Here is a 57,222-nt window from a genome sequence, read left to right as displayed (position 1 = left end):
TGCTCACCCCGGTGTTCACCATCTCCCAGACCCCGCAGGTCACCCTGGACTGCCAGGCCCATGAGCAGGAGGGTGCGCTGCTGCTGAACTGGGACTCGGTCGACGCGCTCTTCCCGGACGGGCTGGTCGACGCCATGTTCGACGCCCAGACGGCCCTGCTGCACCGGCTCGCCACCGACGAGGACGCCTGGACGCGGCCGGCACCGCTCGCCCTGCCGGAACACACCCACGCCGGCCCCGAACGCCCCGTCCCCGACCTCCAGGTGCAGCAGCTGTTCGAACGGCAGGCCGCGCTCCGCCCCGACGCCCCCGCCGTGATCGCCCCGGACCGGACCCTGTCCTACGGCCGGCTCGCCGACGCCTCCCGGCAGGTGGCCCGCTGGCTGCACGCGCACGGCGCCCGGCCCGGACAGCTCGTCGCCATCGTCATGGAGAAGGGCTGGGAACAGGTCGTCGCGGCCTACGGCGTGCTGTTCTCGGGGGCCGCCTATCTGCCCGTCGACCCGGACCAGCCCGCCCTGCGCGTACGGCAGCTGCTCGACCGTGGCGAGGTGACGCTCGTCCTCACCCAGTCGCACCTCGACGTGGACCTGGCGGGGCGGCTGCGGCTCTGCGTCGACCAGCCGCTGCCCGACGTCGCCGACACCCCGCTGCCGGCGCCCGGCAGCCCGGACGACCTCGTCTACACGATGTTCACCTCCGGATCGACGGGCGAGCCGAAGGGCGTGATGGTCCCGCACCGGGCGCTGGTCAACTGCCTGGTGCAGACGATCGAGACCTACCGGGTCACCGAGGCCGACCGCTGCCTCGCCGTGACGGCGCTCCACCACGACCTGTCGGCCTTCGACCTCTTCGGGCTGCTGGGCGCCGGCGGCAGCGTGGTCGTCCCGGCCGCCGCCGACCGCCGCGACCCGGCGCACTGGGCGGAGCTGATCGCCCGCCACCGGGTCACGGTGTGGAACTCGGTCCCGGCGATGATGGAGATGCTCCTGGAGAGCGGGGCCCGCCCGGATCCGCTCCGGCTGGTGATCCTCGGCGGCGACTGGATCCCGCTCCCCGTGCCGGGCCGGCTGCGCGAGCTGGTGCCGGGCGTCGAGGTCGTCTCCATCGGGGGTCCGACCGAGACCACGGTGTGGAGCATCTGGTTCCCGGTCGGCGAGACCGACCCCGAGTGGCGGAGCATCCCGTACGGCACCGCGATCGCCAACGTCCGCTACCACGTGCTCGACGAGCGGCTGCGGGACTGCCCGGACTGGGTCACCGGCGAGATGTACGTCTCCGGGGTGTGCCTCGCCGACGGCTACTGGCGCGACCCGGAGCGCACCGACGCGGTCTTCGTGGCGCACTCGGGGACCGGGGAGCGGATGTACCGCACCGGTGACCTGGGCCGGTGGCGGCCGGACGGCACCATCGAGTTCATGGGCCGGGCCGACTTCCAGGTCCAGATCCGCGGCCAGCGCATCGAACCCGGCGAGATCGAGTCGGCCCTGCTCGCCCATCCCGAGGTCGGCTCGGCCGTCGTCGCCGCCACGTCGGGCGCGGACCGGCCCGGCCATGACGGTCTGGTCGCCTATGTCGTCCCCGGCCGGCGGGACGGTACGGCGGACTTCGAGGCCGGGCGGCGGGCCGGCATCACGCTGCTCGACCCGCTGGCCCGGGCGGAGTTCAAGCTGGCCCGGCACGGACTGCGCCAGGAGCCCGGACGGCACCGGGTCCCGCTGCCCGGGGTCCCCGCCGAGCCGTCACGGCGGCGCAGCGACCGGGCGTTCCTCGGCACCCCGGTCGCCCTCGCCGAACTGGCCGCCGGCCTGGGCCTGCTGGGGCAGGACGAGGTGGACGGGCTGGCCAAGTGCCGCTATCCGTCGGCCGGGGGCCTGTATCCCGTCCAGACGTATCTGCACGTGAAGGCCGGTGCGGTGGCGGGCCTGGCGCCCGGGGCGTACTACGTGGACCCGCGGCACAACGCCGTGGTGCTGCTCGGCGAGGACGCGACGGTCGGCGCCGAGGTGCACGCCGGGCACAACCGCGCCCTCGTCGACGCGGCCGGGTTCACCCTGTTCCTGGTCGCCGACCTGGCGGCGATCGAGCCGCTGTACGGTTCGCTCGCCCGCGACCTGTGCCTGCTGGAGGCCGGCTACATGGGGCAGCTCCTCATGGACTGGGCGGCGGGCACCGACGTCGGCCTGTGCCCCATCGGCGAACTCGACTTCGAGCCGCTCAAGCCGCTGTTCGCCCTGGGCGACCGCCATCTGCTGGTGCACGCCCTGGTCGGCGGCCGGGTGGACCGTGCGGCCGCTCCCGTGCCACCGCAGGAGGCGCCCCTGCCGGCCCGGCTGCGCGACTGGCTCCGCGAGCGGCTGCCCTCCCACATGGTCCCCGAGCACGTCCTGACCCTGGACAGCTGGCCGCTCACCGCCAACGGCAAGGTGGACCGGCGCCGGCTGCCGGCCCCGCGGCAGGCCGCCGGCACGACCTCCGGCTATGTCGCGCCGCGCACCCCCACCGAGCACCAGCTGGCCACCCTGTGGAGCGAGCTGCTGGACGTGCCCAGGGTGGGCGTTCAGGACAACTTCTTCGACCTCGGCGGGCACTCGCTGGCCGCGACCCGGCTGATCGCCAGGATCCGCGACCGCTTCCAGATCTCGATCAGCCTGCGCGAGGTCTTCACCACCCGGACGGTCGCCGACCTGGCGACGGCGGTGGACCGGCGCCGCGGGGAGGTGAGCGGCGCGGTCTGATCCGGGACCGCGGACAGTGATCCGGGACCGCGGACAGTGATCTGGGACCGCGGACAGTGATCCGGGACCGCGGACAGTGATCCCGGTCCGAGGGCGGTGATCCGGGGACGTTCCCTCTCTCCTGGCCGTTGACACGCCGACCACACATGCATACGTGTCAGACTGCCGACTCCGTACGACGAGAGGGAACGACCGGAGACCATGGACACCAGCACAGCGACCTCGCTCTGGGACGAGCTGATCGGCACCCAGCCCGACCCGGACCTGTGGGTGGTGATCGCGACACTCGCCGCCGCGGCCGCCGTGGTCGTCCCGCACACCGTGTGGCGAATATCCCGCAACGCCATCACGATCGCCCACGAGGGCGGCCACGGCCTGGTCGCCCTGCTCACCGGCCGCCAGCTCACCGGCATCCGCCTGCACTCCGACACCAGCGGCCTCACGGTCAGCCGGGGCAAGCCGCACGGCCTGGGCATGATCCTGACGGCGGCGGCCGGCTACACCGCGCCCCCGCTGCTCGGCCTGGGCGGCGCGGCCCTGCTCGGCGCCGGCCGCATCACCCTTCTGCTGTGGGTCGCGACGGCCCTGCTCATCGCCATGCTGGTGATGATCCGCAATGCGTACGGCGTCCTGACCGTGTTCCTGACGGGCGGCGCGTTCCTGCTGGTGTCCTGGCTGGCCGGGCCCCAGGTGCAGGCGGCGTTCGCGTACGCGGTGGTGTGGTTCCTGCTGCTGGGCGGCGTACGCCCGGCGTTCGAACTCCAGGCGAAGCGGTCGCGGGGCGGCGCCGGCGACTCGGACGCGGACCAGCTGTCCCGCCTGACCCACGTACCGGCAGGCATGTGGCTGTTCCTGTTCCACGCGGTGTCGCTCTGCTCACTGATCGGCGGAGGCCGCTGGCTGCTCGACATGTGAACCGCACATCCCAGCCGACGCAGGCGCAGGCGCAGGCGCAGCCAACCAAGGCACACAGCCGACCTAGGCGCAGCCAACCAGGGGGCGCGGGGCCGTATTAATGTGCGGCTCCGCCGCGTGGGCGCGACCAGCCCCCACGGCGCCTCACCCGAATGCCGGCCTCCCCCGCGGAGCGACCCGCACCCGGATGCCGGCCTCCCCCGCGGAGCGCCCCGCACTAAAGTGACCCCATGGCCGCAAACCCCACCGCACCAACCGCCCTCTGGCCCGCCCCCCATGCAAGCGGAGCCGTCGACGCGACGGTCCACGTGCCCGGGTCCAAGTCGGTCACCAACCGCGCCCTCGTCCTCGCCGCCCTCGCCTCCGAGCCCGGCTGGCTGCGCCGACCCCTCCGGTCCCGCGACACCCTGCTGATGGCCGGCGCCCTGCGCGCGATGGGCGTCGGCATCGACGAGACGGTGTCTTCCAGCTCCTCCGTCTCGGGCGGCCCCGACGGCTCCGGCGAGGCCTGGCGCGTGCTCCCCGCCGGCCTCCGCGGCCCCGCCACGGTCGACGTCGGCAACGCCGGCACCGTGATGCGCTTCCTCCCGCCCGTCGCCACCCTCGCCGCAGGCGACATCCGCTTCGACGGCGACCCCCGTTCCTACGAGCGCCCCCTGCACGGCGTGATCGACGCCCTGCGCGCCCTCGGCGCCCGGATCGACGACGACGGCCGGGGCGCGCTCCCGCTGACCGTGCACGGCAGCGGCGCTCTGGAGGGCGGCCCGGTGTCGATCGACGCCTCGTCCTCGTCCCAGTTCGTGTCGGCCCTGCTGCTCTCCGGCCCCCGGTTCAACCAGGGCGTGGAGGTCCGCCACATCGGCGCGAGCCTCCCCTCCCTCCCGCACATCCGGATGACCGTCGACATGCTGCGCGCGGTCGGCGCCCAGGTGGACACCCCGGAGTCGGGCGGCGAGCCGAACGTCTGGCGGGTCACCCCGGGCGCTCTGCTCGGCCGGGACCTGACCGTCGAGCCGGACCTCTCGAACGCCCAGCCGTTCCTCGCCGCCGCCCTGGTGACGGGCGGCCGGGTGCTGATCCCGGACTGGCCGTCGCGTACCACCCAGCCGGGCGACCGGCTGCGCGAGATCTTCACCGAGATGGGCGGTTCCTGCGAACTGACCGAATACGGCCTGGAGTTCACCGGTTCCGGCCGGATCCACGGCGTCGACGTCGACCTGGGTGACGTGGGCGAACTGACCCCCGGCATCGCGGCGGTCGCCGCCCTCGCCGACTCCCCCTCCACCCTCCGGGGCGTGTCCCATCTCCGGCTCCACGAGACGGACCGGCTGGCCGCGCTCACCAAGGAGATCAACGAGCTGGGCGGTGACGTCACCGAGACCGCCGACGGCCTGCACATCCGCCCGCGCAGGCTGCACGGCGGGGTCTTCCACACCTACGAGGACCACCGCATGGCCACGGCCGGTGCGATCATCGGGCTGGCCGTGGAGGGCGTTCAGATCGAGAACGTGGCGACGACGGCGAAGACCCTGCCGGACTTCCCCGACCTGTGGACCGGGATGCTCGGGAGCGACGGGGCCTAGGGGCGTACGACCATGCGCCGCTATGGCAAGCACACCGACGAGGACGACATCCGTCAGCGCCCCAACCGCAAGGGCACCCGTCCTCGTACGCACACCCGCCCCGCGCACGAGGACGCGGCCGAGGGCATGGTCCTCACCGTCGACCGGGGCCGGCTGACCTGCCTGGTCGAGGACCGTACGGTCCTGGCGATGAAGGCGCGCGAGCTGGGCCGCAAGGCGGCGGTGGTCGGTGACCGGGTGGCCCTGGTGGGCGATCTGTCCGGCAAGAAGGACACCCTGGCCCGGATCGTGCGCATCGAGGACCGGACGTCCGTGCTCCGCCGCACCGCCGACGACGACGATCCGTTCGAGCGGGTGGTCGTCGCCAACGCCGACCAGCTGGCGATCGTCACGGCCCTGGCCGACCCGGAGCCCCGCCCGCGTCTCATCGACCGCTGCCTGGTCGCGGCCTTCGACGCCGGCCTCACCCCGCTCCTGGTCATGACCAAGTCGGACCTGGCCTCGCCGGACAAGCTCCTGGAGCTGTACGGGCACCTGGAGATCCCCTACGTGGTCACCAGCCGCGAGGAACTGGAGACGGGGGATGCGGCCCGCGTGGTCCAGGACCATCTGGACGGCAAGATCACGGCGTTCGTCGGCCACTCGGGCGTCGGCAAGACAACGCTGGTGAACGCCCTGGTCCCCGAGGACCTCCGGCGGACGACGGGTCACGTGAACGCGGTGACCGGCCGGGGCCGCCACACCACGACCTCCGCCCTGGCCCTTCCCCTCACCGGCGGTGGGGGCACCTCCCGCTCGAGCGAAGCCGAGAGTGGGGGAGGGTGGGTCATCGACACCCCGGGCGTCCGCTCCTTCGGGCTGGCCCATATCGACCCGTCCCGGGTGATCCTCGCCTTCCCCGACCTGGAGCCCGGCACGGTGAACTGTCCGCGCGCGTGCAGCCACGACGAGCCGGACTGCGCGCTGGACGAGTGGGTCGCCGAGGGCCACGCGGACCCGGCCCGTCTCTACTCGCTGCGCCGTCTCCTGTCGACACGCGAGCGCAGGGAAGGCGACTGACCACCGCGTTGTTTGTGCTGACCGGAGTTCGGTAAGTGCATAATCGCACCGAGCTGGCTATACGGGAGGACGGCACATGGCGTGGCTGCTGGTGATCGTGGCCGGAATTCTGGAGACCGGCTTCGCTGTGTGCCTCAAACTCTCCCACGGCTTCACCCGTCTCTGGCCGACGATCGCGTTCGCGTCCTTCGCCCTGGGCAGCTTCGGCCTGCTGACCCTCTCCCTCAAGAAGCTGGACGTGGGCCCGGCGTACGCGGTGTGGACAGGCATCGGGGCGGCGGGTACGGCGATCTACGGCATGGTCTTCCTGGGCGACCTGGTCTCCACCCTGAAGATCATCTCCATCAGCCTGGTGATCGCGGGCGTGATCGGCCTCCAGCTCTCGGGCTCGACCCACTGAAGCGCGCGTCCCGAACGGAAACGCGCCCCCAAAGGGGCGCGGGGCTGTATCGATGTGCGGCTACCGCCGCGCGGGCGCGACAGCCCCCCACGCACCCGCGGGTACCCACAACCCGCACCACCCGCCCCCCTCTCACACCGGCTGCCGCGAAAGCGCCCCCCGCACCAGCTCCGCCACCCCGCCCTCCCCCGGCGGCGCGGCCACACACGACAACGCGAGCCGCACCACAAGCTCGCACGACCGGGTCAGCTCACCGTTGCCCCGCACGGCTCCCGGTCCCGACAGCACCGCCACCGCCCGATCCCGCACGATCTGCACGAAGTCCCCGGGAGAAGGCAGCGGCCCGTCCGCCCTCCGCTGCGCCGGCACCGCCGAAGAAGACGGCACCGCGGTCAGCGTCGGCGCCGGCAGCCGCTCGCTCCAGCACCCCGTGAGCATCGCCCGTACCAGCACGTTCTCCCGGGCCGCCGCGGCCGTCCACTCGGCCGTCGCCGTCAGGCGCTCCCGCACCTCGGTATGGCTGACCAGCGCCCGCTCCACCCCCGCGAGATACCCGTCGGCCTCCCGGCGGACCAGCGCCCTCGCCAGGCCTTCCTTGCTGCCGAACTCGTTGTACAGCGTCTGCCGGGACACCCCGGCCGCCGCGGCCACGTCGACCATCCGTACGGCGGCCCACGGGCGGCGGGCGAGATCCGTGTACGCGGCGTCCAGCAGGGACTCCCGGGCTGCAGGCATCATCGCCTCCTGGGGCGAGCGGCTCTGCGCCCAGATTTGACGCGCACGACCCCACTGTCAAGGGTTCGCGAAGGCACCGGGGGGCGCCCTTCGGCCAACACACGCGGGCCCACCGAGGCCGTCGCTCACCGCCCGGCAGCCGGACGATCGCCCCTCGCCGCGTCCCACCTGTCCCCGGGACATCCCCCGTATCCGCCCCGTGCCCCTGTAGCCCCGCCCCCACCCCGACAGATAGCGTTCGTCGCATGCCGGACTACCACGATGACCTGCGGCTCGCCCACGTGCTCGCGGACGCGGCCGACGCCGTGACCATGGCCCGCTTCAAGGCCCTCGACCTCAAGGTCGAGACCAAGCCGGACATGACCCCGGTGAGCGAGGCCGACAAGGCCGCCGAGGAGCTGATCCGCGGCCAGCTGCAGCGCGCCCGCCCACGGGACGCGGTCCTCGGCGAGGAGTACGGCATCGAGGGCACCGGCCCGCGCCGCTGGGTGATCGACCCGATCGACGGCACCAAGAACTACGTACGCGGTGTCCCTGTCTGGGCGACCCTGATCTCCCTGATGGAGGCGGCCGAGGGCGGCTACCGGCCGGTCGTCGGCGTGGTCTCCGCACCGGCGCTGGGCCGCCGCTGGTGGGCGGCCCAGGGGCACGGCGCCTACACCGGCCGCAGCCTCTCCTCGGCGACCCGCCTGCGCGTCTCCAAGGTCTCGAAGCTGTCCGACGCCTCGTTCGCCTACTCCTCGCTGAGCGGCTGGGACGAGCGGGGACAGCTGAACGGCTTCCTGGACCTGAGCCGCGACGTGTGGCGCACGCGCGCGTACGGCGACTTCTGGCCGTACATGATGGTCGCCGAGGGGTCGGTGGACATCTGCGCCGAGCCGGAGCTGTCCCTGTGGGACATGGCGGCCACCGCGATCGTCGTGACGGAGGCCGGCGGCACCTTCACCGGCCTGGACGGCCGCCCCGGCCCGCACAGCGGCAACGCGGCCGCGTCCAACGGCCTGCTCCACGACGAGCTGCTGTCGTACCTCACCCAGCGTTACTGAAACAGCCTTCTGAGGCAGAACAGGGCATTCTTCTCCAGCACATATGAGCGCGTGCGCCCTCAATTGGCTACGCGCACCCCCTTGTTGACCCGGGCTTTACCTGCCACCCTGTGAGAACCCCCACTTTGTGCATTTGTGAATCGCTGAACTATCTCAGCGGTTCCCTAGGAGGTGGCACCTTTCATGCTCGTCCGTGACGCCATGAGCACGGTGGTCCTCACCGTCGGCCCCGCCCACACCCTCCGCCAGGCCGCCGCCCTGATGTCCGCGCGTCGCGTGGGCGCGGCGATAGTCCACGACCCGGACGCCGGCGGCATCGGCATTCTCACCGAACGCGACATCCTGAACTCCGTCGGCCTGGGCCAGAACCCGGACACGGAGCCCATCCACAACCACACCACCAACGACGTCGTGTTCGCCGCCCCGACCTGGACTCTGGAGGAGGCGGCCCGGGCGATGGCCCACGGCGGCTTCCGTCATCTGATCGTCCTCGACGGCGGCGAGCCGGCCGGCATCGTCTCGGTCCGCGACATCATCCGCTGCTGGGTCGGGGCCCGCGCGCCGCAACCCGTCTAGCGCCCCGGTCCGTACCGGCACGCCGAACGGGCCGGACCCCGACCTCCCGGGGATCCGGCCCACCCGCCCACGACAAGCGGTCCACCAGTGGATGTCAGCCGCGCAGGGCCTGGACCGCGGCCTCCAGCCGCTTGCCGAAGTCTCCGTCGGCCCGACGGAAGTTGCCGATCGCGCGCTCGGCGATGTCGTCACGCGACACCTTGGCGATGAACCCCGCCAGGTTCCCGATCAGCCGTTCCTTCTCGTCCTCGGACATCAGGCGGTAGAGATCGCCCGCCTGCACGAAGTCGTCGTCCTCGGCGTGCACCGGCGCCGGGTGCTCACCGGTCACCCCGCCGACCGCGGTGGCCTGCCACAGGGGGCGGCCGGTCTGTGCCGGTCCGCCGAAGCTGTTCGGCTCGTAGTTCTTGGTGCCGTCGTGCCGGCCGTCGTACAGCGAGCCGTCCCGGGAGTAGGTGCGCGCCTCGGTGGCGTGCGGGCGGTTGACCGGGAGGTGGTCGGCGTTGATGCCGACGCGGTAGCGGTGCGCGTCGCCGTAGGCGAACAGGCGGCCCTGGAGCATCTTGTCGGGCGACGGGCCGATACCCGGCACGAAGTGCGCCGGCGAGAAGATCGACTGCTCGACCTCGGCGAAGACGTTCCGCGGGTTGCGGTTCAGCTCCAGCCTGCCGATCTCGATCGGCGGGTAGTCCGCGTGCGGCCACACCTTGGTGAGGTCGAACGGGTTGAAGCGGTACGTGGCCGCGTCCGCCGCCGGCATGATCTGCACCTGCACGGTCCAGGTCGGGAAGTCCCCGCGCTCGACGGCCTCGCGCAGGTCGCGCTGATGGCTGTCCGGGTCCTCGCCCGCGAGCCGGTTCGCCTCGGCCTGCGTGAGGTTCTTGATCCCCTGGTCGGTCTTGAAGTGGTACTTGACCCAGAAGACCTCGCCCGCCGCGTTGTTCCACTGGTAGGTGTGCGAGCCGTAGCCGTTCATGTGGCGGTACGACGCCGGGATGCCGCGGTCGCCGAACAGCCAGGTCACCTGGTGGGTCGATTCGGGGCTGAGTCCCCAGAAGTCCCAGACGTTGTCCGCCTCCTGGCTGCCCGAGTACGGGTCGCGCTTCTGGGTGTGGATGAAGTCGGGGAACTTGATGGCGTCCTTGATGAAGAACACCGGGGTGTTGTTGCCGACGAGGTCGTAGTTGCCCTCCTCGGTGTAGAACTTCAGCGCCCACCCGCGCGGGTCGCGCACCGCGTCCGCCGCACCGAGGTTGCCGGCCACGGTCGAGACGCGCAGGAAGGTCTCGGTCTCTTTGCCGACCTCGGAGAGAAACGCGGCGCGCGTGTACGGCGTGACGTCCGCGGTGACCGTGAAGGTGCCGTAGGCGCCCGCACCGCGTGCGTGCACCACACGCTCCGGGATGCGCTCGCGGTTGAAGTGGGCGAGCTTCTCCAGCAGGAGCTGGTCCTGCACGAGGACCGGGCCGCCGACGCCGGCGGTCTCGCTGTTCTGGTTGTCGGCCACCGGCGCACCGGCCTCGGTGGTCAGCGGCCCCTGCGCCACACCTGCCTCCTGAGTCATTTCGCACCATTCCTGTCGCTTTGCTGGCCCGAACTCGATCCTACATTGGACTTAGTCCAAGTCAAGCTCAGCTCCAAAGTCACACTTGTTCGGAAAATGGTCGGCCTGCTGTTAAGCTGGTGAGCATGAGTGACCTTCTGGATCGGCTGCGTGGACGCGGATGGCGGATGACCGCGCAGCGACGCGTCGTGGCCGAGGTCCTCGACGGCGAACACGTCCACCTGACGGCCGACGAGGTCCACGCCAGGGCTGTCACCAAGCTGCCGGAGATCTCCCGGGCGACCGTCTACAACACCCTCGGCGAGCTGGTCTCGCTCGGCGAAGTGCTCGAGGTCGCGACGGACAAGCGCGCCAAGAGGTACGACCCGAACGCACACCAACCGCACCACCACCTGGTCTGCGCCCGCTGCGGCTCGATCCGCGACGTCCACCCGACCGGCAACCCGCTGGCCGACCTCCCCGCCTCGGAGCGGTTCGGCTTCACGGTCTCCGACGTCGAGGTGACGTACCGCGGCCTGTGCCCGGACTGCGCGGCAGCCGCCTGACGAACGTCCCGAAAGGCCCCGGCACTCACGGTGAGTGCCGGGGCCTTCGTGTCGTATCTCTTCGCCGTACACGGGGTTCCCGAATCTGACGGTCCGTCATATGGTCTTGGGGTCCGCACTCTTGCGAGGAGATCCCGTGGGAGAGCCGTATCAGCCGCCTCCGGCGTACCCGAAGCTCCACGCCCATGCCCTGACCCGTACCTTCGGCCGGTCCCCCCACGCGGTCGACGCCCTCGGTCCGCTCGACCTGGCCGTCGCGCCGGGTGAGTTCGTCTGCCTGGTCGGCCCCTCGGGCTGCGGCAAGTCGACCCTGCTGCGGATCGCGGCCGGCCTGCTCCGCCCGAGCGCCGGCCGGCTGGAGATCCGTACCGACAGTCCCCGCCCGGCCGCGATGATCTTCCAGGACTACGGCATCTACGACTGGAAGACGGTCCTGGCCAACGTCCGCTTCGGCCTCGACGTGCAACGCGTCCCGCGCCGCGCGGCCAACGCCCGGGCCAAGGACTGGCTGGCCCGGCTGGGCCTCGCGGACTTCGCCGACGCCTACCCCGCGACCCTCTCCGGCGGGATGCGCCAGCGGGTGGCGATCGCCCGCGCCCTGGCCGTGGAGCCCGAACTCCTCCTCATGGACGAGCCGTTCGCCGCCCTCGACGCCCAGCTGCGGGTGATCCTCCAGGACGAACTCCTCGACCTCACCCAGGCCCTGCGCACCACCACCCTCTTCATCACGCACAGCCTGGAGGAGGCGCTGGTCCTCGGCGACCGGGTGCTGGTGATGTCCGCCCGCCCGGGCCGGATCATCGCCGAGCACCGCCCGCCGTTCCCTCGCCCGCGCACCGGCGGGATCCGCGACACCCCCGAGTTCACGGCGCTGAAGAGCGAACTGTGGGAACTGCTGCGCAAGGAGGCGGTACCGGCATGACGACCCTCACCCCGGGCCGCGAGACCCGTGTCCTGGTCCGCGCCCCCGGCCCCGCCGAACTCCGTCCCGCCCGCACCCACCGGCGCCGGCGCGCCCTGGAGCTGGCCCTGGCCACCGCCGTCCCCGTCCTCCTGGTCCTCCTGTGGCAGCTGGCCGCGACCCAGGCCTGGATCGACGACCGCGTCTACCCGGCGCCGTCCACGATCCTCTCCGACGGCTGGGACCGGGCAACAGCGGGCGACCTGTGGCCGGACGTCCGGGCGACCACCCGCCGGGTGCTCGCGGGCTACGCGGCGGGCACGGCGGCCGGCTACCTGCTGGGCCTGCTGATGGGCTCCCTCCCGCTGGTCAAGGCGGCCCTGGAGCCACTCCTGGACGCCCTGTACGTGGTACCGAAGCTGGCCCTGCTCCCGGTCTTCCTGAACATGTTCGGCCTGGGCGAGGGACCGCAGGTGGCCCTGGTGGCGGTCACGGTCTTCTTCTTCGTGTGGATCTCCACGATGTCGGCGGTGATCGCCGTCCCGTCCGGCCACCGTGACGCGGGCCGGGTCTTCGGCGCCTCGCCCTGGCAGATGTTCCGCCATGTCCTGCTGCCGGCCTCGCTCCCGGCGGTCCTGGTCGGCGCGCGCATCGCCGCGGGAGTGGCCGTCCTGGTGATCGTCGCCTCCGAGCAGATCGCGGCCACGGACGGCCTCGGCCACCTCATCTTCGACTCGCGCGCGCTGTTCCGGAACGACGTGATGTTCGTGGGGATCGTCTGCGTCGCCGTCCTGGGCGTGGTCTTCTCCGAGCTGATCCGGCTCGCCGGCCGCCTGCTCACCCCGTGGGCGCCCCGGGACCGGGGACGGGGGCAGTCATGAGAGCGCATCGGTACGCGGTCGCGGCAGCGGCTCTGACCCTGCTGGCGACGGCCTGCTCGGCCAAGCACGCCGAGGACCGGGAGACGGCCACCCCGCATCGCACGGTCCGCCCGGTGGCGGGCTGCGGCCAGGGGTCCTGGACCGACCCGGCCGACCTCTCGCCGACGAGGACCCCGGCCCGGTGCTCCCCCGGCAAGCCCGCGGCCCGCCCCCTGGCCAAGCCCCGCAAGATCACCATCGCGACCGGCACCCTGAGCGCGGAGTACGTGGCCCCGCTCGAAGTGGCGCTGGACAAGGGCGAGTTCAAGGCGGAGGGCCTGGACGTCACGCTGAAGGTGCTGCCCACGCCGGACGCGCTGCCCCTGCTGGCCAAGGGGGACATCGACGCGATGTGGGCGGCGCCCGAGGCGGCCGTGATGAACGGCGTCCGCGGCGGCTTCGACATCAAGTGGGTCGCGGGCAACTTCTCGCCCGACCCGGAGTCGCGGAGCGGCCTGTGGGTGCGCCTGAAGAACGGCGAGAGCGCATCCGGCGTGGAGATGGCGGGACGCACCCTGGGCACGATGATCGGCAAGGGCTCGGTGATCGCGTACCCCATGCAGAAGGCGCTCGCGAGCCATGGCGGGGGCCTGGACCGGATCCGCTACCAGCAACTGGGCTCGGCCGACGTCCTCACGGCCCTGCAGAACGGCGGCGTCGACTCGGCCTGGCTCCTGGACCCGGTGTGGCGCCAGGTCACCGGGAAGGCCGGCTACGCGTTCCTGGGCGGCCAGCCGCAGGGCGAGCCGCTGGGCGGGATGCTGTACGGCCGCACGCTCCTGAACGACGACGTGGACGCGGGGGTGGCGCTGCTCAGGGCCTACATCCGCACGGTCGACACGTACTTCGCCGGCGACTACAAGTCGGACGCGGACTTCGTCACGTACCTCGCGAAGCTGCTGAAGACCGATCCCGCGATCCTGCGCTCGACCCCGCCGCTGCGGATGGACTGGGAGATCCGCGCGGGCACGACGACGCGTCTGCAGTCGGCGTACCGGGCCCAGGGCGTCGGGACGGACGCCCTGCTCCCCGAGTCCCGGACGGTGGACCGGGCGCTCTACGAGGAGGCGGTGGGGCACGTCCCGTAGCCGCATCCGGGTCAGGACAAAAACCAAGGGCCGGAATCCGTTTCTGGATTCCGGCCCTCGGCCTTCAGTAGCGGGGACAGGATTTGAACCTGCGACCTCTGGGTTATGAGCCCAGCGAGCTACCGAGCTGCTCCACCCCGCGTCGATGAATAGAACACTACGTGAGGGACACGAGCAGAAGCAAATCCATTACTGTCAGCCCACCTGACCTGCGGAAATGCACAGGTCAGGCCGACAGCTCCTCGCGCAGCGCGTCCCGCAGCCGCCCCGCCCGCTCGGTGACCTCGGCCGGTCCCAGTGCCACCGCACGGTCGGCCCACCGCTGCCCCTCGGCCAGCTCGCCACGACGCGCGTAGACCAGGGCCAGCCGCAACGCCGCCCGCCCGTGCCCCGCGTCGGCGGCCCGCTGCCACCACACGGCAGCCTCGGGCTCGCTCCCCTCCCGGGCCAGCAGCAGCCCCAGGTTGAACGCCCCGTTCCGCGACCCGGCCTCGGCCGCGATGCGGTACCACCGCGCCGCCTCCACCACGTCCCCGCGCGCCGCGGCGAGCATCCCGACCCGCACCTGGGCGCGCCGGTGCCCCTGCGAGGCGGCGCGCTCGTACCACTCCTCGCACTCGGTCTTGGTGTGCAGCGAGGACTCGCCGAGCTCGTGCTCGGAGACCTTCGGCCGGCGCGCGTCGAGCACCGCGGCCAGCCGGTAGGCGGCCTCGGCGCTCCCGCCGCCCGCGGCGCACCGCAGATGCCGCTCCGCGGCGGCCTCGTCGCCCTCCCGCAGCAGGGCGATGCCGACCTGCAGCGCCGCCTCCGTGTGCCCGGCGGCGGCCGCACGCTCGTAGCAGCGCAGCGCGACACGGTCCTCGCCGCGCCCTGCGTAGAGGATCCCGAGGTTGAACGCGGCGTCCACGCTGCCGGCCTCGGCGGCCTTGGAGAACCACGGTTCGGCGCCGGCCGTGTCGCCGCCCTGGAGCAGCAGGATGGCGAGCGCGTTCGCCGCCTCCCGGTGCCCCGCGTAGGCCGCCCGCCGGTACCACTGCTCGGCCTGCGCGGTCCGTCCCTGTTCGGCGCAGAGCAGTCCGAGGTTGTACGCCCCGTTGTCGTCGCCCGCATCCATCGCCGCCCGGTACCAGCGCTCGGCGGTCTGGGTCTCGCCGCGCTCGGCGTGCAGCGCGCCGAGCGCGTTGGCGGCGTTGCCGTCGCCGTCCTGGGCGGCCCGCAGCCACCACACGGCGGCACTCTCGGTGTCCCCGGCGTCGCGCAGCAGGAAGCCGAGCGCGCAGGCGGCCCGGGCCTCGCCGTCCTTGGCGGAGGTCAGATACCAGCGCCCGGCCTCCTTGAGCTCGCCGCGTCTCTCCAGGATCGCCCCGAGGTGCAGCGCGGCCCGCCGGTGGCCACGGGCGGCGGCCTGCCGGTACCACTGCTCGGCCTCTGCGGCCTCCGCGGTCCCGGCGGCGGTCTCCGTGTCGACACCGTTGTCGGCCCCGGTCTCGCCCTCACCCGCGCCCGCCCTGCGGTCGAGCCCGCGCGCCAGCCGGTACGCAGCCTCCCGGTGCCCGCGTTCGGCGGCGGCCCGCATCCACTGGCCGGCCTTCGCGTCGCCGCGGTGCTCCAGGAGGTCGGCCAGCGCGTAGGCGCCGAGGGCATGGCCCTGCTCGGCGGACTGGCGCAGCCAGTACTCGGCGGCGGGTTCGTCGCCGCGCTCCCGGTGATACCGGCCGAGCGCGTGGGCGGCGGCCGCGGAGCCGGCCACGGCGGCGATCCGCCACCATCCGGCGGCCTCGTCGGGGTAGCCGCGCTGGTGCAGCAGCACCCCGAGGTTGTTGGCGGCGGCACGGTCACCGGCGGCGGTGGCGGCACGCAACTGGGGTTCGGCGCCGTCGAGGTCGCCACGGCGCAGCAACATGGCGCCGAGGACACTCATCGACTCGACGTCACCGGCCTCGGCATGGAGCCGGCGTCGTGCCTCTTCAGCGGCCTCGGCGGCCTCGTCGCGGGTCGGCTCCTCGCCCGAAGGCTGCACAAATCGCCCTGTCTCGAACAGAGTTGCCTTGTCCCCCATAACGTCCATCGTCGCACCACCTGCAACCTGGGTACATCCGGTATACCGCAACCCTTGAGGTCACTTCAGCGTTTTGTCGACATGCCCACAGAACGACAAGTCAAACACATCTCCTCCAACTCCCCACAGCGGCACGGCGACCCCGTGCACCGGTACATGCGTTCGCCGCCCGTCCGGACACCAAGCGTCGCTCGGGCGACCGCCGTTGGCCGCCCGCCCGCACACCACGAAGGCCCGGATCCAAAAGGATCCGGGCCTTCGATTTAAGTAGCGGGGACAGGATTTGAACCTGCGACCTCTGGGTTATGAGCCCAGCGAGCTACCGAGCTGCTCCACCCCGCGCCGTTGTGTTCAAACCTTACCACGGCGCGGGGCGGGCGCGATCATCCGCCCGGACTGGGGCTGCTGCTCGCTGCTGGGCTCGCACTGGCACCGGGGCTCGCACCGGTACTGGGCTTCGCACTGGTGCTGGGCTTCGGACTGCTGCCGGACGACGTGCCGCCACCGGTCTTGTCGGCCTTGGACTGGGCCGCCTCGGCCCGGCTGAGCGCCTGCTGCAACTCGTCCTGGGCCTTGCCGTACGCCGTCCAGTCGCCCTTCTTCAGGGCCTCCTGTCCCGCCGCGAAGGCCTTCTGGGCGTCGTCCAGCGCCTGCTGGACCGTCGGGTTGGCGGACGTCGGCGGCGTGGTCGTCCCGGTGCCGGAGGATCCCGTGTCCGAGGACCCGGTGTCCGAACCGTTCGAGCCGAACACCTTGTCTAGCGCCTCGTCGAGGGTGTTCTCGAAGGCGGTCTTGCCCTCATAGGTCACCAACACCTTGCGCAGCAATGGGTACTTGACGCCGGCACCGCGTACGTAGACGGGCTCTGCGTACAGCAGGCCCCCGTCCAGTGGCACGGTCAGCAGGTTGCCGTACTCGACCTCGGAGTCGCCGCCCTTGAGGAGTTTGATGGCGGCCGCGATGTCCTGTTCGGAGTTGAACTGGCTCTGGACCTGTTTGGGTCCGTCGACGGTCGTACTGGTCGGCAGTTTCAGGATTCTGATCTTGCCGTAGTCCTTCGCACCGGCTTCGGAGTCGACCGACATGAACGCGCTGAGGTTGTCCCGGCCGTTGGGCGTGAACGTCGTCGACAGCGAGAACGTCTGCGCGCTCTGGTCCGGCATCTTCATGCTCAGGTAGTACGGCGGCACCGCGTCGCCCGACTTGTTGCTCGGGTCGTCGGGCACCTGCCACACCTCGCTGCCGGTCAGGAACGTCTGGGCGTCCGTCACGTGGTAGCGGGTGAGCAGTTCGCGCTGCACCTTGAACAGGTCCTGCGGGTACCGGAGATGGTCCATCAGGTCCTGCGAGATGGCGCTCCTCGGCTGCACCGTGTCCGGGAAGGCCTTCATCCAGGTCTTCAGCACCGGGTCCTCGGTGTCCCACTGGTAGAGCTTGACCTCGCCGGTGTACGCGTCGACGGTCGCCTTCACCGAGTTGCGGATGTAGTTGACCTGGTTCTGCTGGGCCACCACGGCACGCGAGTTGTTGTTCGCGGTCAGCGAGTCGGCGGTGGTGTCACCGAGGGTGGTACGCGAGGCGTAGGGATAGCCGTTCGATGTCGTGTAGGCGTCGACGATCCACTGGATCCGCCCCTTCACCACCGCCGGGTACGCGTCGCCGTCGATGGTCAGCCAGGGGGCGACCGCCTCCACGCGCTCCTTGGGCGTGCGGTTGTACAGGATCCGCGAGCCCTCCCCGATCGCACCGGAGTAGAGGATCTGCGGCTCGTTGAACGCCACCGCGTACGCGGCCCGGTTGATCGGGCTGGAGAGGCTGACCCCGCTCTTGCCCTCGTAGCTGGTGGTCTTCTCACCGTTGTCGTCGGAGTAGTCGATCTCCTTCTGGGGACCGCCGACGATCGAGTAGGTGTTGGTCTTCTCGCCGTAGTAGATCCGCTGCTGGTACGTGCCCAGGTCGCCCTTGGACGGCAGGTCGGACTCGGTGAAGACCGGCTGGCCCTGTTCGTCGGCCTCGGTGCCCTTGGCGGCGACCACGCCGTAGCCGTGGGTGTAGCGGAAGTGGTCGTTGATCCAGTTGTTCTTCGGAATGCCGGCGAGGTTCAGCTCGCGCAGTCCGAGGACGGTGTCCTGGACCTTGCCGTCCTTGGTGTAGCGGTCCACGTCCAGATTGGTCGGGAACGCGTAGTAGTTCCGCATCTGCTGGAGCTGCTGGAACGTCGGCGAGACGATGTTCGGGTCCATGATCCGGATACTCGCCGTGGCGTCGATGTCGTCCCGGAGCTTGGTCTTGTCCGTGGTCGTGCTCTTGCCCGTGTACTCGGTGACCTGGGTGTCGTCGATGCCGTACGCCTCGCGGGTCGCCTTGAGGTTCTTCTGGACGTACGGGGCTTCCTTGGCCTGCTCGTTGGGCTGGACCTGGAACTTCTGGACGATCGCCGGGTACAGGCCGCCGATGAGGATCGCCGACAGGACCATCAGGCCGAAGCCGATGACGGGCAGCTGCCAGGTGCGCCGCCACAGGGTGGCGAAGAACAGCAGCGCGCAGATGACGGCGATGCAGAACAGGATCGTCTTGGCCGGCAGATACGCGTTCGCGTCGACGTACCTGAGGCCCGTCCAGTTGCCGGTGGCCTTGAAGTCGCTGGACTTGACGGCCAGTCCGTAGCGGTCGAGCCAGTAGGCGACCGCCTTGAGGGCGACGAAGAAGCCGAGCAGCACCGAGAGGTGACCGGTCGCGGCACCGGTGGCGCGCGCACCGGGGCTGGTGACGCGCAGCCCGCCGTACAGGTAGTGGGTGAGCGCGGCCGCGATCAGCGAGAGGATCGCGGTGGCGAAGCCGAAGCCCAGCAGGAAGCGGTACCAGGGCAGGTCGAAGGCGTAGAAGGAGACGTCGAGGTGGAACTGCGGGTCCTTCTGGTGGAAGGGCACGCCGTTGACCCACATCAGCCAGGTGCGCCACTGGCCGGCCGCGGAGGCGCCGGCGATCAGCCCGACCAGCGCCGTGACCGCGAACAGCAGCCACTTCTTGTACGGCGCGATGCCCATCCGGTAGCGGTCCAGGCTCTGCTGCTCCATGGACATGGCGCTCAGCGGCGGCCGCAACCGGTGCGCCAGCCAGATGTTGAAGCCCACCGCGGCCGCCATCAGCAGCCCGAAGACGAAGAACAGCCCGATCTTCGTCCACAGGGTGATGGTGAACACCGAGGAGTAGTGCACCGACCGGTACCAGAGCCAGTCCGTCCAGAAGCCCGCGAACATGGTGAACGCCATGCCGAGTACGGCAAGGACGCCCAGTGTCATGAGCAGGGTCCGGACGCGCCGGGACGGGCGGCCCGCTCTGATCCGCGGCCCCGTCGGGCCTCCGCCGCGGTCCGGCATCTGGAAAGCCAAGGTGCGCACCTCGAAGTTCGCTGATTGATTCGCTGTTGATCCGCTGTTGTTGCGTCAGACCCTCTTGTTCACGGGCCGGACGTGGCCCCCCGTGATCGTGGGGCCACACCTATGCAACTTACTCACGACTTACTCGGTTCCCGATTCCGGCCATGAACGAGGCAGGATTGTGACCATGTCCAACACTCCCATGGCAGCGAACCCACTCACCCGGGCCGTCCTCGAGATCGACGAGTACGCCTCCGGCCTCGGCTGGGACCAGCCCGCTCGCCTCTTCGCCCTCGTCGACACCGCACGGCTGCGCACCCAGGAACCGGCTCTCGCCGCCCAGCTCGGTCTGGAGGACGAGTCCGTGACCACCGGTCTCACCCCGATCGAGCAGGACGAAGTGCCAACGGACAAGGCGCTGGATGAGTTCCTGGGCACCATCGCCTGGCCGGACGCGGTGGTCGGCTGCGCGCTCACGGTGGAGCGGCTGATGCTGCCGCCGTCCGCCGAGACCCAGGTCCCGGAGGGGCTGAGCGAGGCCAAGCTGGCCAAGTGGGTGGCACAGCACCCCGACCGCCAGGAGGTCCGGATGACGGTCGGCGTGCTGCGGGACGGCAGCCGCGACGCGGCGGTGCGGCTGCGCGAGAAGGACTCGCCGACGGAGGTCCTCACCGGCCCCGACCTGGTCCCGGGTCTGGCGGAGGCCCTGAAGGCGACGTTCGCGGACTGAGCCTCCCGCGTACGGCCGGCACACGGCACCGGGGGCGCCCCTCGTCAGGAAGGGCGCCCCCGGGCTTTTCCGATCGTCTGCCGGTCCTCAGCTCTTGGTGCTGCACTTGGGCAGGGCGCCGGTGTCCCCGGCGCGGATGTCCTTGAGGGCGCCGAGGGCGTCGTCGATCGTCTTGACCTTGACCAGGGTGAGACCGCTCGGGGTGTCCTTGGCGGCCTCGGCGCAGTTGTCGGCCGGGGTCAGGAAGTACTGGGCGCCCTTGTCGCGCGCGCCGATGGTCTTCAGCGAGATGCCGCCGATCGGGCCGACCGTGCCGTCGTCGGTGATCGTGCCGGTGCCGGCGACGAACTTGCCGCCGGTGAGGTTGCCCGGGGTGAGCTTGTCGTAGATGCCGAGCGCGAACATGAGGCCGGCGCTCGGTCCGCCGACGTCGGCGAGCTTGATGTCGATCTCGAACGGGAACGTGTGATCGGTCCCGGCGGAGATCCCGACGATGGCGCGCTTCTCGCCGCTGTCGCTGGAGGCGGTCGTTTTCAGGGTGACCTTCTCGGTCTTGGTGGCCGTCTTGTTCGCCTTCACGGCGGCGGCCTGCTCCTTGGCCGGTACGACCGTGAAGACGACGTCCTCGCCGGGCTTGTGCTTGGTCACCAGGGTGGCGACGTCGGTCGGCTGCTTGACCGCCGTACCGTCGACGGCCTTGATCACGTCACCGGCGTGCAGCTTGCCCTCGGACGGCGAGCCCTTGAGGACCGTCGAGACGATGACCCAGGACTTCACCGGGACGCCCAGCTCCTTCAGGGCGGCGACCTTCGCGCTCTCCTGGGACTCGCTGAACTCCTCGGCGTTCTCCTGGGTGGACTGCTGCTCGGTCTTGCCGTCCGGGTAGAGCGTGTCGTGCGGCACGACCTTGTTGTCGTGCGAGAGCCATCCGTAGACGGCCTCCACGAGGTTCATCTTGTAGTCGGCGCTGGTGACCCGGACGGTCGTCATGTTCAGGTGCCCGGAGGTCGCGTAGGTCTTGTGACCGGAGATCTGCAGCACCGGCTCGCCGCCGTGGTCCCCGAGCGTGTTCACGGTCGGACCGGGAGACATCTCCGAGTACGGCACGGTGATGAGCACTCCGGCGCACAGGAGCGCGATCAGCATCAGGGTGGAGGCGAGCATCGTCGCGGTGCGGCGTGGCATGCAAAGACAGTACGGGACGTGTCTGTCAGCGCACCGTCAGGGCCACCCGTCGGACAGATCTCAGCTGCCGGAGTGGGACCTCTCCATGGCTTCGCGGAAGCGCGCGTATCCGTCGAGTTCGGGCCCGTCGCTCCGGGCTCTCCTGGTCCGGTTGGCCCAGCTGCCCCACAGACCGGCGGCGACCGCGGCCACAAGCGGAATCAGCAACCAGACAAGCGCCCCCATGCCGACCTCCCAACCCCATGACCGTCCGCGACTGACTGATCAGCAGATTAATCATCCGCACTGACAACGCTCACGCGGGGGGTACGGTTACGCAACCGGAAGCCGGACAGGCGTTCTTCAGCAGGCTCCGACCCATTCCTCCGTCCCATCCGAGAACTTCTGGTGCTTCCAGATGGGCACCTCGTGCTTGATGTCGTCGATCAGCTTCCGACAGGCTTCGAAGGCGTCCCCTCGATGCGGACACGACACGCCGACGACCACGGCGAGATCACCCACCCGCAGGTCCCCCACCCGGTGCACCGCGGCCAGCGCCCGCACCGGATACTCGGCGACGACCTTCTCGGCGATCCGCCGCATCTCGCTCTCGGCACTGGGATGACACGAATAGCCGAGCGCGTCCACGTCGGCGCCCCCGTCGTGATTCCGCACGGTCCCCACGAACAGCGCGATCCCCCCGGCCGCGTCGTCGCCCACGGCCGCGAAGACCTCGTCCACGGAGAGCGCACTCTCCCGGATCCCGATCAGTTTGACGGGATCTTCGGCACCCAGCTCACCGGGATGATCGTTCACAGCAGCCATACCCCCCATCGTGCCGCACGTCCGGGACCGCACGGAATACACCCAACACCCGGCACACGCGCGTGCGTGTTTGGAGACTCCTACCACTCCCGGCTCGTGGCCGCCCCACTCCCGGCTCGCGATCGCCGATTCCGGCCCTCGGTCAACGCCTCCGGCCCGTGGTCCTCGCCTCCAGGTCGTGATCGCCGCCCCCAGGCCGTGGTCAGATCCGCCGCCGGGCCTTCCGTGCCCGCCGTACCACGGCCGCCGCGCCCAGCAGCGCGACCGTCGCACCTGCCGCGCCCGCGGCCGTCGCGTCCTTGCGGCCGAGCCGCCGGCCGACCACCGTGTGCCGCCCGGCCGCCTCCTCCAGCAGCTCGGCGAGCACCTCCTCGTTCGTCCACGCCGGCCGCCACCCGGCATCGTGCAGCCGGCTGCCGCTCACCACCCACGGATACATCGTGTAGGCGAGATCCCCCGCCGGGGACGGCGTCAGCCCGATCCGGTGCAGCCGGGCCGCGGCGCCGAGCGCCACCGCCGACGGCAGTTCCATCCGCCGGATCCCGCTGAGCTCCTCGACCTCCTCCTGCTCCAGCCATCCGTCGCAGCCGACGGCGAGTTCTCCTTCGACCTGCTCCAGCACGGCGTACTCCAGCGCGCTGCACAGGTCCTCGACGTGACAGAACTGCCAGGCGGGCCGCGACCCGGCCACGACAAGCAGGCGGGGCGACTCGAAGTACCTGGTCAGCGCGGTGTCGGTGCCTCCGACGAGTACCGCGGGGCGCACGACGGTGACATTGAGCCCGGGGTGCGCGCGGGGCGCCCGGCGCGCGAGCCGCTCGATCTCCAGCAGGTCCCCCACGCCGGTGGCCTCCGCCGTGGCACGCAACTCCGCGTCCTCGGACAACGGCAGCTCGTTGTCCGGGAGCGCGCCGTAGACCATTGCGGAGGTGCACAGCACCACGCGGTGCACCCCGGCCGCGGCCGCCGCGGTCAGCACGGTCTGCGTCCCGCGCACGTTGTAGGCCGTACGGGCGGCCGGATCGGTCTCCAGATCCAGGTCGAGCGCGAGATGGACCACCACGTCGGCCCCGCGGAGCTTGTCCGCGATGGCCGGATCCCGCACGTCGAGGATGTGCCACTGGGCGTCCGCGCACTCCCCGCGCCGCTCGTCGATGGCGATGACCTGCTTGATCCCCTCGGACGCGGCCAGCCGCTCGGTGAGCAGCGCGCCGACCCCGGTCGCGGCGCCGGTGACGGCGACGACGGGCCCGCGCAGGGCGGCAGGGGTTGACGGGTTTCGCGCTGCGCGAACCTGCGGATCTGGGGAACTCACCGGGCGTCTCCAGCGGTTGTCTTCAGTACGAGCGTGAGTGACGCGTACGTACCAGGTGGCATCCATCCTGCCGCAGGCCGACTGTCGGCGAAGCACCGAGGCCCGATCGGGTCGGGGTGTCTACGCTGGGTGGTGTTGTCGGGCAGCCGCGCCGCCGGAGAGAACCGGTGGCCTTACCAGCCGAGGATTCCCGTGAGTGACACCCCATTCGGTTTCGGCCTTCCGCCGGAGGAGCCGGAAGACGGCGACGAGGGCAAGAAGAAGGACCAGCAGAGCGGTGGTGGGCAGGGACCGGCCAACCCGTTCGGTTTCGGCACACCCGGGGCCGGCGGCTTCGGCACGCCCGGCGCCGACAATCCGTTCGCTGCCATGTTCGGTTCGCTGAACCCCACCGACCTGGGCGCGGCCTTCCAGCAGCTGGGCCAGATGCTCTCGTACGAGGGCGGCCCGGTGAACTGGGACATGGCCAAGCAGATCGCCCGCCAGACGGTCTCCCAGGGCACCTCGGACGGCGTCAAGGACGCGAGCGTGGGCCCCGCCGACCGCACCGCGGTCGAGGAGGCGGTGCGGCTGGCCGACCTGTGGCTGGACGACGCGACGTCGCTGCCGTCCGGTTCCGGTTCGGCCGTGGCGTGGTCGCGCGCGGAGTGGGTCGAGGCGACGCTGCCCGCCTGGCAGGAGCTGGTCGACCCGGTCGCCGAGCGGGTCGGCGCCGCGATGGGCGACGTCCTGCCGGAGGAGATGCAGGCCATGGCCGGCCCGCTGATCGGCATGATGCGCTCGATGGGCGGCGCCATGTTCGGCACGCAGATCGGGCAGGCCGTCGGCGTGCTCGCGGGCGAGGTCGTCGGCTCGACCGACATCGGCCTGCCGCTGAGCCCGGCCGGAAAGGCCGCGCTGCTGCCGGTGAACGTCGAGGCGTTCGGCAAGGACCTCGGCGTGCCCAAGGAGGAGGTGCGGTTGTATCTCGCACTGCGCGAGGCGGCCCACCAGCGCCTCTTCGCGCACGTGCCGTGGCTGCGCTCGCACCTGTTCGGCGCGGTCGACGGGTACGCGCGCGGGATCAAGGTCGACACCGCCAAGCTGGAGGACGTGGTCGGCCAGTTCGACCCGCAGAACCCCGAGCAGCTCCAGGACGCCCTACAGCAGGGCATGTTCCAGCCCGAGGACACCCCCGAGCAGAAGGCGGCCCTGGCCCGTCTGGAGACCGCGCTGGCGCTCGTCGAGGGCTGGGTCGACGCGGTGGTCCACGCGGCCGCGAAGCCGCGTCTGTCGTCCGCCGACGCGCTGCGCGAGACCCTGCGCCGCCGCCGCGCCACCGGCGGACCGGCGGAGCAGACGTTCGCCACGCTGATCGGCCTGGAGCTGCGCCCGCGCCGGCTGCGCGACGCCTCCCGGCTGTGGGCCTCGCTCACCGACGCGCGCGGTGTCGACGGCCGGGACGCGCTGTGGGCGCACCCGGACATGCTGCCGACGGCGAGCGACCTGGACGACCCGGACGGCTTCGTGCACCGCGAGCAGCTGGACTTCTCCGAGCTGGACAAGATGCTCGGCGAGGCGGCCCAGAAGCCCGACCTGCGCAAGAAGGAAGACCAGGCGGACCAGGCGGAAGACCAGGCAAAGGGCGACGACACCGAGTGAGCCTGTACGACGACACGGTCCTCGTCCTCAAGGGGTACGAGGGCCAGGAAGAGCTGCGCCAGGCTTACCTGGACCATCTCGCGGCGCACCCCGACGGTATGTGGAAGGCGTGTCACGCGGGGCATGTCACGGCGAGCGCGCTGGTCGTCGACCCCGAGCAGGGCCGGGCGCTGCTGACCCTGCACCGGAAGCTGCGGATGTGGCTGCAGATGGGCGGCCACTGCGAGCCGGGCGACGCCACACTGGCCGCGGCGGCCCTGCGGGAGGCGACCGAGGAGTCCGGGATCCCCGGGCTGACGCTGCTGCCGGGCGGCCCGGTGCGCCTGGACCGGCACCCGATCCCGGCGCCGTGCCACTGGCACTTCGACGTCCAGTACGCGGCCGTGGCCCCGCGGGGCGCCGCCCACGCGATCAGCGACGAGTCCCTGGACCTGCGCTGGTTCGCCTACGACGAGGTCGCGGAGGTCGCCGACGACTCGGTCGTACGGCTGCTGGAACAGACCCGCGCGCGGCTCTGAACCGGGGACCTGCGTAAGGGGCGCCTGCCTGGGCGTGCGCCCCTTACCTCGTGGGTCTTCCCGCGACTTTGCGGGTCGTCAGCTCCAGGCGTTCCCCTGGTTCATGGCACGCGCGCCCTGCTGACCCATCCCGAACTGGGCGGCGAGGCCCTGGCCGATCTGGGCGCCCTGCGGCGGGAGCAGTTCACTCGGCTGGACCAACGCGAAGCCACTTCCCATGAAGCTGAGCTCCCAGCCCTCGCCGGTGTTGCCGCGACGCCGCCACACACCCGAGGAATGCGTCTGGGCCTGCATCTGGACGCGCAGCCCGGTGGACCAGGCGACGATCGCGTCGGCGTCGCAGTTGACGTACTTGTCGGGCGTGACCTGCATCAGCAGCGGCGCACCGGAGGTCATCAGGGCGACCTTGCCGTGGCCGGTGATGTTGAGCTGGTACTTCCCGGAGCCGGAGATGCCGTAGAGGCTGTCCACGGCGACCACCTCGTAGTGCAGCGAGGAGTCCATGGCGAGGACGTAGCCGCTGTCCACGGTCAGTCCGTCCTGCTCGACGTCCAGGACGTGGACGTGCTGGGCGAGGTTGGCGAAGTAGACCGTGCCCTGCCCGTGGCAGCGCATCAGGTCCAGGCCCTCGCCGGTGTACGCACGCGCGCGTGACTGCTGGTTGTTCGTGTACTCGGCGTCGAACTCGACGAGCCCCTGGTAGGCGACCATCGTGCCCTTGCGGGCGAGGATGTCGTCGTGGCCCTCCAGGACGACCCGCAGCATCTGCTTGTTCTGCAGGCTGTAGCGGTCCCGGGCCTGGGAGTCGTTGTGCGCGAAAAGCGGGCTCTGCATGATTCTCTGACTCCCCCTCAGCCCCGGAAACGAAGGCGGTCGGTGCTGTCCTCGCTGGGCTGGACGACGACGATGCCCTGCCCGGAGAAGGCCATCTGGTAGGCCTCGCCGCTGCCCCGGCCGATCAGGGACTGCGCCTTGAAGCTGCGCTTGCCCTTCACCTTGAGGTTCGGCGACCAGGCGACCAGCGCGTCCGGGTCGACGTACGTCTCGTCCTCGCCGCCTCCGCAGTCGACGACGATCGGCTTGCCCCGGGAGGTCAGCGCGACCCAGCCCTGCCCGGAGATCTTGGTGTTCCACAGGCCCTGCCCGGCGAACTTCGCCAGCCCCTTGACCCGCTCCACACCCCAGGTGAGGTGTGCGTCGAAGGCGAGCAGGTTGGTGGCGTTGACGGAGATGCCGTCGCCGTTGAGGTTGATGACGACGACATCGGCGCCGTAGTCCGCGAGGTAGAGCAGTCCGTCGCCGGAGCACTTCATCAGGGGCGCGCCCTCGCCGGTCATCCAGTCACGGGCGATCTGGCGCACGGCCGGCGGGTTGGGCTCGTACTGGACGAAGCCCTCGTAGGCGACCATCGACCCCACGCGCGCGAGGAGGTCGTTCCCGGTCTGCATGGCGACCTTGAGCATGTTGTTGCCGTGGTTCTCCATGCGGGCGGTGACGGGTGCGGGGGCATAGCCCGCGAGCGGCTGGTTCATGACGGGCTCCCTCAGACCTCGTACGGCTGGACCACGATGAAGTTGCCGGGGGCGCCCCGGAACTGCAGGTTGACGCTCTCGCCGGTGTCGCCCGGATAGGCGTTGCGGCGCATCCGGACCTGGCTGGAGACGACCACCTGGGAGGCCGCCGACCAGGCGACCACGGCGTTGCAGTCGGCGAACGTCGTCGGCGTCACCGGCAGCACGACGGGCGTGCCGTGTGTCTTGACGACGATCGTGCCGGTGCCCTGGAACTGCATCGTGAACAGCGCGCCGCCGGGGATGCCGTGGCCCTCGATCCGGCGGACCTCGTACTGGAGGCTCTCGTCGAAGGCGAGGACGCTCTCGGCGGAGACACAGATCGCGTCGCCCTGGAGCTCGATGGGGTGCAGATGTGCGGAGTTCTCGGCGAGGAAGACCTGGCCGTGGCCGGTGCAGCGCATCAGCTGCATCTCCTGGCCGGTCGCGTTGCCCACGATCCGGCCGGCGAACCCGGCGCCCTTGTAGCTGAAGTCGACCTTGCCCTGGTAGAGCACCATGCTGCCCTGCCGGGCCAGCACCGGCTGGCCTCCCATGCCCAGGTCGACCCGGACGAGCTTCTTGTTCTGCTGCGTCCAGCGCTGCCCGGTGGGCGTCTCCTTGAACTTCTGGAGCGCCGCGCCGACTCCGGCTCCGCCCTCGGGAACGCCCTGCGGGATTCCGTAGGTCTGCTGGCCGGGGACCTGCCCGAACGACGGCTGCTGGCCGTAGCCCGGGGGCGGGGCCGGGGCCTGGGGTGCCTGGGGGTAGCCGGGCGGTGCGGGCGGGGACTGCGGAGCCGCCGGGGGCTGGCCGTAGCCGGGCGGCATGGGCGCGCTCGGGGCGGGCGGCTGGCCGTAGGGCGCGGGGGCCGGGGACGGCGGCGGCACGGTGCCGGGGACTGACGGGGCCAGCGGGGCGATGACGGTGGGCGCGCCGTGCACGTTCGGAGCCGGCACCGGGCCGGGTGCCGGGGGCGGGGTGAAGCCCTGGGGCGCGGGGGCCGGCGGGGCGGGCACCGGCGCAGGGCTCGGTGCGGGCGCGGGGCTCGGTGCGGGCGCGGCAGGAGCGGCGAACGCGGGCGGCGCGAATCCCGGTGCGGGACCGGCCTGTGACGGCTGCGGCTCGGGCGCGGCGGGCGCCTCCTCCTCCATCACCTCGCCGCCGAAGTTCTTCAGCAGCGCGTCCAGACCGCCGTCGAAGCCCTGGCCGACGGCGGCGAAGCGCCACACGTCCTTCAGGTAGAAGTCGCCCAGCATCACGGCGCGCTCGGTGGAGAACTCCGAGCCGTTGAAGGAGTACCGGGCCACCTCCTCGCCGCCCGCGACGATCCGGATGTATCCGGGCGCGACCTGGGACATCTGCCCGGCGCCGTCGAGGGTCGCCGTGAACGCCAGCTTCTGGATCCGCGGCGGGATCCGGTCCAGCGTGACCCGGAAGGACTCCGTGTCGCCCGCCTGCGCACCCAGCAGCTGGATGGACTCCTCGGGTGACTTCGGCTGGTTGAAGAAGACGAAGTACCGGTCGTCCGACAGCCGCTCGTCGGCGTCCAGACCGAAGCAGCTGATGTCGAAGGTCAGTCCGGGCCCCGCGATCTGCACGCCTACGTACAGATCCGTGCCCGCCGTCAGGTCACTGATCCTGGCCTTGTGGCCGCGTTGGAATTCCCTGGCCATGCGCTACGACCGTCCCCCATCCCGAATGTGAGTGCGTCGCGCCAGGCTAACGGCTAACTCGGACATCGGAGGAAGTCGGTACAGACCCGGTACACAACCGGGCTCAGCGGCCCCGAAGGCAGCATTGGCCGGGCGCGTCACTCATCGCGCGCGCCGGGCACATGGGGCAGCCGTTCAGCGGCGACCACCCCTTCGAGGTAACCCCGGGCCCGCTCGGTCCGCGGATACGCCTCCAGGAGCCGCCAGAAGTCGGGACCGTGCCCGGGCACCAGCAGATGGGCCAGTTCATGGCAGAGCACGTAGTCGACGACGTACTCGGGCATGCCCTGGAGCCGGTGCGAGAGGCGGATGCTGCTCTCGGCGGGGGTGCAGGAACCCCAGCGGGTGTTCTGGTTGGTGACCCAGCGCACCGACGCGGGCCGGGCCCGGCCGTCGAAGTACTGGACCGACAGCCGCTCTGCGCGCTCGGCCAGTTCGGCGTCGCCCAGCACTCGCTTGCTCTCCTGGGCGGCGAGTTTGTTGAGCATGACGGTCACCCAGCGTTTCTCCTCCGCCTCGGACATCCGGGCGGGGATCAGCACGATGGTGCGATCGCCCTCGCGGTACGCGGAGACCGTCCGGCGGCGCCGGGCGCTTCTGCGAACCTCGATCGCGCTCACCCCCAAGCCGCTGGGCGGCTGGCTCGTCATGCTGCGCTGTGGCTTTCCGGCGCGTTGCAGTGGGTCGGCGGGCACGCCCCGACGTTACCCGCTGCACACGCGGGAAGTCCCGGGTCCGGGACGGTTCGGTGCCGATCCCCCACCATGCGTTTGATTTGTACGACGAATACCCACCGCCTGTGGACAACTTTCGGCGTCCGCCGAGCGGGCCGGGCATGCTGGCAGTCCTCGGCGGAGCGTGACCGGCTCCACCGGCAGACGGGGATCTTCCATGACCTTTCGACAGCTACGGGGGACTGTCATGCATCCGTTGGTGAAGCCCGCGCTCCGGCGCGGCTGGCGTGATCTCAACACCGTGCAGTTCGGGATGACCCCGGTGCACGCGATGACACTCGGGCCGATGGACACGGCGACCGGCAGCTTTCTGGACCTGCTCAACGGCACCCGGGGGCTCGCGCTGCTGCGTGCGGAGGGGCGGCGCATGGACCTGCCGGACGGGCATGTCGACGCGCTGGTCGAGCGGCTGTCCCGGGCCGGGCTCGTCGACGACGCGCGCGGCGGCGGGCCGGCCGCGGAGGCGCTGCGCACGAAGCAGGAGGTCCTGGACCGGCTCGGTCCCGATCTCGCGTCGCTGTCCCTGATCACTGCGGAGCCGGGCGGCGCGATCGGCCGGCTGGCGGCCCGGCGTGCCCTGCGGGTGCAGGTCCGGGGTGCGGGCCGGGTCGGTGTCACGCTGGCCGCGCTGCTGTCGGGCGCGGGTGTCGGCGAGGTCGACGTGCGTGACGTGGGTCGCGTCCAGCCGTGGGACGTGGCGCCGGGCGGGCTGCCGGCGGAGGCGGTCGGCGAGCGGCGGGACGAGGCCGCCCGCAGAGTCGTCCGCCGGGTCGCCCCGGACCGTCCGCCGCGCCGCCCTGACCCGGCAGCGGAGGAACCCGGCCTCTCCCTGGTGATCATCGCCCCGCGTGACGACGTCCTGGTGCACGCCCCGGACGCGCGCGCCGCCGAGCCGCTCATGACCTCCGGGACACCTCACCTCTACACGGGCGTCGTGGAGGGCACGGGCGTCGTCGGTCCGCTCGTCCTGCCCGGCGGGACCGGCTGCGCCCGCTGCCTGCACGAGCACCGCTCGGACCGGGATCCGGCCTGGCCGCGCCTGATCACCCAGTGGCGGTCCGGCCAGGCCCGCCGGGTGGGGGCCTGCGATCTGACGCTGGCGACGGCCGTGGCCGGGCTGGCCGCCGCGCATGCCCTGGCCTTCCTCGACGGGGAGTCGCCGTCCGGCACGGGAGTGCGCTGGGAGGCGTCCGTGCCGGCTCTGCACTGGCATGCGCGGCCGGTCCGGCCGCACCCCGCGTGCCCGTGCGGAGCTGCGGAGAAAGCTAAGGGGGAACACTCCTCAACCAACGGGGCTGCGCACGAGACAATGGTGGTGCAACGGCCGTCGGCGGAGCGACGAGAGCGCACGGATGCCGCCCGGCCGAATGGGACTTGGAGGGCGCATGTCTGATCTTCCCCGGAAGGCGGTCACCCGGACCGCCAAGCTCGCCGCGCTCCCGCTCGGCTTCGCCGGCCGGGCGACCTGGGGTCTGGGCAAGCGCATCGTGGGTGAGTCCGCGGAGATCGTCAGCCGCGAGCTGCAACAGCGCACGGCGGAGCAACTCTTCAAGGTTCTGGGAGAGTTGAAAGGCGGGGCCATGAAGTTCGGACAGGCCATGTCCGTCTTCGAGTCCGCCCTCCCCGAGGAGATCGCCGGCCCCTACCGGGCGGCCCTCACCAGACTCCAGGACGCCGCACCGCCGATGCCGACCCGCACCATGCACGCGGTCCTCGCCGAGCGCCTCGGCGAGGACTGGCGGGAGCTGTTCCTGGAGTTCGAGGAGAAGCCCGCGGCGGCGGCCTCGATCGGCCAGGTACACCGGGCGGTGTGGCACGACGGCCGTGCGGTCGCGGTCAAGGTGCAGTATCCGGGAGCAGGCGAGGCCCTGCTGTCCGATCTCGGGCAACTGAGCCGTTTCGCCCGCCTGTTGGGTCCGCTGATCCCGGGCATGGACATCAAGCCCCTGATCGCGGAGTTGCGCGACCGGGTCTCCGAGGAACTGGACTACGCCCTGGAGGCACAGGCCCAGGAAGCGCACGCTGAGGAGTTCGCGGACGACCCCGATGTGGTGGTCCCCGCGGTGGTGTACCAGTGCGACCAGATCCTGGTCACCGAGTGGATCGACGGGATACCGCTCTCCGAGATCATCTCGGAGGGTACGCAGGAGCAGCGTGACCGGGCCGGTCAGCTCCTGGCCCGGTTCCTGTTCTCCGGGCCGGCCCGCACCGGCCTGCTGCATGCCGACCCGCACCCGGGCAACTTCCGGCTGCTGCCCGGCGGGCCGGAGGACGAGGAGGAGTGGCTCCTGGGCGTGCTGGACTTCGGCACGGTCGACCGCCTCGCGGGCGGCCTGCCCGCCCCGATCGGCGACTCCCTGCGGATGACACTGGACGGAGACGCCGAGGCGGTCTACGAGCTGCTGTGCGCCGAGGGGTTCGTCAAGGACTCCATAGAGCTGGACCCCGACGCCGTCCTGGACTATCTGCTGCCGATCATCGAACCGGCCGAGGTCGACGAGTTCACCTTCACCCGCAACTGGATGCGCAGCCAGGCGGCCCGTATCGCCGACCCCCGCAACCCCGCCCACCAGTTGGGCAAACAGCTCAACCTGCCACCGGCCTACCTGCTGATACACCGGGTGACCCTGAGCACCATCGGCGTGCTCTGCCAGCTGGGCGCGACGGTGCGGCTGCGGGAGGAACTGGAGGCGTGGCTGCCCGGGTTCGTACTCGAAGAGGCCGAAGGGGCCGAAGAAGCCACGGATGCCATGGAAGCCATGGAAGCCGAGGAGGCGGAGGCGGCCGTAGAGGTGCAGTAGGGACGCAGCAGGGGCGGTGATCACCACCAGGCCGAGTCGAGCCGGCCTTCGATCGCTCTGAGGTTCTCCCTGGAGCAGGTGTCACAGAAGAACTGGCGGACGCCGTTCTCCACGGAGCAGGTCCAGGTAGTGGGCCGGGGCCCGTCGGCCGGGGTGCCGCAGCGGGCGCACACAGGAGAGTGGGGCTCCGCGGCGGAGCCAGCGTGATCACTGCCCCGGGAAGACTCGTCACCCGGCGACGACAACGCCGCGGTGCGTGGATCCGCGGGCACAACGCACCGCGGGGGCCGGTCCGTTCGGCCGGACCGGCCCCCGCGTAAAGCTTTCGCCTCCCTCAGCCGGGAGGCCACCGCTTCAGGTGTTCGGGATCACTGCATGACGGCCATGGCGAGCGCGCGGCGGGCGCGCTTGGAGGCGCGCTCGGCCCGGCGCTGCATCCGGCGAGCGGTCGCCAGGCGCGCGGCCTGGCGTTCCCGCTCGGCCTCTTGCAGTCGCTCGTGCATATGCGCACGAGCCAGGGCTTCTGGAATGAGTTGCATCTCGCGGGTCCTGTTCTGACGCGAGCCGGTGGTCGTACCGGCGGTGGTGAAGTCTGGGATCGCGGAGCCGGTGGGCTCGCTGGTGGACGGCTTCATCGGGGCCTGCTTCTTGGGGTCGTGCGTGAGGGGGCGGTCGATCGTTCCTTGGATGTTCATGCCGTGACCGGGTTCTTGCGCGGGCGGCCACGCGGCCGCTTGCGGGCGACGACGACACCCTGGACGAACAGCTCGCCACCCCAGACGCCCCAGGGCTCACGCCGCTCCTTGGCACCGGCGAGGCAGGCCTCGATCAGCGGGCAGGTGCGGCAGAGGGACTTGGCGTACTCGACGTCCGCCGGCGACTCGGCGAAGAAGACCTCCGGGTCGTAGGAACGGCAGGGGACGGGCACGCCGAGGTTCTCGATGGCGTCGTCGAGCGCGGTGAGCGCGGTGAGCGGGATCAAGGTGGAGTCCTCCGTGAGGCCGGGCGGGGGGATCGTTTCGGAAGGCGGTACGGACGGGGCGTGCGCTTCGAGTTGCACGGCTGTTCTTCCTCGTCTGGTCGTGCCGGTCGGGTTGGACCGGTTGGCGGCTGGTACCGGGTTCTGCTCTTGTCCCGAGGCCCCTTCGCCCGTCTGTCCCTGTGGTGGGGACAAACAGAAGGGCCGCGGATCCCGGATGGGGTTCCGCGGCCCTGAAGGCGCCGGCCTGATCGATCAGGCTGGATCACTCCAGGGTTCTGGCCCACGGAAGGCCCACATCAGGTGGTGCTGCGTCGTCTGCTTCCGGCTTCCGGCACCGGCTGCCGTAAAGGCATAGGCCTTGGCCTGTGCCGCTACTGCTTCCAGTGCCTCAGTCGGTCGCTCATTGCGCTCACGGACGGGAAGGCCCGCGAGAGAAACGGAGGACGCCGGACGCACGGCAGGAATGCCGGACAGACCGGTGCCCAGGTTCGAGACGCCGAGCATGCACACGGAGACGGCCGAGAGATCGGTCATTTTGGCCGCGCTGATGTTGGTCTTGATGCTGATCACTGGACTCGCCTCCTCTCGGCGTCTAGGGGACTGGGATGAGCCAGTCCGCTCGGGTATGCAAGTACAACACGGAACCGGGCCTTCGAGAAGGCCGCCGCTTCCGTGCCTAGAACCTATGGGGATTGCTGGGGCATGCGCAAACTATTTTTTCGACGAGTTGGCATCAGTCCTCCTCGACAACTCCCTCGGGCTGCCGACCTGCGCAGATGGCCAGAACATCGGCGCCGTAACGGTTGAGCTTGCGCATGCCGACGCCGGGGATGCGGGCCAGTTCACGGTCGTCGTCGGGCGCGTTCTCGGCGATGGCCATCAGCGTCCTGTCGGTGAAGACGCAGAAGGCGGGCTGGCCGCTGAGCCGGGCCTGGTCCGCACGCCACTCCCGCAGCCGCTCGTAGAGCCCCTCGTCCATGTCGGAGGGGCAGTTGTCGCAGCGCATCAGTTTCATCTCGCCGGCGTCGGTGAGAGTGCGCCCGCAGACCCGGCAGCGGGCGGGGGTGCGCTGGGTGCGCCTGGGTGCGGCCACGGGGACGCCGGTGAAGCCGCGTTCGACGCCTCCGGTGCCGGTGCCGGAGCCACGGCCGACGGTGCCGGTGGAGCCGGGGCGCAGGCCGTCCAGGAAGTGGCTGGGCCTGCGGTTCGGGCGGCCACCGGGGGTGCGGGAGAGGGACCAGGAGACATGGAGCCGCTCTCTGGCGCGGGTCACGCCGACATAGAGGAGACGGCGTTCTTCTTCGATCTGCTCGTCGGTCTTCGCATAGGTGATCGGCATCATGCCCTCGGCGACACCGACCAGGAAGACGACGTCCCACTCCAGGCCCTTCGCCGAGTGCAGGGAGGCGAGGGTGACGCCCTGGACGGTCGGCGCGTGCTGGGCCCCCGCACGCTCGTCGAGTTCCGCGACGAAGTCGGCGAGGGTGGCGGTGGGCCGGCCGGCGGTGACGTCGTGCGCCAGGTTGACCAGGGCGGCCAGTGACTCCCAGCGCTCCCGGACCGCACCGGAGCCGGCCGGGGGCTCGGTGGTCCAGCCCTCTCCGGAGAGGACCGCACGCACCTGGGAGGGCAGGTCCACGGTGTCGTCGAGCAGCGCGTCGTTGCCGCCGAAGCGGGCCGCGGCGCGCAGGGCGACGCCCGCCTTGCGCACCTCGGGCCGGTCGAAGAACCGCTCGGCACCGCGCAGCTGGTAGGGCACCCCGGCGTCGGCGAGGGCCTGCTCATAGGTCTCGGACTGGGAGTTGGTGCGGAACAGAATGGCGATCTCGGCGGCCGGGACCCCGGCGTCGACCAGCTCGCGGATACGGCGGGCGGCGCCCTCGGCCTCGGCGGGCTCGTCGGCGTACTCGGTGTAGACGGGCTCGGGTCCCGCGCGGCGCTGGGAGATCAGTTCCAGGCGGTGGTCGGCGGCGCGGCCGTGGGCCTGGGCCAGCAGGCCGTTGGCGAGACGGACGACCTGGGGGGTGGAGCGGTAGTCGCGGACCAGCTTGACGACGGTGGCCCCGGGGTGGCGGATGCGGAAGTCGAGCAGATGGTCGGGGGTTGCTCCTGTGAACGAGTAGATGGTCTGGCTGGCGTCGCCGACCACGCACAGGCTGTCGCGGTCGCCGAGCCACAGTTCCAGCAGGCGTTGCTGGAGGGGGCTGACGTCCTGGTACTCGTCGACGACGAAGTGCTGGTACTGGGCGCGGACCTGGTCGGCGATGTCGTGCCGGTCCTGCAGGACCGCGACGGTGAGCAGCAGGACGTCCTCGAAGTCGATGACCGCGCGGTCCCGCTTGAGGTCCTCGTAGACCGAGTAGATCTGGGCGATCTCGGCCGGGTCGCGGGGGGCCTCGCGGCCGGCCTTCACGGCGGCGGGCGCATAGTCGGCGGGGACGGTCTGGGTGACCTTGGACCACTCGATCTCGGCGGTGACGTCCCGCAGCTCGCCCCGGTCGAGGCGGATACGGCAGGCGGCAGCCGCATCGGCGACCAGCTGGACCTTGCGGTCGACGAGCCGGGGCAGCGAGCCACCGATCGCTTTCGGCCAGAAGAACTGGAGCTGGCGCAGCGCGGCCGAGTGGAAGGTGCGGGCCTGCACCCCCTGGGCACCGAGCTGGCGCAGCCGGCCGCGCATCTCCCCGGCGGCGCGGTTGGTGAAGGTGACGGCGAGCACGCTGGACGGCTGGAGAATGCCCGCCCGCACCCCGTAGGCGATCCGGTGGGTGATCGCCCGGGTCTTGCCGGTACCGGCTCCGGCCAGCACGCACACCGGACCGTTCAGGGCGGTCGCCACCTCGCGCTGCTCGGGGTCGAGCCCTTCGAGCACCGCGTCGGCAGAGTCCGGTACCTGCGGGAAGAGGGAGGAGTGCGTTGCTGCTGTCACACGGCCATGCTGCCAGGTCGCCGGAGACTGCTGTGCCGGTTGTCCACAGGCAGGCCCTTGCAGTCGTACTAATGCGGCAGGCGTCACCCGGGGCCCCGGGTGACGCCGGGAATGGCGGGCGGGCGGCGTACGTTCCTCTCCTGGATGACCTTCCCGACCTGCCGAAGGAGCGCGAGCGAGATGCAGGGCACTGTGACGATGTACAGCACCACGTGGTGCGGCTACTGCCGCCGGCTGAAGAGCCAGATGGACCGCGAGGGCATCGCGTACACCGAGATCAACATCGAGCAGGACCCGGAGTCGGCCGCGTTCGTGGAGAAGGCGAACGGCGGGAACCAGACAGTCCCCACGGTCCTCTTCGGCGACGGCTCGACGCTGACGAACCCCTCGCTGGCCCAGGTCAAGCAGAAGATCAGCGCGTAGTCGTCCTTCGCGTTCCTCGCACAAGGCGGCCTCTGACCCCGGGTCAGAGGCCGCCTTCGTGCATGTCGCCCGGCTTGTCCCACACGAGTGTGTAACGCCACAGCAGTCGACGCCGGTACCGGCGTCCGGGGAGCAGGTGCTCGGTGGCCCGCCGGACCTCTTTCCAGTTCATGATCGGGTCCTCGACGGGCATGCCCGACGGACCCTGCTCGCCGCCGTTCCTGCGCGCGGTCAGCCGCGCCGTGGGGACCCCGCAACCGCTGATCACCCGGTCCAGGAGCGTGCGGTTGTAGGCCATACCGACGATGACCAGCCGGCCGCCGGGCGCGAGCAGCCTCACCAGCCGTTCGATCGCGTCGTCGAAGGGGGCGTGGTGGAGGACAGCGACCGCGCTGACGAAGTCGTAGCTCCCCTCGTCGAGGAGCGCGCCGTCGAGATAGTCACCCTCCAGGAAGGTGACGTTTCCCACGCCGTCCCCTTTGTGCGCCAGCCGGATCATCTCCGGTGACCGGTCCACGCCGGTCACCGACTCCGCCCTGGCCGCCAGCTTGGCGGCCAGCAGGCCGTCACCGCAGCCGACGTCCAGGGCGGCACGGCAGCCGGGCGGCACGGCATCCAGCACCACCGGGTGGTAGTGGACGTTGTGGTTCCAGTAGGTGTCGTGGGTGTCGGTCATCAGGCCGGGTCGCCGTCTCAGACGAAGCTCCTGGTGGGCAGGGGCTTGCCGTACCACATCTCGATCAGGCGGGCCGCGATGGAGATCCCGTACGGCGGCAGGACGTCGCCGGAGTCGAAGGCGGCGCCCAGTTCGTCTCGGGAGAACCAGCGGGCCTCGTGGATCTCGTCGCCGTCGACGTTGATCTCGGTCGAGGTCGCGCGGGCCATGAAGCCGAGCATGAGGCTGGACGGGAACGGCCAGGGCTGGCTGGCGACGTACTCGACGGGGCCGACGGTGACCCCGGCCTCCTCGAAGACCTCCCGACGCACCGCCTGCTCGATGGACTCGCCGGGCTCGACGAAGCCTGCCAGCGTGGAGAAGCGGCCCTCGGGCCAGTGGACCTGGCGGCCGAGCAGGATGCGGTCGTCCTCGTCGGTGACGGCCATGATCACGGCGGGGTCGGTGCGTGGGTAGTGTTCGGCGCCGCAGGCGGGGCAGCGGCGGATGTGGCCGGCAGCGGCGATCACCGTGCGCTCGCCGCAGCGGGAGCAGAAGCGGTGGGTGCGCTGCCAGTTCTCCAGGCCGACCGCGTGCACCATCAGGCCCGCGTCACGCGGCGACAGCAGCAGCCCCGCCTCGCGCAGACCGGCCGGGCGCGCGGACTGGTCGATACGGCCGGGCAGGGCGTCCTTCTGGAGTGCGAAGTAGCTGACGCCGTCCTCGTCGGTACCCAGGAAGTAGCGGTGCGCTTCGGTGAGGGGAGCCTCGAAGGACGGGGTCATGACGAGTTCGGTACGGCCTTCGGGCGTCTCGTCGATGAGGACCTGGCCGCCGGAGACCACGAAGCAGCGGGTGTCGGGATGGCTCCACGCCGCCGCGAGCCAGGCCTCGTCGAGCCGGTGGTGGGCGGCGCGGTCGATGCCGCTCGGGGCGGTGAGCGAGATGGGTCGGTCGGCGGTGTGGTCGGTCCAGGTGGTCACGGGTGCTTCCAACTCCCCCAGTGCAACGGATGTTTCAGCGGGCGGTTCAGCGGGACGAAGGGCGGGAGGAGACCGGGTCGGGCGGGGACGGGCGGGGCGGCCCTTCCAGTGTGCCCCGCGCGCGATGTCGCTCCGGACGGCGCGGACGGGTCAGGGGGCATGGCGCCAGTTCTCGGCCAGGTCACCCCACAGGTAGGCGCTGGTCTCGACGCCCTTGAGGAGAAGGTCCAGCTCGACCTTCTCGTTCGGGGCGTGCCAGCCGTCGGAGGGGACGGAGATCCCCAGGAAGAGGACGGGTGCGCCGAGGACGTCCTGGAGGTCCGCGGCGGGCCCTGAGCCACCCGAACGGGTGAACCGGACCGGTCCCTCGAAGGCGCGGCCCATGGCGCGGGCCAGCGACTGGAGGCCTGGGTGGTCGAGCGGGGTCAGGCACGGGCGGGTGGCCGGCAGGAAGGTGATCTCGGCGCGGATGCCGGCGGGGATCCGCTCGGTGGCCCAGGCGCGGACGGCCTTCTCGATGTGCTCGGGCTCCTGACCGGCGACCAGCCGGAACGACAGCTTGACCATGGCCGAGGACGGGATGATCGTCTTGCTGCCGGGGCCCTGGTAGCCGCCGCCGATGCCGTTGACCTCGGCAGTGGGGCGGGCCCAGATGCGCTCCAGGGTGGTGTGCCCGGCCTCGCCCTCGGTGGCGTACGAGTGCGCTTCGCGCAGCCAGCCCTCCTCGTCGAAGGGCAGCTCGGCCCACAGCTCCCGCTCACGGTCGCTGAGCTCGACGATGCCGTCGTAGAAACCGGGGATCGCCACGCGCGCGTGCTCGTCGTGCAGTGCGGCGACCAGGCGGGCCACGACGGTGGCCGGGTTGGGGACGGCGCCGCCGAAGGCTCCGGAGTGGATGTCCTGGTCGGGGCCGTGCAGGACGATCCCGCACTCGACGAGGCCGCGCATGCCGGTGCAGACCGTGGGGGTGTCCTCGGACCACATGCCGGTGTCGGAGACGATCACGGTGTCCGCGGCGAGCCGGTCCGCGCGTTCCTCGACGAGGGCCCGGAAGTGCGGGGAGCCGGACTCCTCCTCGCCCTCGATCAGCAGCTTCAGGTTGACGGCGGGTGCGGTGCGGCCGGTGGCGGCGAGGTGGGCGCGGACGCCGAGTGTGTGGAAGAACACCTGGCCCTTGTCGTCGGCGGCCCCGCGCGCGTAGAGGCGGTTCTCGCGGACGACCGGCTCGAAGGGGTCGCTGTGCCAGCCGTCCGCGCGGGCGGCGGGCTGTACGTCGTGGTGGCCGTAGACGAGGACCGTGGGTGCCTCGGGGTCGCCCGCGGGCCATTCGGCGAAGACGGCCGGGGCGCCCGGTGTCTCCCAGACCTCGGCGACCGGGAAGCCGGTCTCCTTGAGTGCGGCGGCGAGCCAGTCGGCGCTGCGGCGGACATCGGCGGCGTGTTCGGGCTGGGCCGACACGGACGGGATGCGCAGCCACTCGGCGAGGTCGTCGAGGAAGGCGGCACGGTGCTGCTCGATGTACGTACGGACAGCGCTGTCCGGGGTCTGGCTCATGGTCACGAGCCTATCGGCCCGCACCGACATCCTCGGCGGGCGGTTCGTCACACTCGGCTTGCCCGACAGCGCGTCCGGCAGCTTGTCCGACGATCAGCCTTTCCAGGGCGGCCCGGTCGGGCAGCCCCTCCGGTCGCTCGACCTCACCGGTGCGGACGTGCACGAACGCGGCGGTGACCGACTCGGGCGGCACGCCCTGCTGCTCGGCCCAGCCGATCCGGTAGATCGCGAGCTGGAGCGGGTCGGCGGCCCGGGTACGGCTGGTCTTCCAGTCGACGATCTCGTACGTCGCCCCGTCGCCGTGCCCGGTCCGGTAGACGGCGTCGATCCGGCCCCGTACGACCCGGCCGGCGAGGGCGAGCTGGAAGGGTGCCTCCACGCGGTAGGGCGTGCGGTGGGCGTACTCGGTGCGTTCGAAGGCCTCCTTGAGGGCTTCGAGGTCGCGTTCGTCGGCGATCTCGGCGTCGCTTCCGGGCAGCTCGTCGGGCTCCAGCAGGGGCAGGGTGAGCTCTTCGTAGCGTGCCTCGACCCAGGCGTGGAATCGGGTACCCCGGCGTGCGGCCGGTTGTGGCGGGCGCGGCATGGGGCGCGCGAGTTCCTGTGCGAGCCCGTCCGGGTCCTCGGCGAGCCGCATCAGCTGGGTGGCGGAGAGCGCGGCCGGCAGGGGCACGTCGGTGACGCTCCGGCGGGCACGCAGCAGCTCGCCGGTGAGGGCGTCGAGGTCGCGGTCCCAGGAGGCGATGGCGCGGGCCTCCTCGGGGGTGAGGGGGGTGCGCTCCGGGGCGCGCGCGTGTTCCGGTCCCGGGGCGCCTTCGTGCTCCCGCGTGCGCGGGGGCGTGCGCTCGGCGGGTGTCGCCTGGTGCGGGACCGTGGGGCGGTCGGCGCTCAGGGATTCCCAGTCGGCGTTGTCCTCGTCCGGGAAGTCGTCGGCGTAGGGATCGGGCTCGTCGTCGGGCGGCGTGGGCCACTCCGGGTCCTCGTGGCCGGCGGGGTCGTGACCGGCCGCGGGGTGGCCGTCCTCCCCTGTCGTGAGTGCGTCCAGGTGGGCGAGGACGGTCTCGGCGGCCGCGCGGCGGCGGGCCAGGGCAGCCTCGTCCAGGGGCAGCGGCCACACCTGGTCGACGCTCGCCGTGTGCAGGGCCGGGTTCTCCTCGTCCTCCTCCGGTTGGTCGGCCCAGGCCTCGATCTCGCCGTGTCCGCCGGCGCAGTGGTCGTACAGGGCCTGCAGGAAGTCGGAAGGGCCGCGTGGCTTCTTCTGGCTGGGGCCCCACCAGTGGCCGGAGCCGAGGAGCAGGGAGCGGGGCCGGGTGAAGGTGACGTAGCCGAGGCGGAGCTCCTCGGTGTGCTGGTGGTCCTTCATGGCCTCGTGGAAGGCCTTCATGCCCCGCGAGTCCCAGGCCTCGACATCGGGCAGGGTGTCGGTGTCGCCGCGCAGGGCGTGCGGGAGCACCTTGGCCTGGGCGGTCCACTTCTCCCGCCCCTGGCTGCTCGGGAAGGTGCCCTTGACCAGGCCGGGGACGACGACGACATCCCATTCCAGGCCCTTGGACCTGTGCGCGGTCAGCACCTTGACGGTGTTCTCACCGCCGGGCAGGGCGTTGTCGAGGCCCTTCTCGTACTGGGCGGCGGTGCGCAGGAAGCCGAGGAAGGCGAGCAGGGTCGCCTCCTGGTCTCCGGCCGCGAAGGAGGCGGCGACGTCGAGGAAGTTGGAGAGCGTCTCGCGGCGGCGGGCGGCCAGCGCGTGCGGGGACGCGGACAGTTCCACCTCCAGGCCGGTGACGGCGAGGACGCGGTGCAGTACGTCCATCAGCGGGTCGGACAGGGAGCGGCGCAGCTCGCGCAGTTCGGTGGCCAGGCGGGCGAAGCGCACGCGCGCGTCCGGCGAGAACGGCAGGCCGTCGTCCTGCTGCTGGGCGTCGAGCGGCAGCTCCAGGAAGGTGTCCAGGGCGTCCGCGAGCGATATCACCTCGGCCGGGTCGACCCCCTCGACGGCCTCGGCGAGCCTGCGGTCCGGGTCGTCGGCGTCGCCCACGCGCGCGTGGGACACCAGCAGCCGGGCGCGGCGGCCGAGGAGGGCGAGGTCGCGGGGGCCGATGCGCCAGCGTGGGCCGGTCAGCAGCCGGACCAGGGAGGCGTTGGCGCCCGGGTCCTGGAGGACCTCGCAGACGGCGACGAGATCGGCCACCTCGGGCAGGTGCAGCAGCCCGGAGAGGCCGACCACCTCGACGGGGACGTCCCGCGCGACCAGGGCGCCCTGGATCTCCGCGAAGTCGGTCGCCGTACGGCACAGGACCGCGATCTCGCCGGGTGCCGTGCCGGTGCGGACGAGGTGGGCGACGGAGTCCGCGATCCAGTCCATCTCCTCGGCATGGGTGCGCAGCAGGGCGCAGCGGACCGTGCCGTCGAGTTCGGCGCCCGGCGCCGGGCGCAGGGCCGCCACGCCCGCGTGCATGGCGCGCAGCGGCTCGGCGAGGCCGTTGGCGAGGTCGAGGAGACGGCCGCCGCTGCGGCGGTTCTCGCTGAGCGCCTGGCGGGTGGCGGGGCTCCCGTCGGCGTGCGCGAAGTGCTCGGGGAAGTCGTCCAGGTTGGCGACGGAGGCACCGCGCCAGCCGTAGATGGCCTGGCAGGGGTCGCCGACGGCGGTCACGGGGTGACCGGTACCGCCGCCGAACAGGCCCGCCAGGAGCACCCGCTGGGCCACCGAGGTGTCCTGGTACTCGTCGAGGAGTACGACACGGAACTCGTCGCGCAGCAGGCGGCCCACCTCGGCGATGCCGGCCAGCGCGGCGGACAGCGCGATCTGGTCGCCGAAGTCGAGCAGGTCCCGCTCGCGCTTGGCGGCCCGGTAACGGACGACGAGTCCGGCCAGTTCGCGGCGGGCGGCGGCCGTCTCGGGAACCTTGCGCAGGTCGGCGTTGCCGAGCTTGACGGCCGCGAGGGTGTTCAGCAGTCCGGCGTCCCAGGCCCTCAGGTCCTCGGGGCGTACGAGGTGTTCGGCGAGCTCGGAGTCGAGGGTGAGCAGGTCGCCGACCAGGTCGGCGAAGGAGCGGGTGAGGGCCGGATAGGGGCCGGGTGCCTCGCGCAGCACGCGCGCGGCGAGCTGGAAGCGGGTGGCGTCGGCGAGCAGCCGGGAGGACGGCTCCAGGCCGATGCGCAGGCCGTGGTCGGTCAGCAGGCGGCCGGCGAAGGCGTGGTACGTCGAGATGGCCGGCTCGCCCGGCGGGTTGTCCGGGTCGATGACATCGGGGTCGGTGACGCCCGCCTTGGCCAGCGCCTTGCGGACGCGCTCGGCGAGCTCTCCGGCCGCCTTGTTGGTGAAGGTGAGGCCGAGGACCTGTTCCGGGGCCACCTGTCCGGTGCCGACCAGCCAGACCACGCGGGCCGCCATCACCGTCGTCTTGCCCGACCCGGCTCCGGCCACGATCACCTGCGGGGCGGGCGGCGCGATGATGCAGGCCGTCTGCTCCGGGGTGAACGGGATGCCGAGGAGCTCTTTGAGCTGCTCGGGGTCGGTGATGCGGGCGGGCATGCCGTCGAGGCTAACGGTGACCACTGACAACGGTGGGACAGGCGTCGTACGTCACTCGACCACGTGACGCCCCTCGGGCCGCGCGCTGCACGATGCCCGGAAGGCGCAGTGCGTGCAGTGCTGGCCGGTGGTCGGCGTGAACCGTTCGTCGAGGACCTTGCCGGCGGCGGTGGCCAGCAGGTCGCCGACCCACTCCCCCTCCAGCGGCTCCTGGGCCTGCACCTTGGGCAGGGTCTCGCCGCCGTCGCGCTGGGCGGCGCCCTGCCGGAGGTGGACCAGTTCGGCGCCGCCGGCTTCCGGGCGTACGCCGTCGAAGGCGTCGTCCACGGCGCCCTCGCGGACCGCGAGCTGGTAGACGGCGAGCTGCGGATGCCGGGCCACCTCGGCCGCGCTGGGCGCCTGTTTGCCGGTCTTGAAGTCGACGACGTAGGCGCGGCCCTCGCCGTCCGTCTCCACGCGGTCCATCTGGCCGCGGATGCGCACCTCGTAGTCGCCCGCTTCGAGGCTGACGTCGAAGTCCTGCTCGCTGGCCACGGGGGTGCGTGCGGTGCGGTCCAGGACGTGCCATTTCAGGAAGCGTTCGAGCGCCACGCGCGCGTTGTCCTTCTCCTGGGCCGACTTCCAGGGGGCGTCGAAGGCGAGCGCGTTCCACACCGACTCCAGGCGCTCCATGAGGACCGCGAGGTCGGCCGGGGTGCGTCCGGAGGCGACCTCGTCGGCCAGGACGTGCACGACGTTGCCGAAGCCCTGGGCGGTGGTGGCGGGCGCGTCGGCCTTCACCTCGCGGCCCAGGAACCACTGCAGGCTGCAGGTGTTGGCCAGCTGGTCGAGGGCGCTGCCGGAGAGCACGACGGGCTGGTCGCGGTCGCGCAGCGGCACCTTGCTCTCGGTCGGCTCGAACATGCCCCACCAGCGGTAGGGGTGGGCGGAGGGCACCAGGGGGCGGCCGTCCTCGTCGGCGAGGGCGGCCAGCCGGGCCAGCCGCCGGGCGGCGGCCTCCCGCAGCGTGTCGGACGCGCGCGGGTCGACCGTGGTCGCGCGCAGCTCGGCGACCAGGGCGGCCACGGAGAGCGGGCGGCGGGGCCGTCCGGTGACGTCCTGGGGTTCGGCGCCCAGCTCGGTGAGGAACCGGGAAGGCTGGTCGCCGTCGTCCGCGGGGGCCTTCACGGCGGTGACGACGAGGCGTTCACGCGCGCGCGTGGCGGCGACGTAGAACAGGCGGCGCTCCTCGGCGAGGAGTGCGCCCGGGGTGAGCGGTTCGGCGAGTCCGTCGCGGCCGATGCGGTCGGCCTCCAACAGCGAGCCGCGGCGGCGCAGGTCGGGCCACAGGCCCTCCTGGACGCCGGCGACGACGACCAGGCGCCACTCCAGGCCCTTGGAGCGGTGTGCTGTCAGCAGACGGACGGCGTCGGGGCGTACCGCCCTCCCGGAGAGGGTGTCGGCGGCGATGTCCTCGGCCTCGATCTCCGCGAGGAAGTTCAGCGCGCCCCGGCCGCCGCTGCGCTCCTCCGCGCGGGCGGCGGTGGCGAACAGGGCGCACACGGCGTCCAGGTCACGGTCGGCGTTGCGGCCGGCCGCGCCGCCGCGCCGGGCGGCGCGCTCCAGGCGCGAGGGCCAGGGCGTGCCGTTCCACAGGTCCCACAGCGCCTCCTCGGCCGTACCGCCGCCCGCCAGGCGCTCCCTGGCCTTCCTGAGCAGCGCGCCGAGCCGCTGCGCCCCGCGCGCGTACCCGGGGTCGTGGACGGCCAGGCGCTCGGGTTCGGCGAGGGCCCGGGCGAGCAGGTCGTCCGAGGGCGGCGGCAGGGCGTTGCCGGCCGCCCGCTCCTCGTCGCGCAGGGCGCGGCCGAGGCGGCGCAGGTCGGCTGCGTCCATGCCGGCGAGAGGCGAGGTGAGCAGGGTGAGCGCGGTCTCGGTTCCGAGCCAGCAGGGGGCCGCCGCGGTGGCCTCGTCCCCGCCGGGGCCGGTCTCTTCGGTGCTCGCGCCCGCACCCGGGTGTGCCGCTTCCGCCTCCGCCACCGCCCGGAGCGCCGTCAGCAGGGGTGCCACCGCCGGTTCGTGGCGCAGCGGGACGTCGTCGCCGTCGATGTCCAGGGGTACGCCGGCCGCGGTGAGGGCGCGGCGGACCGTCGGGATGGTGCTGGACCCGGCGCGCACCAGGACGGCCATGTCGCTCCAGCGCACGCCGTCCTCCAGGTGCGCGCGTCGCAGGATGTCGGCGATGTTGTCCAGCTCGGTGCCGGGCGTCGGGTACGTGTAGACCTCGACGACGCCGCCGTCCCGGGCGGCGGCCAGTTCGCGGTGGGCGCGCACCTTGTCGGCGGGCAGCCGGGTCAGCGGCATCCGCTGGGTCAGCAGGCGGGTCGCGGCCAGCAGGCCGGCGCCGGAGCGGCGGGAGGTCCGCAGCACCTCGACCGGGGCGGGGCGGCCGTCCACGCGCGCGAAGGCGGACGGGAAGTCCAGGATGCCGTTCACGTCGGCGCCCCGGAAGGTGTAGATCGACTGGTCCGGGTCGCCGAAGGCGACCAGCGTGCGGCCGCCGCCGGCCAGGGCGTGCAGCAGCCGGACCTGGGCCGGGTCGGTGTCCTGGTACTCGTCGACGTACACGGCGTCGTAGCGGCCGGCCAGGTCAAGGGCGACCTCGGGGCGCTGGGTGAGCAGTACCGCGCGGTGGACGAGTTCGGCGTAGTCGAGGACGCCCTGGAGGTCGAGGATGTCGAGGTACTCGGCGAGGAAGGCGGCCGCGGCCCGCCAGTCGGGGCGCCCGATACGGCGGGCGAAGGCGTCCAGGGCGGCCGGGTCCAGGCCCAGTTCGCGGCTGCGGGCGAGAACCGCGCGGACCTCGTCGGCGAAACCCCGGGTGGTCAGGCAGGCGCGCAGTTCGTCCGGCCAGCGCACCGGGTCGAGCCCGAGCCGCTCCAGCTCCGCCTGGCCGGCCAGCAGCTCGCGGACGGTGACGTCCTGCTCGGGGCCGGACAGCAGCCGTAGCGGGTCGACGAACAGGCCGCTGTCCTGGTGGGCGCGGACCAGGGCGTAGCAGTACGAGTGGAAGGTGGTCGCCCGGGGCGCGCGGGCCGCGCCGACACGCAGGGCCATGCGGTCGCGCAGTTCGACGGCGGCCTTGCGGCTGAACGTCAGCACCAGGATCCGCTCGGGGTCCCCGCCGCGGGCGATCCGCGCGGCCACCGACTCCACGAGGGTGGTGGTCTTGCCGGTGCCGGGACCTGCGAGGACGAGCAGCGGGCCGGCCCCGTGGTCAACCACGGCGCGCTGTGCGGCGTCCAGACGAGGGGGATCCGCATCGGCCGGCGGGGTACGCACCAGTCGGTAAGCGCCACGGGTCCCCTGTCGCACCTGGAGGTGCGACAGACGCCTGGTGGAGGAAGAGGAGCTCACGTGGTTCGCCGGTCCTGGTGGGTGTGCTGGCTGGCTCGCGGTCGCGCGGGCAGTGCGGTGGCCGTGGGGTGAGCGGGACACGCGCAGCCGACGCTACGCCGACGAACCGGACGGAAGCAGGGCTTCCGCTTCTTCCCGTCCGTCTCGGGCGGCACTCGCGGCACGCGCACCCCGCATCCCACGAACGTACGTCATGCCACGGACGTCCCGGGTGTCCCTCGAACGGGCCACAGGTTCCCCCCGAGGGCCCCGGATGGCGGAAGCTGTCAGGTGTGAGCCCCCGCGTCCGTGCCGCCGTCCCACCGCGCCCGCTTCATGTCGAGCCGCGGCAGGTGCCCCTCCGCGGTCCTGCTCGCCGCCTTCAGCGGAGTGCCCTCGGCGCGGTAGCGGTCCAGGGCGCTCAGCTCGTGCCCCGGCAGCAGCGCCCCGTCGGCGCGCACCACACGCCACCACGGGACGGAGCCCCCGTACAGGGACATCACCCGCCCCACCTGGCGCGGCCCTCCCTCCTCCAGCCACTCCGCGACGTCGCCGTACGTCATCACGTGCCCGGGCGGGATCCGCTCGGCGACCTCCAGGACCCGCTCGGCGTACTCGGGCAGCTCGTCCGCGTGCCTCTCTCGGGTGTCCTCGGGAAGGCTCTGCTCGCTCATTCGCCCCATCCTGCCGCACCCCACCGACAGCCCGCTCGGTGTGCGTCAGGTCTCCGCCTCGCCCTCGGGCCGCGCTTGGGGCAGACTGTGCGCCCCCGCATCTGCACCCTGATGCCCTCGTGTGTCGGTGGGGCATGCCACCATCGTGCGGGCGGTGACTGGTGATACGAGATCAAGAAGAGACGACCGAGCAGCAGGGCGTGCACCCCGACGGAGCGGCGGGCACCTCTGACGCCGCCGCACGCCCGGACGCGGCGGAATCCGGCACCGGACCTTCGGAATCCGCGCGCGCGGAGGTCGTGGAACCGGACGCCGGACACCCGCCCCCCGCTGCCGCACCCGACGCCGCCCCCGACGCCTCCGAGGCGGAACACGTGCCGGACGAGACCCACACGGACGAGGTGGAGGGCGACGAACCGCTGCTCCCCGCGCGCGTGCACCGCCCCTCCGACCTCATGCGCCTCCTGGTCGGCGTGCTCGCCATCGCCCTGCTGCTCGGTATCGCCGCGTTCGCGCACGGCACCACCTCCGGGCTCGAACAGGACATCAACAAGGGCACCGGGCAGGCCCCCGACCTGCTGATCAAGATCGCGGGGCTGGCCTCCAGCATCGCGATCCTGCTGGTGCCGGTCGCGTTCGCGATCGAGCGGCTCATCAAGCGGGACGGGCTGCGCATCGCCGACGGCGTGCTCGCGGCCGTCCTCGCCCACGGAGTGACCCTCGCCACCGACCTGTGGGTCGCCCGGGCCGCCCCGGGCTCCATCCAGGAGGCGCTCACCCAGCCCTCCCCCGGAGACATCCACGCCCTCACCGACCCGGTGCACGGCTATCTCGCGCCCGTCATCGCCTATATGACGGCCGTCGGCATGTCCCGGCGGCCGAGATGGCGCGCGGTCCTGTGGATCGTGCTGATGCTCGACGCGTTCTCCATGCTCGTCACCGGCTACACGACACCGTTCTCGATCATCCTCACGGTACTGATCGGCTGGACCGTCGCCTACGGCACGCTCTACGCGGTCGGCTCCCCCAACGTCCGCCCCACCGGCCGGACGCTGCTGGCGGGCCTGCGGCACGTCGGCTTCCACCCGGTCGGCGCGGCCCGCGAGGAGGCCCTGGACACCGAGAACGGCGACCGGGGCCGGCGCTACTTCGTCACCCTGGAGGACGGCCCGCCGCTGGACGTCACGGTCGTCGACCGGGAACAGCAGGCCCAGGGCTTCTTCTACCGCGCGTGGCGCAACCTGACCCTGCGCGGCTTCGCCACCCGCTCCAGCCTCCAGTCGCTGCGCCAGGCCCTGGAGCAGGAGGCGCTGCTGGCGTACGCGGCGATCGCGGCCGGTGCCAACGCACCCAAGCTGATCGCCACCTCCGAGCTCGGCCCGGACGCCGTGATGCTCGTCTACGAGCACACCGGCGGCCGCACCCTCGACTCACTGGCCGACGAGGAGATCACCGACGAACTGCTGCGCAACACCTGGCACCAGGTGCAGGCGTTGCAGTCGCGCCGGATCGCGCACCGCAGGCTCGCGGGTGACGCCATCCTGGTGGATCGTTCCGGCACGGTGATCCTCACGGACCTGCGCGGCGGCGAGATCGCGGCCGGCGAGCTGCTGCTGCGCATGGACGTCGCCCAGCTGGTCACCACGCTCGGTCTGCGGGTCGGCGCCGAGCGGGCGGTGGCCTCGGCGGTCGGAGTCCTCGGACCCGACGCCGTCGCCGACTGCCTGCCGATGCTCCAGCCGATCGCGCTCACCCGCTCCACGCGCGCGACGCTGCGAAGACTGGCCAGAGAGCGCGCCGAGCGTGAACGCGACGCGGTCCTGGAGGCGTCCCGGCAGGCCAAGCAGGCCCGCGCGGAGGAGGCCGAGAAGCCCGACAAGAAGACGGTGCGGGCCGAGCAGCGGGCCGAGAAGCGGGCCCTGGACGACGCCCTGGAAGAGGCCCGCGAGGAGGACCTGCTCACCCAGATCCGGCACCAGGTGCTGAGGATCAGGCCGCAGGCGCCCGTCGAGCCGGCCCGCCTGGAGCGGGTGCGGCCGCGCACGCTGATCAGCCTCATCGCCGGCGCGATCGGCGCGTACTACCTGCTGACCCAGCTCACCCACATCGAGTTCGGCCCCCTGGTCGCGAACGCCCAGTGGGGCTGGGTGATCGCCGCGGTGCTGTTCTCGGCGGTCAGCTATGTCGCCGCCACGATGGCGCTGCTCGGGTTCGTGCCCGAGCGGGTGCCGTTCGTGCGGACCGTGGCGGCGCAGGTCGCCGGGTCGTTCGTGAAGATCGTGGCGCCCCCGGCGGTCGGCGGTGTCGCCCTCAACACGCGCTTCCTGCAACGCGCGGGCGTGCGCCCCGGGCTCGCGGTGGCCAGCGTCGGCGCCTCGCAGCTGTTCGGGCTCGGCTGTCACATCCTGATGCTGCTGTCCTTCGGCTATCTGACGGGCACCGAGAAGACCCCGTCGCTGTCGCCGTCCCGCACCGTCATCGCGGGCCTGCTGACCGTCGCCGTACTGGTCCTCGTGGTGACCTCGGTGCCGTTCCTGCGGAAATTCGTCTCCACGCGCGTGCGGTCGCTTTTCGCGGGCGTCGTGCCGCGCATGCTGGACGTGCTCCAGCGGCCGCAGAAGCTCATCACCGGCATCGGCGGCATGCTGCTGCTGACCGCCTGCTTCGTGATGTGCCTGGACGCCTCCATCCGCGCGTTCGGCGACGAGTCGACCTCGCTCAGCATCGCCAGCGTCGCCGTCGTCTTCCTCGCCGGAAACGCGCTCGGCTCCGCGGCCCCGACCCCGGGCGGTGTCGGCGCGGTCGAGGCGACCCTGACCGTCGGCCTGATCGCCGTCGGCCTCCCCAAGGAGGTCGCGGCCCCCGCCGTCCTGCTGTACCGGCTGCTGACCCTGTGGCTGCCGGTCCTGCCCGGCTGGCTGGCCTTCAACCACCTGTCCCGCAAGGGAGCGCTCTAGCCACGGCGACGGAGCCGAGGGCGCGAGGCGCTCCGGCTCGTACAGGACCCGCTCCGGCTCGCACAGGACCCGCTCCGGCTCGTACGGAACGCACTGCGGCCGTACCGGGGCCGTAGCTCGTACGGCTCGCGCCCCGCGCGCGTGGCCGCGCGCGACCCCAGGATGGGAATATGCCGAACCCCTTCCGGATCCGTGTCGCCGCCCTGACCGCCGCTCTGGCGCTGTCCTGCCTGCTGAACGGGTGCAGCGACAGCGCCGCCAAAGACGGGGATCTGACGGCACAGAAGCTGGACTGGAAGGCCTGCCCGGCCCCCGACGAGGCCGAGGGCGGCGGCGACACCCCCTCGCCGCTGCCCGGTGGCGGCGCCTGGCAGTGCGCCACCATGAAGGCGCCGCTGGACTGGTCGAAGCCGAAGGGCGCCACCATCGGCCTGGCGCTGATCCGGGCCACGGCCAGCGGCGAGGCGAGCAAACGGATCGGCTCCCTGATCTTCAACTTCGGCGGGCCGGGCGGCAGTGGCATCACCACGCTCCCCGCGTTCGCCGAGGACTACGCGGCCCTGCGTACCCGCTACGACCTCGTCAGCTTCGACCCGCGCGGAGTCGGCCGCAGCGATCCCGTCGAGTGCGAGAACGACCAGCAGCTCGACAACTACTTCCAGCAGGACGCGACACCCGAGACCAACGTCGAGCGCACCCAGCTGATCAACCGCACCGAGCAGTTCAACGCCGCCTGCGAGAAGAACTCCAAGTCGATCCTGCCGCATGTACGCACCACCGACGCGGCCCGCGACATGGACCTCATGCGCCAGGTCCTCGGCGACCGGCAACTGCACTACTTCGGCATCTCCTACGGCACCGAACTCGGCGGCGTCTACGCCCACTTGTTCCCGAAGAACGTGGGCCGGGCCGTCTTCGACGGCGTCATCGACCCCACCCAGAACACCGAACAGAGTTCGCTGGGGCAGGCCAAGGGTTTCCAGCTCGCGCTCGACAACTTCGCCGAGGACTGCACGTCCAAGAAGACCGAGTGCCCGATCGGCGACACCCCGCAGGACGTGAAGGACCGTATCGCCAAGCTCCTCGCGGACCTCGACAAGAAGCCGATCCCCGGCATCCTTCCCCGCCAGCTGACCGAGACGGCCGCCACCAACGGCATCGCCCAGTCCCTCTACTCGAAGGACTTCTGGGAGTACCTCACCGAGGGGCTCGAAGAGGCGTACGACGGCGACGGGAAGATCCTGATGCTGCTGTCCGACTCGATGAACGGCCGCAGCCAGAACGGCGAGTACAGCAACATCACGGCGGCGAACATCGCCATCAACTGCGCCGACGAGAAGCCTCGGTACAGCGCCGACTACGTCCAGCAGAGAGTGCCCGCGTTCCGTGCCGCCTCCCCGCTGTTCGGCGACTACCTCGCGTGGGGCATGGTCAGTTGCACGAGCTGGGCGGTGCCGGGCGCCGCCGACCACCCCGACGTCAGCGCGCCCGGGTCGGCACCGATCCTGGTCGTGGGGAACACCGGCGATCCGGCCACGCCGTACGAGGGCGCGAAGAAGATGGTGGAGTCGCTGGGGAAGGGCGTCGGGGTGGAGCTGACCTACCAGGGGCAGGGTCACGGGGCCTACGACAGCAAGAACAAGTGCGTGCAGTCGGCCGTGAACGGCTACTTGCTGGAGGGGAAGGTACCGAAGGCCGGCACGGTCTGTTCCTGAGCGCGAGGGTGGGTGATCGCGCCGACGCGGCGGAGCCGTATGCCGAGCCCACCTCCACACCTCCCCCAGGGATATAGGAAAACCGCAGGTCAAAAGGTTATCCACAGGCTGGAACGGCCTTCGCTCGATCCGCCTACTATGACCTGACCGCTTTCCGCGACGAACCTGCGGAGAGCCTGTGAGGGGGGTGTGCACGCATGTTGCGTTCTGTACGGTGGGCGGCCGCTGTTGCCGCCGGGTTGCTCGTGGCCGGGTGCGGTGGTGGGTCGTCCGGTGGGGGCGGGGACGAAGGGAAGACACGGTCCGAACAGCCGTCGCCCTCTTCCCACACCTCTGCCGCTCTGCCCTCCTCCCTCACTTCCCAGAAGCTCGACTGGGGCCGCTGCAAGGCCACTTCGGACTCCGCCGCGCCCGGTGGCGAGTGGCGCTGCGCGACGCTCGAGGTGCCGCTGGACTGGGCGAAGCCGGATGGGAAGACCATAGGGCTGGCACTGATCCGGGCGCAGGCGAGCGGGGGTTCGGGCAAGCGGATCGGCTCGTTGTTGTTCAACTTCGGCGGCCCGGGCGGCTCGGGCATCTCGATGATGCCGTACTACGCCACCACCGTCCCCACCCTGCGCGAGCGGTACGACCTGGTGAGCTGGGATCCGCGCGGGGTGGGCGCCAGTGAAGGCATCCGCTGCCGCAGCGACAAGGACATGCGGTCCGCCGAGTCGATCGACGCCACCCCGGACACGGCGGCGGAGGAGTCGGCGTACTTCCAGGACGCCGCCGCCTTCGGCCAGGGCTGCGAGACGGCGGCCGGCGAGCTGATCGCGCATGTCTCGACGACCGACACGGCCCGGGACATGGACCTGATGCGCCAGGTCCTCGGCGATACGAAGATGCACTACTTCGGCATCTCGTACGGCACCGAACTCGGCGGCGTCTACGCCCACTTGTTCCCGAAGAAGGTGGGACGGCTGATCCTGGACGCGGTCGTCGACCCGGCCGCGGACTCCGTCGGACACGCGAAGAACCAGGCCCAGGGCTTCCAGCGGGCGCTGGACGACTACCTCAAGTCCACCGGGCAGGACCCAAAGCAGGGTTCGCAGAAGATCGTGGACCTGCTGGAGAAGCTCGACACCGAGCCGCTCGCGACCTCCTCCGGGCGGAAGCTGACCCAGACCCTCGCGGTCACCGGCATCGTCCTGCCGCTGTACAGCCAGGACAGCTGGCCGACGCTGACCAGCGCGCTCCAGGCGGCCGAGGACGGCGACGGCTCGGAGTTGCTGTCGCTCGCGGACCAGTACAACGAACGTGACACCTCGGGGCACTACGGCACGAGCGCCCACTCCCAGCGGGTCATATCGTGCCTGGACGACAAGCAGCGGCCCACGCTCGCCCAGACGAAGAGGCTGCTGCCGGAGTTCGAGAAGATCTCGCCCGTCTTCGGCGACTTCCTGGGCTGGGACACGGCCGGCTGGTGCCACGACTGGCCGGTGGCCGGGGAGTACGACACCCCGGAGGTGAGCGCCCCGGGCTCGGCCCCGGTCCTGCTGGTCGGCAATACGGGCGACCCGGCGACCCCGTACGAGGGCGCCCGGAGAATGGCCGACGAGCTGGGCAAGGGTGTCGGCGTCGAGCTGACCTGGAAGGGCGAGGGCCACGGCGCGTACGGCCGCGGGAGCGACTGCGTGGACTCGGCGGTCGACGGCTATCTGCTGGACGGCACGGTCCCGAAGGACGGCAAGGTCTGCTCATGACGAAGGCGGGGGCTTCGGGTGCCTGCCGCACCCGAGGCCCCCGCCCGTCGCGGAGACTGCGCTCAGTAGACCGGCTTCTCCGGCTCGATCTGGTTGACCCAGCCGATCACGCCGCCGCCGACGTGGACGGCGTCCGCGAAGCCCGCGGACTTCAGGACCGCGAGGACTTCCGCACTGCGGACACCCGTCTTGCAGTGCAGGACGATCTTCTTGTCCTGGGGCAGCCCCTCCAGGGCGGTGCCCAGCAGGAACTCGTTCTTCGGGATCAGCTTGGCGCCCGGGATGGAGACGATCTCGTACTCGTTCGGCTCGCGGACGTCGATGATCTCGATGTTCTCGCCGTCGTCGATCCACTCCTTGAGCTGCTTGGGAGTGATCGTCGAGCCGGCCGCCGCCTGCTGGGCCTCCTCGGAGACGACGCCGCAGAAGGCCTCGTAGTCGATGAGCTCGGTGACGGTCGGGTTCTCGCCGCAGACCGCGCAGTTCGGGTCCTTGCGGACCTTGACCTGGCGGTACTGCATCTCCAGGGCGTCGTAGATCATCAGGCGGCCGACGAGGGGCTCGCCGGTGCCGGTGAGGACCTTGATGGCCTCGGTGACCTGGATGGAGCCGATGGACGCGCAGAGCACGCCGAGCACGCCGCCCTCGGCGCAGGAGGGGACCATGCCCGGCGGCGGGGGCTCCGGGTAGAGGCAGCGGTAGCAGGGCCCGTACTCGGACCAGAAGACCGAGGCCTGGCCGTCGAAGCGGTAGATCGAACCCCAGACGTACGGCTTGTTGAGCAGCACGCAGGCGTCGTTGACCAGGTAGCGGGTGGCGAAGTTGTCCGTGCCGTCGACGATCAGGTCGTACTGGCTGAAGATGTCCATCACGTTCTCGGCCTCGAGCCGCTCTTCGTGAAGGACCACGTTCACGTACGGGTTGATGCCGAGGACGGAGTCACGGGCGGACGCGGCCTTGGAGCGGCCGATGTCGGCCTGGCTGTGGATGATCTGGCGCTGCAGGTTCGACTCGTCGACCTCGTCGAACTCCACGATGCCGAGGGTGCCGACACCGGCCGCGGCGAGGTACATCAGCGCCGGCGAACCCAGGCCGCCGGCACCCACGCAGAGCACCTTGGCGTTCTTCAGCCGCTTCTGCCCGTCCATCCCGACGTCGGGGATGATCAGGTGGCGGGAGTACCTGCGGACCTCGTCTACGGTGAGCTCAGAGGCTGGCTCGACCAGGGGTGGCAGCGACACGGGGACTCCGTTGATCGGTCAATCACTACAGTTGTTCTCCCTGTAACACTGCCACGGCCACCTTCATTCCGAGACACCCGTCCCGACCCGCGAGACGATGTCGTCCCAGTAGCCGGGCATGTTCTCCCAGGGGTCCACTCGACCGCCGCGATCTGTGCGGTCGGTGAAGTAGATGGTGGCGGCGCCCTGCCAGCGGGCGATGCGCAGTGCCTCGTCGAGGTGGCCGCGGGGCACGCCGTGCACGAAGTGGCAGAAGCGGTCCGGTGGATAGTCCGCGGTCCACTCGGCGACATGGGACCAGCGGTAGTCGCTCCAGGGGCCGGCGAAGGTCACCAGTTGGTCGGCGTTCTCGGCGTAGCCCGGGTGGGGGTGGGTGCCATGGCCGAGGACGATGTGGGGAGCGTCACCGATGGTGCGGAGCGTGGCGACCGCGCGGCGGATCTCGGGCAGCGCGGTGCGCTCGCCTGGGCAGCGGTCCAGCAGGAAGCCGTCGACGCGGTACCAGTCGTGATAGCGGCGGGCGTCGGAGATCAGGTCGCCGTGCGGGCGGGCGCCGTAGGTGGTGTCCAGGTGGCCGAGGACCCGGACGCCCGCGTTGCGGAGGCGGCCGGCCGCCTCCAGGCAGTGCGGGTCGGGGCGGCTGCCGGGGCCGTTCGCCACGTCGAGGACGACCCAGTGCAGAGGGGTGCCCGGGCGGGTGAGTTCGGCCCACTGCGCCGGGGCGAGGAGGGGGTGGGCGTAGCCCGGGATGCCGAAGGCGGTGCGGACGCCGGTGGTCGCGGCGCCCGCCCTGGTACTGGTCAGATGCGGCATGCCGCCTCCATCCAGATGTCCGCGAGGGACTCTTCGAGGTTGATACGGGGCCGCCAGCCGAGCCGGTCGCGGGCGCAGCGCACGTCGGCCTGCTGCCAGCTGCCGCAGCCGTCCGGGTACGGATACGCGACCGGGGCCGCGTGGTCGGGGTCCAGGCGGGGGTGGCCGATGGGGCTGCGCAACGGGCCGGGCGGGCCGTCGAGTTCGTGCAGGGCGCCGCCGTATCCGGCGACCCGGGCGAGGACGGCGGCGGCGTCGCGCAGCCGGACGGCGCGACCGGAGCCGATGTTGATGACGCCCTGGGCGGCGGAGAGCGAGGCCGCGTGGACGGCGCGGGCGACGTCGCGTACGTCGACGAAGTCGCGCTGGACGCCGAGGCCGCCGAGTTTGAGTTCGCCGTCGCCGGACTGCATGGCGCGGCGCATGGCTTCGGCGAGGCGGCCGAGCGGGGAGCCGGCCGGGGTGCCGGGCCCCGCGGGCGAGAAGACGCGCAGGACGACCGCGTCCAGGCCGGAGCCGAGGACCAGTTCGGTGGCGGCGAGCTTGCTGACGCCGTACGGGCCGCCGGGGCGCGGTACGGCGTCCTCGGCGGTGGAGGAGCCGGGCTGGCTCGGGCCGTACTCGGCGCTGCAGCCGATCTGCACCAGGCGGGCGCCGCAGCCGCTGCGGCGCAGAGCCTCGCAGACGGTGGCGACGGCGACGGTGTTGTGCCGGGTGAGTTCCCGGGCACCGCCGCGGGTGGCGCCGGCGCAGTTCACGATGACGCCCGGGTGGACCGCGTCGAGGAAGCGGGTGAGCGCACCGGGGCTGCCGGTGGCGAGGTCGAAGCGGACGTCGGCGTCGTCTCCGCGGCCGAGCGCGGTGAGCTGGACGGCCGGGTCGGCGAGCAGCCGGTCGGCGACGAAGCGGCCGAGGTATCCGTTGGCTCCGATCAGCAGAACCCTCATCGCATGGCTCCCGGGGTGTGCGCTCCGGCGACTCCGGTGGTTCCGGACGCTCCGGGTCCGGGTCGGGAGGTGGTCATCTGGTGGTCTCCTTCACGGGGTGGTGCGGTTGCCTCCGGCGGGGTGCCGGGCGCCTGCCGCCGCGACGGCACGGTGAGGCAGGCGAAGAGATCGGCGGCTCTGCTCACTCCGGGTCCCCCGTCG

46 protein-coding genes and 2 tRNA genes (2 of these 48 only partly in view) are annotated in these 57,222 nt (G+C 71.6%); 20 read left to right on the top strand and 28 right to left on the bottom strand.

All coding sequences use genetic code 11. The features are described 5' to 3' along the window. The 5 genes from ACFWXC_RS20390 to ACFWXC_RS20370 form a co-directional block, all read left to right on the top strand. Positions 1-2,738, top strand: the 3' portion of a protein-coding gene (locus ACFWXC_RS20390) for an amino acid adenylation domain-containing protein (protein ID WP_384480534.1). It extends 3,115 nt beyond the left edge of the window; 2,738 of the gene's 5,853 nt are visible here — the last part of the coding sequence; its start codon lies beyond the left edge, outside the window; it ends in the stop codon at positions 2,736-2,738. 201 nt (positions 2,739-2,939) lie between these two features. Next, the gene (locus tag ACFWXC_RS20385; protein WP_384480533.1) at positions 2,940-3,653 is read left to right on the top strand and encodes a M50 family metallopeptidase; all 714 of its coding nucleotides are present in this window, start codon (positions 2,940-2,942) and stop codon (positions 3,651-3,653) included. 230 nt (positions 3,654-3,883) lie between these two features. Then, the gene (gene aroA, locus ACFWXC_RS20380; protein ID WP_384480531.1) at positions 3,884-5,236 is read left to right on the top strand and encodes a 3-phosphoshikimate 1-carboxyvinyltransferase; all 1,353 of its coding nucleotides are present in this window, start codon (positions 3,884-3,886) and stop codon (positions 5,234-5,236) included. Between the two features lie 12 nt (positions 5,237-5,248). Beyond that, positions 5,249-6,295, top strand: coding sequence for a ribosome small subunit-dependent GTPase A (rsgA, locus tag ACFWXC_RS20375; protein WP_384480529.1), 1,047 nt, complete (start codon positions 5,249-5,251; stop codon positions 6,293-6,295). 76 nt (positions 6,296-6,371) lie between these two features. After that, positions 6,372-6,695: a multidrug efflux SMR transporter gene (locus tag ACFWXC_RS20370; RefSeq protein ID WP_351745403.1), complete on the top strand. Its 324-nt coding sequence runs from the start codon at positions 6,372-6,374 to the stop codon at positions 6,693-6,695. Positions 6,696-6,827: 132 nt separating this feature from the next. Here ACFWXC_RS20370 and ACFWXC_RS20365 read toward each other — a convergent pair whose 3' ends face one another. After that, positions 6,828-7,433 (bottom strand): TetR/AcrR family transcriptional regulator, encoded by a 606-nt coding sequence (locus ACFWXC_RS20365; RefSeq protein WP_384480528.1) that lies wholly within the window; start codon positions 7,431-7,433, stop codon positions 6,828-6,830. Between the two features lie 242 nt (positions 7,434-7,675). Between ACFWXC_RS20365 and hisN the strand changes: the two genes are divergently transcribed. Together hisN and ACFWXC_RS20355 are read left to right on the top strand one after the other, a co-directional pair. Then, on the top strand, positions 7,676-8,476 hold the full coding sequence (hisN, locus tag ACFWXC_RS20360) for a histidinol-phosphatase (protein WP_384480526.1): 801 nt from the start codon (positions 7,676-7,678) through the stop codon (positions 8,474-8,476). A gap of 183 nt (positions 8,477-8,659) precedes the next feature. Further along, positions 8,660-9,052, top strand: a complete 393-nt coding sequence (locus ACFWXC_RS20355; protein WP_384480524.1) for a cyclic nucleotide-binding/CBS domain-containing protein — start codon at positions 8,660-8,662, stop codon at positions 9,050-9,052. A 94-nt stretch (positions 9,053-9,146) separates the two neighbouring features. Here ACFWXC_RS20355 and ACFWXC_RS20350 read toward each other — a convergent pair whose 3' ends face one another. Beyond that, on the bottom strand, positions 9,147-10,616 hold the full coding sequence (locus tag ACFWXC_RS20350; protein WP_384480522.1) for a catalase: 1,470 nt from the start codon (positions 10,614-10,616) through the stop codon (positions 9,147-9,149). A 125-nt stretch (positions 10,617-10,741) separates the two neighbouring features. On the opposite strand from ACFWXC_RS20350, the gene ACFWXC_RS20345 reads away from it, so the two are divergent. The 4 genes from ACFWXC_RS20345 to ACFWXC_RS20330 all read left to right on the top strand — a co-directional run bounded on the left by ACFWXC_RS20345 (position 10,742) and on the right by ACFWXC_RS20330 (position 14,070). Continuing rightward, the gene (locus tag ACFWXC_RS20345) at positions 10,742-11,161 is read left to right on the top strand and encodes a Fur family transcriptional regulator (protein ID WP_384480520.1); all 420 of its coding nucleotides are present in this window, start codon (positions 10,742-10,744) and stop codon (positions 11,159-11,161) included. A 100-nt stretch (positions 11,162-11,261) separates the two neighbouring features. Further along, the gene (locus ACFWXC_RS20340) at positions 11,262-12,083 is read left to right on the top strand and encodes an ABC transporter ATP-binding protein (protein ID WP_384480518.1); all 822 of its coding nucleotides are present in this window, start codon (positions 11,262-11,264) and stop codon (positions 12,081-12,083) included. Next, the gene (locus ACFWXC_RS20335) at positions 12,080-12,943 is read left to right on the top strand and encodes an ABC transporter permease (RefSeq protein ID WP_384480516.1); all 864 of its coding nucleotides are present in this window, start codon (positions 12,080-12,082) and stop codon (positions 12,941-12,943) included. Before ACFWXC_RS20340 ends, ACFWXC_RS20335 begins: the two co-directional genes overlap by 4 nt. Beyond that, positions 12,940-14,070: an ABC transporter substrate-binding protein gene (locus tag ACFWXC_RS20330; protein WP_384480514.1), complete on the top strand. Its 1,131-nt coding sequence runs from the start codon at positions 12,940-12,942 to the stop codon at positions 14,068-14,070. Before ACFWXC_RS20335 ends, ACFWXC_RS20330 begins: the two co-directional genes overlap by 4 nt. A gap of 68 nt (positions 14,071-14,138) precedes the next feature. Here the strand turns inward: ACFWXC_RS20330 and ACFWXC_RS20325 are convergent. From ACFWXC_RS20325 to ACFWXC_RS20310, 4 genes are all read right to left on the bottom strand, one after another. Then, positions 14,139-14,212, bottom strand: a tRNA-Met gene (locus ACFWXC_RS20325). A gap of 84 nt (positions 14,213-14,296) precedes the next feature. Then, on the bottom strand, positions 14,297-16,138 hold the full coding sequence (locus ACFWXC_RS20320) for a tetratricopeptide repeat protein (protein ID WP_384480512.1): 1,842 nt from the start codon (positions 16,136-16,138) through the stop codon (positions 14,297-14,299). Positions 16,139-16,397: 259 nt separating this feature from the next. Continuing rightward, positions 16,398-16,471 (bottom strand) — tRNA-Met (locus ACFWXC_RS20315). 41 nt (positions 16,472-16,512) lie between these two features. Beyond that, positions 16,513-19,509 (bottom strand): UPF0182 family protein, encoded by a 2,997-nt coding sequence (locus ACFWXC_RS20310; RefSeq protein ID WP_384480665.1) that lies wholly within the window; start codon positions 19,507-19,509, stop codon positions 16,513-16,515. 187 nt (positions 19,510-19,696) lie between these two features. On the opposite strand from ACFWXC_RS20310, the gene ACFWXC_RS20305 reads away from it, so the two are divergent. Further along, positions 19,697-20,239: a PPA1309 family protein gene (locus ACFWXC_RS20305; RefSeq protein WP_351704866.1), complete on the top strand. Its 543-nt coding sequence runs from the start codon at positions 19,697-19,699 to the stop codon at positions 20,237-20,239. Between the two features lie 87 nt (positions 20,240-20,326). Here the strand turns inward: ACFWXC_RS20305 and ACFWXC_RS20300 are convergent, their stop codons facing one another. The 4 genes from ACFWXC_RS20300 to ACFWXC_RS20285 form a co-directional block, all read right to left on the bottom strand. Continuing rightward, complete coding sequence (locus ACFWXC_RS20300) at positions 20,327-21,424, bottom strand: PDZ domain-containing protein (protein ID WP_384480510.1); 1,098 nt, start codon at positions 21,422-21,424, stop codon at positions 20,327-20,329. Between the two features lie 60 nt (positions 21,425-21,484). After that, positions 21,485-21,649: a hypothetical protein gene (locus tag ACFWXC_RS20295; protein ID WP_351745444.1), complete on the bottom strand. Its 165-nt coding sequence runs from the start codon at positions 21,647-21,649 to the stop codon at positions 21,485-21,487. A gap of 117 nt (positions 21,650-21,766) precedes the next feature. Beyond that, on the bottom strand, positions 21,767-22,228 hold the full coding sequence (locus ACFWXC_RS20290) for a molybdenum cofactor biosynthesis protein MoaE (protein WP_384480508.1): 462 nt from the start codon (positions 22,226-22,228) through the stop codon (positions 21,767-21,769). Positions 22,229-22,430: 202 nt separating this feature from the next. After that, entirely contained in the window at positions 22,431-23,543 is a 1,113-nt protein-coding gene (locus tag ACFWXC_RS20285) for an SDR family oxidoreductase (RefSeq protein WP_384480506.1), read from the bottom strand. 192 nt (positions 23,544-23,735) lie between these two features. Between ACFWXC_RS20285 and ACFWXC_RS20280 the strand changes: the two genes are divergently transcribed. Both ACFWXC_RS20280 and ACFWXC_RS20275 read left to right on the top strand, forming a co-directional pair. Continuing rightward, positions 23,736-25,184, top strand: a complete 1,449-nt coding sequence (locus ACFWXC_RS20280; RefSeq protein ID WP_384480504.1) for a zinc-dependent metalloprotease — start codon at positions 23,736-23,738, stop codon at positions 25,182-25,184. Next, entirely contained in the window at positions 25,181-25,702 is a 522-nt protein-coding gene (locus ACFWXC_RS20275) for an NUDIX hydrolase (protein WP_384480502.1), read from the top strand. The genes ACFWXC_RS20280 and ACFWXC_RS20275 overlap by 4 nt, the downstream gene beginning before the upstream one ends. 78 nt (positions 25,703-25,780) lie before the next feature. Here the strand turns inward: ACFWXC_RS20275 and ACFWXC_RS20270 are convergent, their stop codons facing one another. The 4 genes from ACFWXC_RS20270 to ACFWXC_RS20255 form a co-directional block, all read right to left on the bottom strand. Continuing rightward, entirely contained in the window at positions 25,781-26,536 is a 756-nt protein-coding gene (locus ACFWXC_RS20270) for an AIM24 family protein (protein WP_384480500.1), read from the bottom strand. Positions 26,537-26,553: 17 nt separating this feature from the next. Further along, entirely contained in the window at positions 26,554-27,234 is a 681-nt protein-coding gene (locus ACFWXC_RS20265) for an AIM24 family protein (protein ID WP_351704845.1), read from the bottom strand. Positions 27,235-27,245: 11 nt separating this feature from the next. Then, positions 27,246-28,928, bottom strand: coding sequence for a TerD family protein (locus tag ACFWXC_RS20260; protein WP_384480498.1), 1,683 nt, complete (start codon positions 28,926-28,928; stop codon positions 27,246-27,248). A gap of 137 nt (positions 28,929-29,065) precedes the next feature. Further along, positions 29,066-29,662 (bottom strand): M48 family metallopeptidase, encoded by a 597-nt coding sequence (locus tag ACFWXC_RS20255; RefSeq protein ID WP_384480496.1) that lies wholly within the window; start codon positions 29,660-29,662, stop codon positions 29,066-29,068. A 226-nt stretch (positions 29,663-29,888) separates the two neighbouring features. On the opposite strand from ACFWXC_RS20255, the gene ACFWXC_RS20250 reads away from it, so the two are divergent. Together ACFWXC_RS20250 and ACFWXC_RS20245 are read left to right on the top strand one after the other, a co-directional pair. Beyond that, positions 29,889-31,094, top strand: coding sequence for a TOMM precursor leader peptide-binding protein (locus tag ACFWXC_RS20250; protein WP_384480494.1), 1,206 nt, complete (start codon positions 29,889-29,891; stop codon positions 31,092-31,094). After that, positions 31,087-32,502: an ABC1 kinase family protein gene (locus ACFWXC_RS20245; protein WP_384480492.1), complete on the top strand. Its 1,416-nt coding sequence runs from the start codon at positions 31,087-31,089 to the stop codon at positions 32,500-32,502. Before ACFWXC_RS20250 ends, ACFWXC_RS20245 begins: the two co-directional genes overlap by 8 nt. Positions 32,503-32,870: 368 nt before the next feature. On the opposite strand, the gene ACFWXC_RS20240 is transcribed toward ACFWXC_RS20245, so the two are convergent. The 4 genes from ACFWXC_RS20240 to ACFWXC_RS20225 all read right to left on the bottom strand — a co-directional run bounded on the left by ACFWXC_RS20240 (position 32,871) and on the right by ACFWXC_RS20225 (position 36,413). Further along, positions 32,871-33,197, bottom strand: a complete 327-nt coding sequence (locus tag ACFWXC_RS20240) for a hypothetical protein (protein WP_384480490.1) — start codon at positions 33,195-33,197, stop codon at positions 32,871-32,873. Beyond that, positions 33,194-33,562: a WhiB family transcriptional regulator gene (locus ACFWXC_RS20235; protein ID WP_010984500.1), complete on the bottom strand. Its 369-nt coding sequence runs from the start codon at positions 33,560-33,562 to the stop codon at positions 33,194-33,196. The genes ACFWXC_RS20240 and ACFWXC_RS20235 overlap by 4 nt, the downstream gene beginning before the upstream one ends. Positions 33,563-33,736: 174 nt before the next feature. Then, the gene (locus ACFWXC_RS20230) at positions 33,737-34,054 is read right to left on the bottom strand and encodes a hypothetical protein (protein WP_351745475.1); all 318 of its coding nucleotides are present in this window, start codon (positions 34,052-34,054) and stop codon (positions 33,737-33,739) included. A gap of 163 nt (positions 34,055-34,217) precedes the next feature. Continuing rightward, positions 34,218-36,413, bottom strand: a complete 2,196-nt coding sequence (locus ACFWXC_RS20225; protein WP_384480487.1) for an ATP-dependent DNA helicase UvrD2 — start codon at positions 36,411-36,413, stop codon at positions 34,218-34,220. Positions 36,414-36,593: 180 nt separating this feature from the next. Between ACFWXC_RS20225 and ACFWXC_RS20220 the strand changes: the two genes are divergently transcribed. Then, positions 36,594-36,836, top strand: coding sequence for a mycoredoxin (locus tag ACFWXC_RS20220; RefSeq protein WP_351704819.1), 243 nt, complete (start codon positions 36,594-36,596; stop codon positions 36,834-36,836). Between the two features lie 43 nt (positions 36,837-36,879). On the opposite strand, the gene ACFWXC_RS20215 is transcribed toward ACFWXC_RS20220, so the two are convergent. The 6 genes from ACFWXC_RS20215 to ACFWXC_RS20190 all read right to left on the bottom strand — a co-directional run bounded on the left by ACFWXC_RS20215 (position 36,880) and on the right by ACFWXC_RS20190 (position 47,603). Then, entirely contained in the window at positions 36,880-37,512 is a 633-nt protein-coding gene (locus ACFWXC_RS20215; protein ID WP_384480484.1) for a class I SAM-dependent methyltransferase, read from the bottom strand. A gap of 17 nt (positions 37,513-37,529) precedes the next feature. Next, positions 37,530-38,474 carry an NAD(+) diphosphatase gene (nudC, locus tag ACFWXC_RS20210; protein WP_384480482.1) on the bottom strand — a complete coding sequence of 315 codons (945 nt, stop codon included), beginning with the start codon at positions 38,472-38,474 and terminating at the stop codon, positions 37,530-37,532. Positions 38,475-38,624: 150 nt separating this feature from the next. Continuing rightward, positions 38,625-40,028 (bottom strand): dipeptidase, encoded by a 1,404-nt coding sequence (locus ACFWXC_RS20205; protein WP_384480480.1) that lies wholly within the window; start codon positions 40,026-40,028, stop codon positions 38,625-38,627. 10 nt (positions 40,029-40,038) lie between these two features. After that, positions 40,039-43,557: a UvrD-helicase domain-containing protein gene (locus tag ACFWXC_RS20200; RefSeq protein WP_384480478.1), complete on the bottom strand. Its 3,519-nt coding sequence runs from the start codon at positions 43,555-43,557 to the stop codon at positions 40,039-40,041. 51 nt (positions 43,558-43,608) lie between these two features. Further along, the gene (locus ACFWXC_RS20195; protein WP_384480476.1) at positions 43,609-46,950 is read right to left on the bottom strand and encodes an ATP-dependent helicase; all 3,342 of its coding nucleotides are present in this window, start codon (positions 46,948-46,950) and stop codon (positions 43,609-43,611) included. A 266-nt stretch (positions 46,951-47,216) separates the two neighbouring features. Further along, positions 47,217-47,603: an MGMT family protein gene (locus ACFWXC_RS20190; RefSeq protein ID WP_384480474.1), complete on the bottom strand. Its 387-nt coding sequence runs from the start codon at positions 47,601-47,603 to the stop codon at positions 47,217-47,219. A 161-nt stretch (positions 47,604-47,764) separates the two neighbouring features. Between ACFWXC_RS20190 and ACFWXC_RS20185 the strand changes: the two genes are divergently transcribed. From ACFWXC_RS20185 to ACFWXC_RS20175, 3 genes are all read left to right on the top strand, one after another. Next, entirely contained in the window at positions 47,765-50,560 is a 2,796-nt protein-coding gene (locus ACFWXC_RS20185; RefSeq protein ID WP_384480472.1) for a lysylphosphatidylglycerol synthase domain-containing protein, read from the top strand. A 170-nt stretch (positions 50,561-50,730) separates the two neighbouring features. Further along, positions 50,731-52,275, top strand: a complete 1,545-nt coding sequence (locus ACFWXC_RS20180) for an alpha/beta hydrolase (RefSeq protein ID WP_384480470.1) — start codon at positions 50,731-50,733, stop codon at positions 52,273-52,275. A gap of 197 nt (positions 52,276-52,472) precedes the next feature. Next, positions 52,473-54,020: an alpha/beta hydrolase gene (locus ACFWXC_RS20175; RefSeq protein ID WP_384480468.1), complete on the top strand. Its 1,548-nt coding sequence runs from the start codon at positions 52,473-52,475 to the stop codon at positions 54,018-54,020. 62 nt (positions 54,021-54,082) lie between these two features. Here the strand turns inward: ACFWXC_RS20175 and moeZ are convergent, their stop codons facing one another. The 4 genes from moeZ to ACFWXC_RS20155 form a co-directional block, all read right to left on the bottom strand. Then, complete coding sequence (moeZ, locus tag ACFWXC_RS20170) at positions 54,083-55,261, bottom strand: adenylyltransferase/sulfurtransferase MoeZ (protein WP_384480466.1); 1,179 nt, start codon at positions 55,259-55,261, stop codon at positions 54,083-54,085. Positions 55,262-55,324: 63 nt separating this feature from the next. After that, the gene (locus ACFWXC_RS20165) at positions 55,325-56,074 is read right to left on the bottom strand and encodes a spherulation-specific family 4 protein (RefSeq protein WP_384480464.1); all 750 of its coding nucleotides are present in this window, start codon (positions 56,072-56,074) and stop codon (positions 55,325-55,327) included. After that, positions 56,062-57,021, bottom strand: a complete 960-nt coding sequence (locus ACFWXC_RS20160) for an NAD-dependent epimerase/dehydratase family protein (RefSeq protein ID WP_351745507.1) — start codon at positions 57,019-57,021, stop codon at positions 56,062-56,064. The genes ACFWXC_RS20165 and ACFWXC_RS20160 overlap by 13 nt, the downstream gene beginning before the upstream one ends. A 181-nt stretch (positions 57,022-57,202) precedes the next feature. Continuing rightward, positions 57,203-57,222: the 3' end of a hypothetical protein gene (locus ACFWXC_RS20155; protein ID WP_384480462.1), read on the bottom strand. The gene runs 1,054 nt beyond the window's last position; 20 of the gene's 1,074 nt are visible here — the last part of the coding sequence; its start codon lies off the right edge, out of view — the gene reads right to left on this strand; the stop codon is at positions 57,203-57,205.

Origin of the sequence: Streptomyces sp. NPDC058683, assembly GCF_042716195.1 — a bacterium.
Lineage (GTDB): Bacteria > Actinomycetota > Actinomycetes > Streptomycetales > Streptomycetaceae > Streptomyces.
The sequence above is the reverse complement of the archived record's forward strand: the minus strand, read 5'-3'. Positions and strand labels throughout refer to the sequence as shown.

What these genes read in the sequence shown, in the direction of transcription:
- ACFWXC_RS20385 (WP_384480533.1), top strand. Translation starts at nt 2,940, where the DNA reads ATGGACACCAGCACAGCGACCTCGCTCTGGGACGAGCTGATCGGCACC.
- aroA (WP_384480531.1), top strand. Translation starts at nt 3,884, where the DNA reads ATGGCCGCAAACCCCACCGCACCAACCGCCCTCTGGCCCGCCCCCCAT.
- rsgA (WP_384480529.1), top strand. Translation starts at nt 5,249, where the DNA reads ATGCGCCGCTATGGCAAGCACACCGACGAGGACGACATCCGTCAGCGC.
- ACFWXC_RS20370 (WP_351745403.1), top strand. Translation starts at nt 6,372, where the DNA reads ATGGCGTGGCTGCTGGTGATCGTGGCCGGAATTCTGGAGACCGGCTTC.
- ACFWXC_RS20365 (WP_384480528.1), bottom strand. Translation starts at nt 7,433, where the DNA reads ATGATGCCTGCAGCCCGGGAGTCCCTGCTGGACGCCGCGTACACGGAT.
- hisN (WP_384480526.1), top strand. Translation starts at nt 7,676, where the DNA reads ATGCCGGACTACCACGATGACCTGCGGCTCGCCCACGTGCTCGCGGAC.
- ACFWXC_RS20355 (WP_384480524.1), top strand. Translation starts at nt 8,660, where the DNA reads ATGCTCGTCCGTGACGCCATGAGCACGGTGGTCCTCACCGTCGGCCCC.
- ACFWXC_RS20350 (WP_384480522.1), bottom strand. Translation starts at nt 10,616, where the DNA reads ATGACTCAGGAGGCAGGTGTGGCGCAGGGGCCGCTGACCACCGAGGCC.
- ACFWXC_RS20345 (WP_384480520.1), top strand. Translation starts at nt 10,742, where the DNA reads ATGAGTGACCTTCTGGATCGGCTGCGTGGACGCGGATGGCGGATGACC.
- ACFWXC_RS20340 (WP_384480518.1), top strand. Translation starts at nt 11,262, where the DNA reads ATGGTCTTGGGGTCCGCACTCTTGCGAGGAGATCCCGTGGGAGAGCCG.
- ACFWXC_RS20335 (WP_384480516.1), top strand. Translation starts at nt 12,080, where the DNA reads ATGACGACCCTCACCCCGGGCCGCGAGACCCGTGTCCTGGTCCGCGCC.
- ACFWXC_RS20330 (WP_384480514.1), top strand. Translation starts at nt 12,940, where the DNA reads ATGAGAGCGCATCGGTACGCGGTCGCGGCAGCGGCTCTGACCCTGCTG.
- ACFWXC_RS20320 (WP_384480512.1), bottom strand. Translation starts at nt 16,138, where the DNA reads ATGGACGTTATGGGGGACAAGGCAACTCTGTTCGAGACAGGGCGATTT.
- ACFWXC_RS20310 (WP_384480665.1), bottom strand. Translation starts at nt 19,509, where the DNA reads ATGCCGGACCGCGGCGGAGGCCCGACGGGGCCGCGGATCAGAGCGGGC.
- ACFWXC_RS20305 (WP_351704866.1), top strand. Translation starts at nt 19,697, where the DNA reads ATGTCCAACACTCCCATGGCAGCGAACCCACTCACCCGGGCCGTCCTC.
- ACFWXC_RS20300 (WP_384480510.1), bottom strand. Translation starts at nt 21,424, where the DNA reads ATGCCACGCCGCACCGCGACGATGCTCGCCTCCACCCTGATGCTGATC.
- ACFWXC_RS20295 (WP_351745444.1), bottom strand. Translation starts at nt 21,649, where the DNA reads ATGGGGGCGCTTGTCTGGTTGCTGATTCCGCTTGTGGCCGCGGTCGCC.
- ACFWXC_RS20290 (WP_384480508.1), bottom strand. Translation starts at nt 22,228, where the DNA reads ATGGCTGCTGTGAACGATCATCCCGGTGAGCTGGGTGCCGAAGATCCC.
- ACFWXC_RS20270 (WP_384480500.1), bottom strand. Translation starts at nt 26,536, where the DNA reads ATGCAGAGCCCGCTTTTCGCGCACAACGACTCCCAGGCCCGGGACCGC.
- ACFWXC_RS20265 (WP_351704845.1), bottom strand. Translation starts at nt 27,234, where the DNA reads ATGAACCAGCCGCTCGCGGGCTATGCCCCCGCACCCGTCACCGCCCGC.
- ACFWXC_RS20260 (WP_384480498.1), bottom strand. Translation starts at nt 28,928, where the DNA reads ATGGCCAGGGAATTCCAACGCGGCCACAAGGCCAGGATCAGTGACCTG.
- ACFWXC_RS20250 (WP_384480494.1), top strand. Translation starts at nt 29,889, where the DNA reads ATGCATCCGTTGGTGAAGCCCGCGCTCCGGCGCGGCTGGCGTGATCTC.
- ACFWXC_RS20245 (WP_384480492.1), top strand. Translation starts at nt 31,087, where the DNA reads ATGTCTGATCTTCCCCGGAAGGCGGTCACCCGGACCGCCAAGCTCGCC.
- ACFWXC_RS20240 (WP_384480490.1), bottom strand. Translation starts at nt 33,197, where the DNA reads ATGAACATCCAAGGAACGATCGACCGCCCCCTCACGCACGACCCCAAG.
- ACFWXC_RS20220 (WP_351704819.1), top strand. Translation starts at nt 36,594, where the DNA reads ATGCAGGGCACTGTGACGATGTACAGCACCACGTGGTGCGGCTACTGC.
- ACFWXC_RS20215 (WP_384480484.1), bottom strand. Translation starts at nt 37,512, where the DNA reads ATGACCGACACCCACGACACCTACTGGAACCACAACGTCCACTACCAC.
- ACFWXC_RS20205 (WP_384480480.1), bottom strand. Translation starts at nt 40,028, where the DNA reads ATGAGCCAGACCCCGGACAGCGCTGTCCGTACGTACATCGAGCAGCAC.
- ACFWXC_RS20200 (WP_384480478.1), bottom strand. Translation starts at nt 43,557, where the DNA reads ATGCCCGCCCGCATCACCGACCCCGAGCAGCTCAAAGAGCTCCTCGGC.
- ACFWXC_RS20190 (WP_384480474.1), bottom strand. Translation starts at nt 47,603, where the DNA reads ATGAGCGAGCAGAGCCTTCCCGAGGACACCCGAGAGAGGCACGCGGAC.
- ACFWXC_RS20180 (WP_384480470.1), top strand. Translation starts at nt 50,731, where the DNA reads ATGCCGAACCCCTTCCGGATCCGTGTCGCCGCCCTGACCGCCGCTCTG.
- ACFWXC_RS20175 (WP_384480468.1), top strand. Translation starts at nt 52,473, where the DNA reads ATGTTGCGTTCTGTACGGTGGGCGGCCGCTGTTGCCGCCGGGTTGCTC.
- ACFWXC_RS20165 (WP_384480464.1), bottom strand. Translation starts at nt 56,074, where the DNA reads ATGCCGCATCTGACCAGTACCAGGGCGGGCGCCGCGACCACCGGCGTC.
- ACFWXC_RS20160 (WP_351745507.1), bottom strand. Translation starts at nt 57,021, where the DNA reads ATGAGGGTTCTGCTGATCGGAGCCAACGGATACCTCGGCCGCTTCGTC.